Genomic DNA, 56,330 nt, shown 5'->3' on the forward strand with positions numbered 1-56,330 from the left:
TTATTGAATGAATCCCCCCATAACGCCTGAACGCCGTTAGCAATAATTCTCATCCGGCGCTTGACTCTGGAGTGCACTCCAGGGTGTAGAGTCAGCTGAGCAAACCCGGTTAACTGCCCGAAGGGGGACGTTATGCACAATCAGCAAAACCATAATCATCAGGAACATCACCACGCCGAAGGCGGATGCGGCTGCAACCACAGCCACAGCAAAACCCAGCATGGCTGCAGCAGCGAGCCGAAAAACGCCGCTGCGCAGACCGAACACGCCCATCACCATCACGATCATGGCGAGAGCGGCTGCTGCGCCGCCGCCCCCGACGATCCGGACGAGGAAAGCGACAGGCTGGCCGCCGCTCCCCCTTCCGGCAGCCAACGTTTCAGCTGGAAAGTCACCGGTATGGACTGCCCCAGCTGCGCCAAGAAAATCGAAAATGCCGTCACCGCGCTCCCCGGCGTTGACAGCGCACGCGTATTGTTCGCCACCGAAAAACTGGTGGTCGACGCACAGTCCGATATCAGCCTGCGGATCCAGGACGCGGTCGCCCAGGCCGGTTTTACCCTGCTCGGCGCTCAGACAGCCAAAGATGCCGCGCCAAAAGCCTCGCGCTTCGGCGAATTTGCGCCGCTGCTGTTGTTAACCACCCTGATGGTGGTCAGCTGGGTGCTGGATCGGATTAACCCGGAGCTGGGTCGCATCGCCTTTATCGCCACCACGCTGGTCGGGTTGGCGCCGGTCGCCGCCAAGGCGCTGCGTCTGATTCGCTCCGGCACGCCGTTCGCCATCGAAACGCTGATGAGCGTGGCGGCCATCGGCGCGCTGTTCATTGGCGCCACCGCCGAGGCGGCGATGGTGCTGCTGCTGTTTATGGTTGGCGAGCTGCTGGAATCCTACGCCGCCAACCGTGCGCGGCGCGGGGTGAAGGCGCTGATGGAGCTGGTGCCGGAAGATGCGCTGCTGCTGCAAGGCACGGAACGCAAACGCGTGCCGGTCGCCAGCCTGCGCCCCGGCGACGTGATTGAAATCGCGCCCGGCGGGCGTCTGCCGGCCGACGCCGAACTGCTCAATCCGTTCGCCAGCTTCGACGAAAGCGCCCTGACCGGCGAATCGGTGCCGGTCGAGCGTCAACGGGGGGAAAAAGTGGCCGCCGGCAGCCTGTCCGTCGATCAGGCGGCACAGATGAAGGTGATCTCAGAGCCCGGCAAAAACGCCATCGACCGCATTCTGCAATTGATTGAAGAGGCCGAAGAGCGCCGCGCGCCGATCGAACGCTTCCTCGATCGCTTCAGCCGCTACTACACCCCGGCCATCATGCTGCTGGCCGTCGCGGTGATCCTGGTGCCGCCGCTGCTGTTCTCGCAGCCGTGGGAGACCTGGATCTATCGCGGCCTGACGCTGCTGCTGATCGGCTGTCCATGCGCGCTGGTGATCTCGACGCCGGCGGCCATCACATCCGGGCTGGCGGCCGCCACGCGGCGCGGCGCGCTGATTAAAGGCGGTGCGGCGCTGGAGCAACTGGGCCAGATTCAAACCATCGCCTTCGATAAAACCGGCACCCTGACCGAAGGCAAGCCGACGGTCACCGACGTGCTGCCCATCGGCGCGCTCACCGAACAACGGCTGTTGCAGCTTGCCGCCGCGGTAGAGGCCGGTTCACATCACCCGCTGGCGCAAGCGATCATTAACCGCGCCGCCGCCAGCGGTGCCGAGCTGCCGCTGGCGCAGGCGCGCCGCGCGCTGGCCGGCGTCGGTGTGGAAGGGATCGTGGACGGCAAGACCGTGCTGATCAGCGCGCCGGGCAAGCTGGCGCCGGGCCTGCTCGACACCCAATGGCAGAGCCAGGTAGACAAGCTGGAAAACGCCGGTAAAACGGCGGTGGTGGTGCTGGCAGACGGCGCGCCCATCGGCTTGCTGGCGCTGCGTGATACGCTACGCAGCGACGCCAAACAGGCGATAGCCGAACTGAACGCGCTGGGTATTCGCGGCGTGATGCTGACCGGGGACAACCCGCGCGCCGCCGCGGCGATCGCCGGCGAGCTGGGCCTCGACTATCGCGCCGGTCTGTTGCCGGAAGATAAGGTCGCTGCGGTTACCGAGCTGAACGAACTGCGCCCGACGGCGATGATCGGCGACGGCATCAACGACGCCCCGGCGATGAAAGCCTCCAACATCGGCATCGCCATGGGCAGCGGCACCGATGTGGCGCTGGAGACCGCCGACGCCGCCCTGACCCACAACCGGCTGGTGGGCGTCGCGGAAATGATCCGCATCTCGCGCGCCACCCACGCCAATATCCGGCAAAACATCACCATCGCGCTGGGATTGAAAGGGGTCTTTCTGATCACCAGCCTGCTGGGGTTAACCGGGCTGTGGCTGGCAGTGCTGGCGGACTCCGGCGCCACCGCGCTGGTCACCGCCAACGCGCTGCGGCTGTTGAGAAAGCGCCAATAACGTGACGCCAGGCCGGGTTCCTCAATGGGAACCCGCCATTATCGATTGCAGCGAAGATACTAAGGATATTGTCGGCGCGTATGTAATACCCGCAACACCCGGATGTGAGTTTCCAGCACCTGGTAAATCAGGAGATAATGGGGATGCAAGGGGATTTCATGCGTGCCGTCCACTCTGCCACGCCGGAAAATTCGAGGATGCCTGGCGGCGGGAGTGACGGCCTCCATGATGAGAACCTTCATTTTTCTGGCTGCCAGAGGGTTATCGTTGGCGATGAATCCCACAATCTCCGCCAGATCCTGACGTGCGGCTCGAGTCCATTCGATGTTGAGCATTATGCCTGCTTCGCGTTGATCCTGGCTTCTGCAGCAGCGATAACAGCATCCATTTCAGCCATCACGTCATCATGAGGAATACCGGGCCACGGCTCATCCATGGCTTCCTGAACTCTTTCAAGAAACCAGCGCTCATAGCCCTGTGTGTGTTCCTCATTTTCCATCTTGGCAACCGTAGGCAGTAGTAAAATACTCATCATCGTTTGTCCCTTTCTAACGCTCCCCAATCGCAGGGAGCTTATCTTACGAGACGATTAAAAACTATACACCTTTCCGTAACAGATAACGGTATGGCGCCTGCTCGGTCTCCTGCGCCACCAGCGTGTGCTCCATAAAGCGGCAAAACCCCGGGATATCGCGGGTAGTGGCCGGATCGTCGGCGATAATCAGCAGCGTTTCGCCGTTGTCCATATGGCGCACGGTTTTGCGCACCATCATCACCGGTTCCGGGCAACGCAGCCCCAGCGCGTCGAGCGTCTGGTCTGCCTGGGCAAATAAGTCAGTCATGCAATTTTTCTCGTTCAAAAACGATCGGCGAACGCTCGCCGCATCTCATTAGCGCCTAGTTTACGCCGGTAGTTTTTCTGCGCAAGATGCGTTAACGTTTGCGTTAAATTTAACCATTGCATTGGTTGCGCAAACGCGTATCATGCCGCCGCGCAGCGTTTTTTGCTGTTTTGACAAGACACACTGGGTTCCCTCACCCCACTGCTAAAAAGGCTACAAGTATGTATTCGTTTACCGCACAGCAGCGCTTCACGGCGTTGGTCTGGCTTTCGCTGTTTCATATCGCCATCATTACCTCCAGCAACTACCTGGTGCAGCTGCCGATCAGCGTTTTCGGCTTCCATACCACCTGGGGCGCCTTTACCTTCCCGTTTATCTTTCTGGCGACCGATCTGACCGTGCGCATCTTCGGCGCGCCGCTGGCGCGGCGCATCATCCTGGCGGTGATGGTGCCGGCGCTGTTCATCTCCTACGTGATCTCCACCGTCACTTATCAGGGAGAATGGCAGGGTTTCGCCGCGCTGAGCAGTTTTAACCTGTTCGTGGCGCGCATCGCGGTGGCCAGCTTTATGGCCTATGTGCTCGGCCAGATCCTCGACGTACACGTCTTCAACCGCCTGCGTCAACGCAGCACCTGGTGGGTGGCGCCGGCGGCGGCGATGTTCCTCGGCAACATCAGCGACACGCTGGCGTTCTTCTTCATCGCCTTCTATAAGAGCAGCGATCCCTTCATGGCCAACAACTGGGTGGAGATCGCGCTGGTGGATTACAGCTTCAAGGTGATGATCTGCCTGCTGTTCTTCCTGCCGATGTACGGCGTGTTGCTGAACATGCTGCTCAAACGCATCGCGGCGCGCAGCGGCAGCCTGCAGCCGGGCTGAGTCGTGTTATTCTGGGCGGCCTTATCCTTTGGAGGCCGCTCATGACCCCAATCATCCGCACCGCCACGCTCGAAGAAATCCACCGCCTTTACCAACGCATCCCCGAATTCGGCGGCCTGCACAGCCTGGCCGACCTGCAGCAACGTATCGGCGCCGCCCCCACCAGCCTGTTGATCGCCGAGATAGACGGACAGCCGGCCGGTTTCAAACTCGGTTATCAACGGCAGGAAACGGTGTTTTACAGCTGGCTGGGCGGCGTGCTGCCGGCATTCCGTCGCCACGGCGTGGCGCAGGCCTTGTTGGCCGAACAAGAGCGCTGGGCGCGGGCGCAAGGCTATCGCCAACTGACGGTCAAAACCCGTAACCGGTTCCGCGCCATGCTGACGATGCTGCTCGCCCATCACTATCAGATTGTTCATCTGGAAAAGAAAGGCGAAGTGGCTGATTATAGGCTATTACTGGAAAAAAACTTGTGACAACATCTGCCTTGCATTTCAACCTGGAATAGGTTGCGATACGACAGTGAATCCCTACCGGAAAGGAAGAAGGAAGCCCGATGCGTAAAGTAGCGAAATTGATGGGTATCAGCCTGCTGGCGCTTGGCCTCGCGGCCTGCGACGGCAACACCAAAGACACCAAGGCAGCGCCAGACGGCGCGGCGGCCAGCGCGCCGGCCGGGCAGCAAGTCAGCCTGCTGGACGGTAAACTGGCGTTCACCCTGCCGGTCGGCATGGCGGATCAGAGCGGCAAGCTGGGCAACCAGGCCAACAACATGCATGTTTACGCAGACAGCACCGGTCAGCGCGCAGTGATCGTCATCTTGGGCGACAAGACCGCCGACAGCCTGGAGACCCTGGCCAAGCGCCTGGAGAACACCCAGCGCGCGCGTGACGCCAACCTGCAGGTGATCACCAACAAAGCGCTCGACGTCAACGGTGTGCCGCTGCGTCAGCTGGACAGCATCATCACCAGCGGCGGCGAGAAAGCCTATTCTTCCGTCCTGATCGGTTCGCTGAACAACAACATGCTGACCATTCAGGTGACGCTGCCGGCGGACAACCAGCAGCAGGCGCAGACCGAAGCCGAAGGCATCATCTCCACCCTGAAACTGAAGCAGTAATCCCGCAGGGGCCGGTTCGCCGGCCCCTGAGTCTTTATGCCAACGCCTGCGCCAGCAGGGTGATCGGGTGTTCGCAGCGTTTGCTGGTGGACATTTCGATCTGCCACTTGCAGGTCTCGCAGTCGGTCACCACCAGATCCACTCCGCTCTCTTCTATCTGCCGGAACAGCGGCGCGCCAATGCCTTGCGACGTGGCGTAGTTCTCCGATTTGAACCCGTAAGTGCCGGCGATGCCGCAGCACTGCGAATCCAGCACCACCAGCTCCAGCCCCGGTATCTGCCGCAGCAGCTCCAGGGTATAGGCGGTCCAGCCCATCTTCTCCATATGGCAAGGCGTGTGATAAGCCACCCGCAGCGGCGTGCGCTTGAGCGGCAGGCTGCGCCCCTGATTGATCAGGCGATAGAGATAGCGCGTCGCCAGCTCCACCCGATCGCGCACCGCAGTGGTGTCTACGTCCAGCAGATGAGGGTATTCGTCACGCAGGGTGAAGGTGCAGCTCGATGAGGTCGCCACCACCGGAATGCCGCGCTCCAGCACCGTTTCCTGCAGCGATTCGGCATTGACCCTGGCCTGCTTTTTAGCCTGCTCGATAAATCCGTTGGCGATCAGCGGCACGCCGCAGCATTTCTCGCGTTTCAGCAGCTGCACGCCGATATCCAGCGCGTTGAACACCCGGACCAAATCCTTGCCCAGCTGCGGGTGGTTATAGTTGACGAAGCAACCGTGGAAGAATGCCACCTGCTCGGCGTAACGCTGCTGAGCCTGCGCCTGTTGCCGGTACCAGCGGCGGAAGGTGCCGAAGGAATATTTCGGCAGTTCGCGCCGGTGGTCGATCTTCAGCGCCTTGTCCAGCAGCTTGCGCACCGGTTTCAACCCGGTGGCGGCGTTGACGATCGGCGCAAACGGCGTCGACAGCGATCCCATGATATCGGTATGGCTGAGGATGGCATCGCGCAGCGTCGGCTTGCTCTGGGCGAAGTCGGCGCGGGCGCGCTGAATGATGTCGCCGATTTTGACGTCGGACGGGCAGGCCACTTCACAACGCTTGCAGTTGGTGCAGTATTTCAGCGCTTCGTCGTACAGCGCCGGGTCTTTCAGCCGCAGCCGCTCGCCGTCCGGCCCCGCCTGTTTCGGCCCCGGGTAGAGCGGGTTCACTTTGGCGACCGGGCAGTAAGTGGTGCAGACGGTGCATTTGATGCAGCTTTCAAAGCTGTGGTCCCGATGCAGGCTCATACGTTCTCCTCCGCGGCGATCTGCTGCGCGACGTGCAGCGCGCCGATCAATGACACGCCGGCGCCGCAACCCTGCTGCAGCGGATCGTAGCCGCCGGCGACCGCGCCGATGGCGTACAGGTTGTCGAACGGCACTCCCTGCTTCATCGCCCGCAACCTGCCGTCGGTACGCACGCCGAACTGCAGGTAAGGCTGCGGCGCGAACAGCTCACGTCGGCTCCAGTCGGCGCGATCCGCCCGACTGTGTACGTCCAGCCCGAAGATCGGTTCGCGCACCCCGTCGAAATCGGCCGCCAGCCCATTGCTGAAGAAGCTGCCGCTGGCCAGCACCACCTGCTGCGCCCGCAGCGGAATATCGCCGTGGTTGCGGGTGTACAAACCGGTGACGCGGCCGGCCTCGCTCTCGGCGCGCAGCACGCTGTCGCCCGGCATGAAAACGCCGCCCAACTGCTGGAAACGCCGCCGCAGCGCCTGATGCAAGCGCATGCCGGGCACCGAAGGCGGCAACGTCGGCAGCAGTCGGATCGGCTTGCCGACCGCATCCTGCAACACCGCCAGCGACGCGTCGTCCTCCAGGCCCAGACAGGCCGGCAGGAAGAGCGCCTCGGCCTCGCCCGCCAGCCGCCGCAGTTCTTCGGCCATCGGCGGCAGGCTTTCCATCAAATCCAGTACCCGGGCGATGTTCACCGCACGAAACTCGCTGGGATTATTGCGCAATCTGTCCAGCGCCGGCATGTGCAGATAGGCCACGTCCGTCTGCACGCCGAGCTCGCGGCTCAGGGCGTCGGCGGCCATCTGCGGTTGGAAGTCGAGGAACCCTTCGATGCCGATCACCGCAATGCGCCGCCACGGCAGTTGGCCGGTCAGCGGCAGCGTCGGGATCGCTTGCGGGCTGAGCCAGGTGGCGCGGCGCGTGCCGAGCGGCGTAATGCGCAGATGGTTGTTCACCCCCTCGCCCTGCAGATTCAGCCCGCAGCGTTCCAGCAGCCGCTGCGCGGCGGCGGACAGCGCCGCCACCCGGCCGGGCCCGATCAGGGCGTACGGATGCTGCGGCGCCTGTTGCGCCAGCTGCGGCAACGCCGCCAGCGGCATCTCGACCGGCGTGCCGTCCGGCAATCTCGCCAGCAGATCGAGCGAGCCGGAGGAGAAGTAGAGCGCGCTCTGGCCAGAACTGACCACCGCGCAGCGCTTGCCCTGTTCGGCCACGGCAATGGCGCAGCTCAGGCCCGCCAGACCACCGCCAATCACCACGACGTCAAATCGCATCATCCGCCTCCTGCTCCTGGTCGGCCTGGGCTTCAAGCCCGCATAATCCCTGGTAAACCCAGCTGGTGAATTCGCTCTCGCGCAGCGCATCGCCCCAGGCGATCGGCCGTACGCCTTTCCAGCGTTCGTTGAGGAACTGCGACAGCTGCGCGATGGATTGCTGCGGCGTGCTGACGTTAAAGCGCGTCAACAGCCCGGCGGCGCGGCAGGCGCAGAGTTCGCCCTGGCAGGTGCCCATGCCGACACGGGTGCGGCGGCGCAGATCCACCAGGTTATTGACGGTCAGCGAGTTGACCGCATAGCGCACTTCCCCGGCGGTCACCGCCTCGCATTCGCACACCAGGCTGGTGTCGAGCCTATCGGCCGCCGGCACCTGGCTGGCGCGATCGCCGTGGCGGTAAATTGCCGAGCCGCGAATGCTGGCGGGCAGAGAAACCACGCTGCGCACCGTTTCCTCCGCCGACTGACGGGATCCGGGCAGCGCGTCCTGCGCGGTGGTGCACGGACTATTTACGCCGAGCTTTTCGCATACCTTGTCGGTGGCCCACTCCGCCATCAGGCGGTAGGTCATCAGCTTGCCGCCGGTAATGGTGATAAACCCTTCCAGCCCGTCGCGGGCGGCGTGATCGAGCAGCACGATGCCGCGGCTGACGTTGCGCCCGCTGGGATCGTCGTCGCTGGCCACCAGCGGCCGCACCCCGGCATAGGCGCGCAAAATGCGGGTCTGCGCCAGGGTGGGCGCCAACAGCGCCCCTTCGCGGATCAGAATGTCCACCTCCTGCGGGGTCACCAGCATGTTGTCAATTTGGTCGTAGTCGATATGGGTCGAGGTGGTGCCGATCAGCGAGATGGTGTCGCCTGGCACCAGGATGTCGGCGTCCGCCGGTTTGCGGCAGCGGTTGATCACCATGTTGTTGATGCGATGGCCGAGGATCAGCAGCGCTCCCTTGGCCGGGAACATACGGATGCGCAAATCGGCGTATTCGGCGATCTGCTGGCCCCAGATACCGGCGGCGTTGACCACCACCGGCGCGTGCAGCTCATAGCGCCGCTGATTCTGATGGTCGTAAACGCGCACGCCCGTCACCCGATCGCCGCTGCGCAGCAACCCCACCACCTGATGGTAGGTCAGGATCTGCGCGCCGTGCTCGCGCGCGTCCAGCATATTGGCGGCGGTCAGCCGGAAGGGATCGACGGTGCCGTCCGGCACCCGCACCGCGCCGATCAGCGCCGGGTTAGCCGCCGGCTCCAGCCGCAGCGCCAGCTGCGGGTCGATCGCTTCGGCGTCGATGTCGGCCTGGCGACAGGCGGCGATAAACTGCTGCTGATAGTCCAGCGAGTCTTGCGGCAAGGTGATGAACAGCCCGTCGGTGCGCTCGATACAGTGATGCGCGATGCGTTTCAGGATGCGGTTCTCTTCTATGCATTCGCGCGCCGACTCGCCGTCGGTCACCGCATAGCGCGCGCCGCTGTGCAGCAAACCGTGGTTGCGGCCGGTGGCGCCGGTGGCGATGTCGTGGCGCTCCAGCAAAATGCATCGCAAGCCGCGCCGCGCACAGTCGCGGGCAATGCCTGCGCCGGTGGCGCCGCCGCCGATGATGATCACATCCGTTTCGCCGCCGTCAAAATAGCTGCTCATGTCGCTCCCTCAGGATCGGTAGTTATGAGCCTATTGAGCCACGGTTATTGGGGTCTTTGTTTGATAAGGAACAATAACGAACATGAAACGAAATAAAAATGTCCACAAAAAACCATCAATGTGATCATAATCACGATTTTTGGACGTTTTTCTATTTCATAACGTTAACGAATCGCTCAAAATCCGCCGTGGTTTCATGAAAGTGTAACAATTGCGCCATTCGTCACAGCGACACCAGGCGTATTTGATGACAATGGCGCTCGTTATGGAACACAAAAACACCACATTCGATATCCGCTCAATCATCAAATGAACGTAAAAGGTCATATTGATGTGATAACAGATAAAGCCATCGGAGGCGCTCATGTTGAGTATTTTTAAGCCGGCCGCACACATCGCCCGTGTGCCGAGCGATAAGGTAGACCCGCTCTACCGTAAGCTGCGCTGGCAAATTTTCCTGGGGATCTTCTTCGGTTACGCCGCCTACTATCTGGTGCGTAAGAACTTCACCCTGGCCATGCCTTACCTGATCGAACAAGGCTTCAGCCGCGGTGACCTCGGCTTCGCGCTGTCGGGCATCTCCATCGCCTACGGCTTCTCCAAATTCATCATGGGTTCGGTCTCCGACCGTTCCAACCCGCGAGTGTTCCTGCCTGCCGGCCTGATCCTGGCGGCGGCGGTGATGTTGTTCATGGGCTTCGTGCCGTGGGCAACCTCCAGCATCGCCATCATGTTCGTCCTGCTGTTCCTGTGCGGCTGGTTCCAGGGCATGGGCTGGCCGCCGTGCGGCCGCACCATGGTGCACTGGTGGTCGCAGAAAGAACGCGGCGGCATCGTCTCCATCTGGAACTGCGCCCACAACGTGGGCGGCGGCCTGCCGCCGCTGCTGTTCCTGCTGGGCATGGCCTGGTTCAACGACTGGCACGCGGCGCTGTACATGCCGGCCTTCGGCGCCATCCTGGTAGCCCTGATCGCCTTCGGCCTGATGCGCGACACCCCGCAATCCTGCGGCCTGCCGCCGATTGAAGAGTACAAAAACGACTACCCGGACGACTACAGCGAAAAAGACGAAGAAGAGCTGACCGCCAAGCAGATCTTCATGCAGTACATCCTGCCGAACAAGCTGCTGTGGTACATCGCGGTCGCCAACGTGTTCGTCTACCTGCTGCGTTACGGCATTCTGGACTGGTCGCCGACCTACCTGAAAGAAGTGAAGCACTTCGCGCTGGACAAGTCTTCCTGGGCCTACTTCCTGTATGAATACGCCGGTATCCCGGGCACCCTGCTGTGCGGCTGGATGTCGGACAAAGTGTTCAAAGGCAACCGCGGCGCCACCGGCGTGTTCTTCATGACGCTGGTGACCATCGCCACCGTGGTGTTCTGGATGAACCCGGCCGGTAACCCGACCGTGGACATGATCTGTATGCTGGTCATCGGCTTCCTGATCTACGGTCCAGTGATGCTGATCGGCCTGCACGCGCTGGAGCTGGCGCCGAAGAAAGCCGCCGGCACCGCCGCGGGCTTCACCGGCCTGTTCGGCTACCTGGGCGGCTCGGTTGCGGCCAGCGCCATCGTCGGTTACACCGTAGACTTCTTCGGTTGGGACGGCGGCTTCATGGTGATGATCGGCGGCGGCGTGCTGGCGGTTATCCTGCTGCTGCTGACCATGCTGAACGAGAAGAAACACCACGCGGAAATCGCTGCCGGCAAGCGCGGCTAACCGTCACACGACTTTTGCATGATTTAAAGGCCGCCCTGCGGCCTTTTTACTACCCTGCCCCCAACAACACGGAGAAAACGGAATGCGGACTCAAGTCAAAGCCCTGCTGACAGGGATCATTCTCGCCACCTCAATGGTCAGCGCCGCGCAGGCGGCGGACAAAGTGGTGATCGCCCACCGCGGTGCCAGCGGCTACCTGCCGGAACACACCCTGCCGGCGAAGGCGATGGCCTACGCGCAAGGCGCCGATTACCTCGAGCAAGATCTGGTGATGACCAAGGACAACGAGCTGGTGGTGCTGCACGACCATTACCTCGATCGCGTCACCGACGTCGCCGAACGTTTCCCGAACCGCGCACGCAAAGACGGCCGTTATTACGCCATCGACTTTACGCTGGCGGAGATCAAATCGCTGAAGTTCACCGAAGGCTTTGACATCGAAAACGGCAAGAAGGTACAGGGCTACCCTGGCCGCTTCCCGATGGGCAAATCCGACTTCCGCGTCCACACCTTCCAGGAAGAGATCGAATTCGTACAGGGTCTGAACCATTCGACCGGCAAAAACATCGGCATCTATCCTGAAATCAAAGCGCCTTGGTTCCACAAGCAGGAAGGCAAAGACATCTCCAGCAAAGTGCTGGCGGTGCTCAAGCAGTACGGTTACACCGGCAAGAACGACAACGTCTACCTGCAGTGCTTCGACGCCAACGAGCTCAAACGCATCAAGAACGAGCTGGAGCCGAAGCTGGGCATGGATCTGAAGCTGGTGCAGCTGATCGCCTACAACGACTGGCAGGAAACCTACGAGCAGAAAGCCGACGGCAAGTGGGTGGAATACGACTATGACTGGATGTTCAAACCGGGCGCGATGAAGAAAATCGCTCAGTATGCCGACGGCATCGGGCCGGACTACCACATGCTGGTGGTGGCGGATCAATCCAAGCCGGGCCACATCGTTCTGACCGACATGGTGAAAGAAGCGCACGCCAGCAAGCTGGCGGTGCATCCGTTCACCATTCGCGCCGATGCGCTGCCGAAGTACGTGACCGACGTGAACCAACTGTATGACGTGATTTACAACCAGGCCGGCGTCGACGGCGTGTTCACCGACTTCCCGGACAAGGGCGTGCAGTTCCTGCAGAAGCAGGGCCAGCACAAGTAATAACAAGGGCGCCGCAAGGCGCCCTTGGATTGCTGACAAAGGAGGAAAAAGCGTGGTTTTTCCTCCTTTGTGGATATCAGTCGAAAATCAATAAATTGATTTTCCTTATTTTTTAGCTATTGCCTGCTGTAAGCTCGGCAACGTCATCCGGTTTATCATTTACTTTAAGGGCGCCGCAAGGCGCCCTTGTTATTTCAGAGGAACATCTTGCGCAGGTAGTGCGGCACCGCGTTATCGGCATTGGAACCGATCACCTCCAGCTCCGGCAGCATATCCTTCAGGCGCTGATGCGCATCGCGCATGATGCAGCCCTTGCCGGCCATCGACAGCATCTCCAGATCGTTCATGCCGTCGCCGAAGGCGATGCACTCTTGCAGCGTATAACCGATGATCTTGGCCACTTCTTCCAGCGCATGCCCTTTCGACACGCCGCCCGCCATCACTTCCAGGCAGGTCGGGAACGAGAAGCTGACGTTGACCCGATCGCCCCAGCGGGCGTTGATGGCGTCTTCCACCTGCAGCAACCGCTCGTGGTCTTCACAGGTGAAGTAAACCTTGCAGACGCCGTCGGTTTCCAGCAGGCCCGGCTCGAACAGCTGATATTTGAACACCGACTCCTGGAAGAACTCTTCCTGCTCCGGGCTTTCGCGGTTGGTAAACCAATCGTCGTTGCGGTAGACGTTGGTGGTGATCTGCGGATCGTCGTGCAGCATGCCGTACAGATCGCGGGCGATATCCCCGTCCAGGTTATGGCTGAAGATCAGCTCGCCGGCCGTGTTGTGCACCCGCGCGCCGTTGGAGGTGATCATAAAGGCGCTGATTTCCAGGCTGTCGCGGATCTGCGCCACGTCGATGTGGTGGCGGCCGGTGGCGAACACGAAATGCACGCCGCGCTGGGTCAGCAACTTCAGCGTTTCTTTGGCGTACGGCGACAGGGTATGGTCGGGAGACAGCAGCGTGCCATCTAAATCGGAAGCGACGACGTGATACATAGCGTTATGTTCTAACCTCTGATGGAGTTGTCGGCGGCAGCGCGCCGCCTAAGTGTTGAGCAAAGAAGCGCAGGATTGCGTTCAGTGCTTCGGCGCGCATCGCGTCCCGCTCGAACAGGATCTCATGGCGTGCGCCGTTGATAACCCACGGAAGCCCCCCTTCGCAAGGGCGCCCCGCGTCTGACAGAGCCTGACAAAAAGCCTGGTGCGAACGGTTGTCGACCACCCGTTCTTCACCGGCCTGCAAAAGCAACAGCGGCGTTGTGATGTTCCCGGCCTGCGCGATGATCTGCCGGCCGGCGCGGATGCTCTCACGCACCCAATGGTAAGTCGGCCCGCCCACCTGCAGCTCGGGATAGTCGGCGTAATAACGCAGGCTGCGCCGGTAGCGCTCGCGGCTGTGGGTCAACACGTTGACCACATAGGGCAGCGGACGCCACTGGCCGGTGCCCACCGCGTAATAATCACGGATCGCCGGGCGTGTCTCCACCCAGTCGAGAATGCGGTCGGCCAGCCAGCCCGGCATCGGCAGCTGGATGCCGAACATCGGCGCGCAAAACGCCGCCGCGTCGAACGCCTGCGGCCGGCGCTGCAGGAACTGCGCCAGGATCGCGCCGCCCATCGAATGCGCCAGCGCGAAACGCTGCCGGTAACCGCGCGACTCGACCTCGCGCAGCCACAGCTGCTCGAAATCGTCCACGTAGTCGGCAAAGTTTACCACATGACCGCGGTGCGTATCCGCCAGTAAACGCCCGGAGCGCCCCTGGCCGCGATGATCGACGATCACCACGTCGTAACCGCAGTGGAACAGGTCGTAGGCCACCTCAGGGTATTTCACGTAGCTTTCGATGCGGCCGGGGCTGACCACCACCACCCGCTGATGCCGCGCGGAACGGAAGCGCACAAAGCGGATCGGCACGCCGTCCACGCCGCTGAACTCGCCTTCTTCGCGCTGCCGCCAGAAATCCAGCAGCGGCCCGGTGGCGAAGGCAGCGAACTGCGTTTCACGCGTTAACCAGTCATCGGAGCTGAGAGTGAACGAGGTCATCGAGAGCGTTTTCCCTGTGGAGCCGGCGGAAAATGTGACCGCTGGCACAAGAAATCATACTAGCGTATTGTGATTCAATTCTGACAAAAAACGGCGCCGCCTCGGCGCATTGTGGCACAAAACGACACTTTCAGGGAGCCGAGAACCATGACCTTGGACTGGTGGTTAACCTACCTGCTGACCACGCTTATCCTTAGCCTCTCCCCCGGATCCGGCGCCATCAACACCATGAGCACCGGCATCAGCCACGGCTATCGCGGCGCCGCCGCGTCGATCGCCGGGCTGCAGGTCGGGCTGAGCGCGCACATCGTGCTGGTGGGCATCGGCCTCGGCGCGCTGATATCGCAATCGCTGCTGGCGTTCGAGCTGCTGAAATGGCTGGGCGCCGCCTACCTGGTGTGGCTCGGCATCCAGCAATGGCGCGCCGCCGGCGCGCTGGATCTGCATGCGCTGGCGGGCAGCATGCCGCGCCGCCGCCTGTTCCGCCGCGCGGTGCTGGTCAACCTGACCAACCCGAAAAGCATCGTGTTCCTCGCCGCGCTGTTCCCGCAGTTCATCTTGCCCCATCAGCCGCAGGCCGAACAGTATCTGGTGCTCGGCGTCACCACCGTGGTGGTGGATATTCTGGTGATGATCGGTTACGCCACCCTGGCGACGCGCATCGCCGGCTGGCTGAAGACCCCGCGTCAAATGCAGCTGCTCAACCGGGTGTTCGGTTCGCTGTTCATTTTGGTGGCGGGGCTGCTGGCGACCGCCCGCAAAGCCTGACAAAAAAGGCCGGGCATCGCTGCTCGGCCTTGGGCATTTCACTGCCGGTTAGCGGGTAAAGATCAGGTGTAACCCGAAGCCGGTAAACAGCACGCCCGCCATCCCGTCTATCCACTTGGCCAACCGCTGATAACCGCGGCGCATCGCCGGCAGCGCGAACACCACCGCCACCAGGCTGAACCAGACGAAGGTCTCGGCGACGATCAGCAAGAACAGCCCCCAGCGCGCCCCGGCGCCGACGCTGTCGCCGACGAACAGCGAGAACACGCTGCCGAAATAGATCACCGCTTTCGGGTTGGACAGGTTGGTCAAGAAGCCGCGAATAAAGCTGCGCCCGGCCTTCGGCAACGCCACCTGGGCCTCCGCCGCCGGCGGAGCTTGCTGCGCCCGCGCGGAACGCAGCAGTTGCCACCCCATCCAGCACAGGTAAATGCCGCCGCCGACCATGATTATCTGATGCAGCCAGGCCATCTTCTGCAGGATCAGATGCAGCCCCATCAACGCCACGCCGGCCCATACCACGATGCCGAGCGAAATGCCGACCACGCCCATCATCGCCTCGCGGCGCGAGCGGCTGGCGGCGGTCTGCGACACGAAAAAGAAGTCCGGCCCCGGGCTCATCAGCGCAATCAGATGCACCAGCGCCACGGTGAGAAACAGCATCAGCATGATTTATCGCCCTCAGTCTTCGTCATTGTCGAGATGATCGCGGATCATCGCCATAAAGGGCGCGCCGAAACGCTCCAGTTTGCGCTGCCCCACGCCGTTGACGCTCAGCAGATCGCCGGCCTTGATCGGCATCTGTTCGGCCATTTCCAGCAGCGTGGCGTCGTTGAACACCACGTAGGGTGGAATGTTTTCTTCGTCGGCGATCGACTTGCGCAGTTTGCGCAGCTTGGCGAACAGCTTGCGATCGTAATTGCCGCCGTAGGATTTCTGGTTGGCGCTACTGCGCGACTTCAGGCTCTGAATGCGCGGCACCGCCAGCTGCAGCGCCACCTCGCCGCGCAACACCGGACGCGCCGCCTCGGTCAATTGCAGCGCCGAGTGCATGGCGATGTTCTGGGTGATAAAGCCCAGGTGGATCAGCTGACGCAGCACGCTGGTCCAGTGCTCCGTGGTTTGATCGCGGCCGATGCCGTACACCGGCAGCTTGTCGTGACCGTATTCGCGAATGCGCTGATTGTTGGAGCCGCGCAGCACTTCCACGATGTACCCGAGGCCGAAGCGCTGGCCGACGCGGTACACGCAAGACAGCGCCTTGCGCGCGTCCTCCAGCCCGTCGTAGCGCTTGGGCGGATCGAGGCAGATATCGCAGTTGCCGCAGTTTTCGTGCTTGCCTTCGCCGAAGTAGTTGAGCAGCACCAGGCGACGGCAGGTTTGAGCCTCGGCGAAAGCGCCCATGGCGTTCAGCTTGTGACGCTCGATGTCCAGCTGTTGCCCGGCGGGTTTCTCCTCCAGACAGCGGCGCAGCCAAGCCATGTCGGCCGGATCGTACAGCAGGATGGCTTCGGCCGGCAGGCCGTCGCGCCCGGCGCGGCCGGTCTCCTGATAATAGGATTCGATATTGCGCGGGATGTCGAAATGCACCACAAAACGCACGTTGGGTTTGTTGATGCCCATGCCGAAGGCGACGGTGGCCACCACCACCTGCAGATCGTCACGCTGGAACGCCTCCTGCACCTGGGCGCGGCGATCGTTGTCCAGCCCCGCGTGGTAAGCGCCGACGCTCAGCCCGCGGCTTTGCAGGCGCGCGGCGGTGTCTTCCACCTTGGCGCGGCTGTTGCAATAGATAATGCCGCTCTTGCCGCGCTGATCCTGCACGAAGCGCCACAGCTGGTCGAGCGGTTTGAATTTTTCCACCAGCGTGTAGCGGATGTTCGGTCGGTCGAAGCTGCTGACCTGCACCAGCGGATCCTGCAGCGACAGCAGACGCACGATATCGCCGCGCGTGGCTTCGTCGGCAGTGGCGGTCAACGCGATCACCGGCATCGACGGGAAGCGCTGTTTCAGCTGACCCAGCGCGCGGTATTCCGGCCGGAAGTCGTGGCCCCATTGGGAGATGCAGTGCGCCTCATCCACCGCCAGCATCGCCGGCGGGCAGTGATCGAGCAGGTTGAGGAAGCTTTCCATCATCAGCCGCTCCGGCGCGATGTACAGCATCTTGATGGTGCCGTTGCGGCAGCCGGCCATGACGTCCAGCTGCTCCTCGCGGGTTTGCGTCGAGTTGTAGCAGGCGGCGGAAACGCCGTAGGCCAACAGTTGGTCGACCTGATCCTTCATCAGCGAGATCAGCGGAGAAACGACCAGCGTCAGGCCGTCCATCACCAGCGCAGGGATTTGGTAACACAACGACTTGCCGCCGCCGGTCGGCATCACCACCAGGCAATCCTGCCCGCCGATCGCGGCATTGATAATCGTTTGCTGCCCCGGACGGAATTGCTGGTAGCCGAAGGTATCGCGCAATACCTGCTCGGCCAGCAACTCTCTGTTAATCACTGCTGCGGTTGACACACACTTCCCCATTTTTTCATCGGTACACACCCACCGGGTATGATTACACAATATCGTTCAGCATGACACCAACGCGCACGTGACTCTTTTGCCTAAACGGGCTGGCAAGCAACAAAGGTTAAGCATAAAATCAACATTCCATTAACCTGGACTGACCAGTTAGCTCCCTTAAAACGCAAAAGAAAAACGGAAACCCGCTATGTCGACAACACCACTGACCCTGGAAGCCGCCCGCCGCAAGATCGGCGAAATTTTTGTCTACCACATGCCGTTCAACCGCGAGCTTGGCCTGGAGCTGCGCCGCTTCGACGATGACTACGTCGAGCTGAGCTTCACCAACCAGCGCAAGCTGGTGGGCAACGCCGCGCAGGAAATTCTGCACGGCGGCGTGATCGCCGCCGTGCTTGACGTCGCCGCCGGGCTGGCCTGCGCCGGCGGCGTGCTGACGCGCCTGGAGCCGCTGGTCGAAGAGGAGATCGCCGCCAAGCTGTCGCGCATGGGCACCATCGACCTGCGCGTCGACTACCTGCGCCCCGGCCGCGGCGAGCACTTCGTCGCCTCCGCCAGCGTGCTGCGCAGCGGCAACAAAGTCGCCGTCGCGCGCGTAGAACTGCATAACCACGACGGCCTGCATATCGCGACCGCCACCGCCACCTACCTGGTCGGCTGATGATTGTGTGCGGTGAGCGTCTTCAGTACACTCACCGCATCTTAAGTTCCCCACCAGAGTGACGTCATGGACGCAAAGCAAACGCGTCAGGGCATTTTCTTTGCCCTGGCCGCCTATTTTATGTGGGGCATCGCCCCGGCTTATTTCAAACTGATCCAGCAAGTGTCCGCGGATGAGATCCTCACCCACCGGATCATCTGGTCGTTTTTCTTCATGCTGGCGCTGATCACGCTGGGCCGCAACTGGCCTAAAGTGCGCGCCGCCTGCCAAAATCGCAAACGGCTGCTGTTGCTGGCGGTCACCGCGCTGTTGATCGGCGGCAACTGGCTGCTGTTCATCTGGGCGGTGAACAATCACCATATGCTGGAAGCCAGCCTGGGCTACTTCATCAACCCGCTGGTTAACGTGCTGTTGGGGATGCTGTTTCTCGGCGAACGTTTCCGCCGCATGCAGTGGGTGGCGGTGGCGCTGGCGTTCACCGGGGTGCTGGTGCAGCTCTGGCAGTTCGGGTCGTTGCCGGTCATCGGTCTGGGGCTGGCGTTCAGCTTTGCCTTCTACGGCCTGCTGCGCAAGAAAATCGCCATCGACGCGCAGACCGGCATGCTGATTGAAACGCTGTGGCTGCTGCCGGTAGCGGCGGCCTATCTGTTCCTGTTCGCCGACAGCCCCACCAGCCACCTGAGCGCCAACCCGTGGTCGCTGAACCTGCTGCTGGTCGCCGCCGGCATCGTCACCACCGTGCCGCTGCTGTGCTTCACCGCGGCAGCTACCCGGCTGCGCCTGTCGACGCTCGGTTTCTTCCAGTATCTCGGCCCGACGCTGATGTTCCTGCTGGCGGTCACCTTCTACGGCGAGACCGTCGGCCAGGACAAGCTGGTGACCTTCGGCTTTATCTGGGCGGCGCTGCTCCTGTTCACCCTCGACGCGCTCTATACCCAGCGCAAGCTGCGCTGAGCCCGGCGCCGCCGGGTTACAGCCAGTTCTTGCGCTTGAAGTACAGGTAAGGGGCCAGGCCCGCCAGAATCATCAGCGTGATCGCCCCCGGGTAGCCGAACGACCATTTCAGTTCCGGCATGAATTCAAAGTTCATGCCGTAGCTGGAAGCCACCAGCGTAGGCGGCAGGAACACCACCGACACCACCGAGAAGATCTTGATGATGCGGTTCTGTTCGATGTTGATGAAGCCCATCGCCGCCTGCATCAGGAAGTTCACCTTCTGGAACAGCGATTCGTTGTGCGGCAGCAGGGATTCGATGTCGCGCAGCACTTCACGCGCCTGCTCCAGCTGGCCGGTCGGCAAACGCGCCTTGCGCACCAGGAAGTTGAGCGCGCGCTGGGTATCCATCAGGCACAAACGCACCTTCCAGCCGATATCTTCCAGCTCCGCCAGCGTCGAGAGCGCGGCGTCGTATTCGTCGCCCTGATGCCCTTCCATGATCACCCGGCTGAGCTGTTCCAGATCGCTGTAGATATTCTCTATCTCGTCCGCCAGCTGTTCAATCTTGGTCTCGAACAGATCCAGCAGCAGTTCGTAAGCGTTGCCTTCGAGCATCGTCTGGTTGCGGGCGCGCATGCGGTACAGGCGGAACGCCGGCAGTTCGCGCTCGCGCAGGGTATACAGACGCCCGTCGCGGATGGTGAACGCCACCGTGGAGTTGCCGGCGTGATCTTCCGCATCTTCAAAGTAGAAGAAGGAGTGGATATGCAGACCGTCTTCGTCTTCGAAGAAACGGGCGGAGGCTTCGATGTCGTCCAGTTCGGGACGCGTCGCCAGGCTTTGTCCCAGCTCATTCTGCACGCGCTCACGCTCGCCCTCTTCCGGCTCGACCAGATCAACCCACAGCGATGACGTGAGATCATCTGAGTCGTCCAGTTCCAGACGGGACAAGCGGCGGTTATCTAATTTAAAAGCGCTCAGCATGTGCCAAAACTCCGTGAAGGTAACGGGTGCGGACAACGCGTTGAAGCACAGAAACAGAGGGAGATACGTATCACCGATTTGTTTCAGACCATGAAGAGATCTGACTCATAGCGACACTTTGCGGGGTCGCCGACAACCACGAAGGCTATCAGCAAAAACGGAGAGCCTTAGAAGTTATACCTGCGGCGCAGGTCAGTGAGCCAGTATCTACTGGGTGTGTCCAAGGCGTCTGTCCTCAATGATAATAGTGCGCGCATGTTACGCCGAGAAGAAAAAGCCTGTCAACACGTTAGGCGGGATAATTGCGCAACAAATCATCACGATGATCAATAGCAGAAATGGGGCTTAAACCGTACTGAAAAAGTCGCGGCGATCGCTTACCGCCACCAAGAATGTTGCTAAGATGACATCACCCTAATGGTACGACAAGCATGCGGATTTAAATGATGAAACAGATTACCGCCCATGAACTGACCGCGATGAGCGAACAGGCCGCCAGCGTGGCCCGCCTGCGCGCGCACCGCACCTTACACGAAGAGCTGAGCGACCCGGTGCAACGCCTGGCTATCGCCATGGAACCCGGCACCTATATCCGCCCGCACCGCCACCCGCAAACCTGGGAGCTGCTGACGCCGCTGCGCGGCCGCTTTGTGGTGCTGCAGTTCAACGATGACGGCGTCGTAACACAGCGCACCCTGCTTGGCGAAGAAACCAAAGTGCTGGAGATGCCGGCCTTTACCTGGCATGCGGTGCTGTCGGTCGATGCCGGCGGCGTAGTGTTCGAAGTGAAGCAGGGCCCGTATCAGGCGCTGACCGAAGAAGACTGCATGCAGTGGGCGCCGCAGGAAGGCGGTGAAGGCACCGAAGCGGTGATGCGCTGGTATGCCACCGCACAGGTCGGCGACCGGTACCCTCACTGATCGTGAAAGGTTGCAGGGGCTGGCCCCTGCAACGCCTCTCTCTTTATACCGTTTCCAAACGCGCGTAGGCCGCCACCAGCCATTTGATGCCCTCACCCGGGAAGGCGATCTGCAGCCGGCTGTGCTCGCCGCTGCCCTCCAGATTGACGATGGTGCCTTCGCCAAACTTGGGATGACGCACGCGCTGGCCCAGCTTGTAACCGGTGTCGTTCTCGCTGATCGGCGTGCCCATGCGGCGGTGATTGACCGGGCGCGAAACGCTGGCGCGCAGGCGCACTTCTTCCACGCACTCCTCCGGCAATTCGCCGATAAAGCGCGACGGCCGGTGATAAACCTCTTTGCCGTACAGACGGCGCGTTTCAGCATAGGTCAGAGTCAGCTTCTGCATGGCGCGCGTCACGCCCACATAGGCCAGACGGCGCTCCTCCTCCAGACGGCCGCCTTCGTCCAGCGACATCTGGCTCGGGAACATGCCTTCTTCCATGCCGACGATAAACACCAGCGGGAACTCCAACCCCTTGGCTGAGTGCAGGGTCATCAGCTGCACCGCGTCCTGATAGGCGTCGGCCTGGCCTTCGCCCGCTTCCAGCGCCGCGTGCGACAGGAATGCCTGCAGCGGCATCAGATCCTGATCTTCTTCCTGATAGCTGAACTGGCGCGTCGCCGTCACCAGTTCCTCAAGGTTTTCGATGCGCGCCTGTCCCTTCTCGCCCTTTTCCTGCTCATACATAATGAACAGCCCGGAGTCGCGGATCACCCGATCGGTCTGCACGTGCAGCGGCATATCGGCGGTTTCATGGGCCAGCGACTCCACCAGCTCGATGAAGCGCTGCAGCGCCGACGCGGCGCGGCCGGCCAGAACCTTGTCCTGCATCAGTTCGCGCGTCGCCTGCCACAGCGTCAGCTGGCGATCGCGCGCCGCCTGGCGTACCACGTCGAGGGTGCGATCGCCGATGCCGCGCGTCGGGGTGTTGACCACGCGCTCGAAGGCCGCGTCGTCGTTGCGGTTGGAGATCAGGCGCAGGTAAGCCAGCGCATCCTTGATTTCCTGACGTTCGAAGAACCGCTGGCCGCCGTAGATGCGGTACGGCATCGCCGTCTGCAGCAGCGCCTCTTCCAGCACGCGCGACTGGGCGTTGCTGCGGTACAAAATGGCGCAATCGTTCAGCGCGCCGCCGTTGTCTTGCCAGGTCTTGATGCGGTTGACCACAAAGCGCGCTTCGTCGAGTTCGTTGAAGGCGCAGTAGAGGGAAATCGGCTCGCCTTCGCCGCCTTCGGTCCACAGGTTTTTCCCCATGCGCCCGTCGTTGTTGGCGATCAGGGTGTTGGCCGCTTTCAGGATGTTGCTGGTGGAACGGTAGTTCTGCTCCAGGCGGATGGTTTCCGCGCCGGGGAAATCCTTCAGGAAGCGCTGGATGTTTTCCACCTGCGCGCCGCGCCAGCCGTAGATCGACTGGTCATCGTCGCCGACGATCATCACGTTGCTGTTGCCGCCCGCCAGCAGGCGGATCCAGGCGTACTGGATGCTGTTGGTATCCTGGAATTCGTCCACCAGCACGTTGGTGAAACGCTCGCGGTAGTGGTTGAGGATATGCGGCTTGTTCAGCCACAGCTCGTGCGCGCGCAGCAGCAGCTCGGCGAAATCCACCAGCCCCGCGCGATCGCAGGCTTCCTGATAGGCCTGATAGATGCGCAGCCAGGTGGCCTCTACCGGGTTGTTGTAGGTCTCGACGTGCTGCGGGCGCAGGCCTTCGTCTTTCTTGCCGTTGATGTACCACATCGCCTGACGCGGCGGCCACTGTTTCTCGTCGACGTTCAGCGCCTTGATGATGCGCTTGAGCAACCGCAACTGGTCGTCGCTGTCGAGGATCTGGAAATCCTGCGGCAGGTTGGCTTCCAGATGATGAGCGCGCAGCAGGCGGTGCGCCAGACCGTGGAAAGTGCCGATCCACATGCCGCCCTGGCTGGTGCCGATCAGATGTTCGATACGGTGGCGCATTTCCGCCGCCGCCTTGTTGGTGAAGGTCACCGCCATGATCGAATACGGTGAGCAGTTCTCCACCGACAGCAGCCAGGCGATGCGATGCACCAGCACCCGCGTCTTGCCGCTGCCCGCTCCGGCCAGAACCAACAGGTTGCTGCGCGGCGCCGCCACGGCTTCACGTTGTTTTTCATTCAGGCTGTCGAGCAGATCGGAGACGTCCATAGGCACCACTAATGGTTAAGGAAAAACCCGCCGGCGACGGGTTTTTCACTGGAAATTTATACAGAGTTCTGGCAGGGATTATAACAATGCTGTCAGCGATGCCAACTGCGAAATCTCAATATGCGGCAGCAGGCGGCTGTCGGCGGCCTGCATCAGGCTGCGTTGCCGATCGTTGATCCAACAGGCCTGCAGCCCCGCGCGCAGCGCGCCGGCCACGTCGGTGGTCAGATCGTCGCCCACGTGCAGGATCTGCTCGGGCGCCACGCCCAGCCGCTCGACGGCCAGGTGATACATGTCCTGATACGGCTTGGCGCGCCCGTCCGGCCCGGAACGCAGCACAAACTGAAAGTAGCCGTCCAGGCCGCACTGCGCCGGATCGGCGTTGCCGTTGGTGATCGCCACCAGCGGGTAGCGCGCCGCCAGCGCCTTCAGCGTGGCATGGGTCGCTTCCGGCACTTCGATACGGCTGCGCCACAGCGCGAAATTCTGCATCGCCGCATCGGCCCCGATCGCCGCTTCGGCGTCGCGCAGCCCCTGCCGGCTCAACGCCAGATGAATGGCGCGCCAGCGCCACTGGGTGACGTCGTGGTAGATCTCCGGATCCTGCTCGCGCAGTTCCTGGCGCAGGCGGTGGAAATCCGCCGACTGGAAGCCGTTCAGACCGGGATGGTAGCTCTGCAGGAAGGCCACCGACTGCTGCTCGGTTTGCCGGATCACCGGACGGTTGTCATACAGCGTGTCGTCCAGATCGAAAGTCAGCGCCGCCAGCGGGCGCAGCGGGCGATAAAAATGCATCAGGATTTCCCCCGTTTGGCGCGCGGATGCGCGGCATCGTACACGTTCGCCAGATGTTGAAAGTCGAGGTGGGTATAAATTTGCGTGGTGGTCAGGTTGGCGTGGCCGAGCAGCTCCTGCACCGCGCGCAGATCGCCGCTGGACTCCAGCATATGGGTGGCGAAGGAGTGGCGTAGCTTGTGCGGATGGATATGGCTATTGACGCCCTGCTTCACGCCCCATTCGGCGAAGCGTTTTTGCACGTTGCGCGTCGAGATGCGTCGCCCCTGATTGGACAGGAACATGGCGTCGTCCTGCGGCCCAAACAGATCGCGCATCGCCAGCCAGTGTTCCAGCCAGGTGACGGCGGTGCGCCCAATCGGCAGTTTGCGTTCTTTGCTGCCTTTCCCCATCACCCACACCTCGCCCGCCGCCATATCGACATGGCGGCAATCCAGCCCCACCAGCTCGGAGAGGCGCAGGCCGGCGCCGTACATCACCTCCAGCATGGCGCGATCGCGCACCGCCAGCGGATCGTTGAGATCGATCTCCAGCAGCTGGTTCATTTCATCGACGTCGATGTTTTTCGGCAGATGGCGGCCGCTGCGCGGCGTGCGGATGCCCTTGGCGGGGTTGGCGTGCAGCACGCCCTGGCTGACCAGCCAATCGAGGAAGCTACGCAACGAAGAGAGCCGCAGCGCCAGGCTGGCGGACTGCAGACCGGCGCGTTTGCTGCGCGCCGCCAGCATGCGCACCCGGGCGGCGTCCAGCGTCGTCCAGTCGGTGACGCCGATCTCCTGCGCCAGGCGCATCAGCGCCGTCAGCTGGTGTGAATAGCTGAGCTGCGTCAGCGGGCTGAGTTGCCGTTCTACCTTGAGATAACGCAGAAAAGCGTCCACCGGCTGCTGCAGGCTGGGCGCAATCGGCGTCATGCGCGTTCGATCCAGCGTTCCAGCAGCGCCGGCAGCATGCGCGCCAGCTGATTGAGCATCACCGTACCCATGCCTTGCTGATAATGTTGCGTATCGCGGCTGCTGAAGATCACCATGCCCAGCTCGCCGTCGTCGCCCAACATCGACAGCGCCACCGAGCCAATTTGGCCAATCTGTTTGGCCTGCGGCAACAGCAGCAGCAGCTCGGGGCCGTTCAGGCTGCCGAGATAGTGTTGTTCGCTGCCCAGCCGCTGAATGCGGAACGGCTCGAACGCCGAACGCGTCAGCGCCAGATGGGTGAAATCGGAAGGCGCGCCGATATTCCAGCGCTCGGCGAACAGCCGCACCGTGGCGCCGGCCAAACCGAAGCCGCGCGCCCAGCGCTGCAGCCGGTTTAGCATATCCTGCAGGCTGTCGGCGGTGGCCAGATCGGCCTGCAGGTGCAGCAGCCTGGCGAACAGCCCTTCGTTGGCGCTGGCCTGCTCCATCAACAGCGTGATCTCTTCTTCCAGCCGTTCGATGTGATTGCGCTGGCGAGCCAGATGCCATTCCACCAGCGAAACGGTGCCGCGCACCGGGTGAGGCACGCGCATCTGCTCAACCTGGCGCGCGTTGCGAATAAAGAAATCCGGGTTCTGCAGCAGGTACTGCATCACGGCGTCGTCATCCAGCGCCAGGCCGGCGACGCTCTGTTCTTCTACGCTTTTCATAGATGAATAAATCCGTCATAGACATGGGTTGCCGGACCGGTCATAAACAGCGGATTGCCCGGCCCTTTCCAGCGAATATGCAGGCTGCCGCCCGGCAGTTCTACATGCACCTCTTCTGACAGCAATTCCTGTTGGATCCCGACCGCCACCGCCGCACAGGCGCCGCTGCCGCAGGCCTGCGTTTCACCGGCGCCGCGCTCGTAAACGCGCAGCTTGATGTGATCGCGGCTGACCACTTGCATAAAGCCGATGTTGGCCCGTTCCGGGAAGCGCTCGTGCCCTTCCAGCACCGGCCCAAGCAGCTCCACCTTGGCGGTTTTTACATCATCCACCTGCAAAACACAATGCGGGTTGCCCATCGACACCACGCCGCACAGCACGGTATGTTCCGCCGCGCGCATGATGTAGGTCTTTTCCGCCTTGGCGGCGCGGAACGGCACCGCCTGCGGATCGAAATTCGGCTCACCCATGTTGACGCACACCAGATCGTCGTCGGTGACGCTGAGCACCATGCGCCCGGTTTGGGTGCTGACGCGGATATCGCGCTTGTTGGTCAACCCTTTCAGCCGCACAAAGCGCGCGAAACAGCGCGCGCCGTTGCCGCACTGCGCCACTTCGCTGCCGTCGGCGTTAAAAATTCGGTAGTGAAAATCCAGCTCGGGATCGTAAGGCGGTTCTACCACCAGCATCTGGTCAAAGCCGACGCCCAGGTGCCGATCGGCCAGCCGGCGGATCAGCTCAGGTGAAAAATAGACATTCTGTGTAACGGCATCGACCACCATAAAGTCGTTGCCCAGACCGTGCATTTTGGAGAACTGCATATCATACTCCGCTATCTGGACGCGCTATCCGTCTTGATTTTGCGGCGGCGCTCGCCACCGCAAACCGGGTGTTACTGGGCAACCATCGACGGTTTTTGCTGAGAGCCAGACTGCTCCTGCTGGTTCTTTTGCACCTGATCGCCCGTTTGCACCGGCGGTTTGGCCGGTTTTTGGCCGGCGGAGTCGGCAGGTGGGAAGTAAAGCGGGCCTTTCAGACCACAGCCGGCGAGGCCGGTAACCAGAACGGCCATCAGCGCATAGCGTAGTTGTTTTTTCATTTGCATTAATGCCTGTAATTCATGCGTCCAAGGTCTCTATAATCGCAGGTGGATCATGAAAAGCAATAGGAATTGAATATGAACGACAGTGAGTTTCACCAGTTGGCCGACCAGCTGATGCTGAATATTGAAGAGACACTGGACGATTTTGACGGCGATGCGGATATCGATTACGAAACCAATGGCGGCGTGATGACGCTGAGCTTCGAAAACGGCACCAAAATCGTCATCAACCGCCAGGAGCCGCTGCACCAGGTGTGGCTCGCCACCAAGGCCGGCGGTTACCACTTCAACTACCGCGACGGCGTCTGGGTATGCGATCGCAGCGGGCAGCCGTTTTACCAACTGCTCAGCGAAGCGGCCAGCGCGCAGGCCGGCGAGGAACTGCGTTTTTCCTGAGGCTAAGCAGGGCTCGGCAACCGAGCCCTTGCGGCGTCAATGCAGCTGGAACTGCTGCTTCAGCGGCTGAGCGGCGCCGTCGGCCACCGTCACGCACAGGCTGGACAGCACGTTGCTGCGGAACGGGATCACCTGCGTGCGCCCGTCGAGCTGCACGATTTGATAGAACTGCGGCAGGTTGAAGTTGATGAAGCTGGAGCCGTAGGTAAAGCGGTCGTGCGACGAGGAATAGAAGCGGCTGACGTCGCGCACCAGCTCCTCTTTGCTGCCCTCGCAGTGGTGATACACCTCCACACGATTCGACTCATCCAGAATATAGATGTTGAAGCCCTTGTCGTCTGAGGTGTCTTCGAAGAAGAACTGGATGATCCCCTCGCTGGCGAAGCCGTCCACTACCGGCGGCAGATGCACCTGATCGGTTTCCACCTTGATAGACAGGCCGTGCAGCTTGTTGTTGGAGATGGCGCCGTAAAACTCCACCGCGTTCTCCAGCTTCTGCACCGACACGCTCAGGCGCTCGAAGAACAGCCCCCAGGTTTGCCCGGCGACGCGCACCGCCTTGAAGCGGCCGGGTTCCAGCCGGGTGCTGGACAGGCGCAGCTCGATGCACTCCGACACCAGCTGCTGAATGCGGGTACGAATAAGGCCGCGCAGGTGCTGACTGTAGCAGAACACTTCCACCGACTCCGGCGGCGCGGCGTCCTGGTGCATTTTGCCGAGAATGGTTTTCAATGCTTCCAGCACCGACTGCTCGCCGCTGAAATGCAGGGTACGCACTTCGTTCCAGGAGTTGCGATACAGCAGATCGATGCTGCCCACCAAACACTGCTGCTGCTGGCCGAAGCTGAACACGTCCAGCTTGCGGAAATCGAAGTGCACCACCTGATTGCGGAAGGCGGCGGTCGGATCGTTTTCCAGATTGACGATGATCGCCAGATGGCGAATCTCGCACGGGCTGTACAACGCTTTCGGCGTCGGTGCCGGCAGGCGCAGCGGGAAGTGATGGGAAACGTCGGCCACCAGCTCCTGCAGCTTGGCGGTGTCGCACAGATTGCCGCTCTTGATGTGCAGGCGGGTCTGCGGCGTCAGCAGGCCGTTGAAATAGGCCCAGGCCACCAGCTTGTTCAGGTAGCGGTTATATTCCAGCGGCTGATGGCTGACGATCGAATCCATGGCCGGCGCCTGATTGTACAGGTACCAGCCGGTGCGGTTGGCGCGGCCAACCGGCACATGAATAAAGGTTAAATCGTTTTCCGACAGGTCCGGCGAGATCTGCGGGTTCACCAACGTCACCTTGCCGGGCAGCGCTTCGAACGCCGCATACAGTTTGCGAGTCAGCACGCCGATATCCTGCGGGCTGGCGCTGACGCTGAGGTTGTTGCGGCGGGCGAAACGGATCAGGTTGCGGTAGCTCTGCATCATCGCGTCGAGCAGTTCGTTGTGCGCTTCGCGCACTCGCTCGATCTTCCAGTTGGCGCGGTTGTCCAGCATCGCCAGACGCTCTTCGCTCCAGCCCCACTCGCTGACCAATTGGCTGAGGATCTCGCGCCGCCAGCCGACGCAGGCCTTAGCCAGCGACAGCTTTTCACACACTTTCAGGTAGAAACAGCGACGGGCCAAATCGAGGCGGGTGGTGTCGTTGATGTCGGTGAGGTAGCGGGTGACGCGCTCGAGCATCATGCAGTAGGCGTCGAGCCCGAAGCTGACGATCTCGCCCTGGTGCAGGCGATGTTTGATGTCCGTCGCCAGCAGTTGGGTATTGGGGTATTCCCAGGAATAGGCCTCCAACAGCAGTGTTTTCAGCACCGCCTTGTAGGGCGAATCGATGCTCTTGTACAGCTGCCAAAGGCTGGCGCCGAAGTACTCTTCCGCCGACAGCGAACTCAGGCCGCCGAGATCCAGCCACTCGTTCGGCGTCAGCGCGCCCTGCGCGTACAGCGACAGCACGTATTCATCGTAGTGCGCTTCTTCTTCGCCCGGCACCATGTTCCACAGGATGCGTTTGCCGGCCAGGCGCACCGCGGTGCGGTAGAACTCGTCCAGTAACAGGATGTGCTGCGTCGAGCCGCAGTCTTCGCCGCCCAGGCTGCCGCTTTCATTATGGCGGAAACGGTTTTCGTCGATCAGGAAGAAGCTGACTTCCACCCCCATCGACGCGGCCCACTTCTCAAGCAGGCTGCATTTTTGCTGCAGGCGGGTGCGTTCTTCGTTGTCCAGCCAGGACTGGTGGCAGACCCAGATGTCGAGATCCGAGCTGCAGCTTTGGCCGATAGACGAGGTGCTGCCCATCGAATAGACGCCGGTGATCGGCAGCTCGCCGCTGGCCGGTTTGTCAAACGGGCTACCCCATTTGTCTTCTAAATCGTTCAGGTAATCTTGTTGAGTTTCATCAGGCGTGTAGAGGCAAATGCCGTGGGGAACGTTACCGTTCAGGTAACCCGGCATCAGCGGGTGGTGGTGGTGCAGTAAGGTGGGCAGCAGACTGTATACCCGTTGAAACGCGGGCTTCATAGCCGCCAGGGCGCGATCGACGCGTAGCTGATTGATCGCATCCAGTCTCTGCTTCAATGTCTCGATGTAGAGGTACAAGACGTCTCGCCTGATTATCCCGGTGTTTAGAAAAAAACCCGTATTCCATAAGCGCCGTTAGTGTAAGAAGAATATTTGGCGACTTATTGCTGGAAACGTGATCAATTTAACACCTTGCTGATTGACCGTAAAGGAGGTAACGCTTCACAATTATTGTAGCGCTTCCCTAAACGATTTACCCGCAGTGTTAACTGCCCCAAAGCACATCACACGTCCCTTTGATTCCGTTGTCCTTTTTCCGCCTCCGGCTTCTTGCACTGACAGTATTGACTCTCAGTGGTAGGATGGATGGCGAAATATAAAAACGGTAACAAGCATGTTAGACAAAATTATTCGAATTGCCACCCGACAAAGCCCGCTTGCACTTTGGCAAGCACATTATGTGCAGCAACGTCTGATGGCCTGCCATCCCGGCCTGCAGGTCGAGTTGGTGCCGATGGTCACCCGCGGCGACGTTATTCTGGATACGCCGTTGGCGAAAGTCGGCGGTAAAGGCCTGTTTGTTAAAGAACTCGAGCTCGCGCTGCTGGAAGGCCGCGCTGACATCGCCGTGCATTCGATGAAAGACGTGCCGGTCGATTTCCCTGCCGGGCTCGGTTTAACCACCATTTGCGAACGCGAAGATCCGCGCGACGCTTTTGTTTCCAATCGTTTCGCCTCGCTCGATCAGCTGCCGCAGGGCAGCGTGGTCGGCACCTCCAGCCTGCGCCGCCAGTGCCAGCTGCGCGAACGCCGCCCGGATCTTGTCGTGCGCGACCTGCGCGGCAACGTCGGCACTCGCCTGGCCAAGCTGGACAACGGCGACTACGACGCAATTATTCTGGCGGTGGCCGGCCTGAAGCGCCTGGGGCTGGAGCAACGCATCCGCAGCCCGCTGAGCGCCGAAGAGTGCCTGCCGGCGGTCGGCCAGGGTGCGGTCGGCATTGAATGCCGTCTCGACGACAGCGTCACCCGCGCGCTGCTGGCGCCGCTGAACCATGCGGCCACCGAAACCCGCGTGCGCGCCGAGCGGGCGATGAACACCCGCCTGGAAGGCGGCTGCCAGGTGCCGATCGGCAGCTATGCCGAACTGGATGGCGACAGCCTGTGGCTGCGCGCCCTGGTCGGCGCGCCGGACGGCAGCCAGATGGTGCGCGGCGAACGCCGCGGCCCGGCCGCCGAGGCCGAACGGATGGGCGTTGAGCTGGCGGAAGAGTTGCTGGCGCGCGGCGCGCGCGAGATCCTGCGCGAGGTTTATCAGGGAAATCCGCCGGCATGACGATCCTGGTAACCCGCCCATCGCCTTCGGGGGAGCTGTTAGTGAGCCGGCTGCGCGCACTCGGCCGGGTTGCCTATCATGCACCGCTGATCGACTTCGCGCCGGGCGGCGATCTGCCGAAGCTGCCGCAGGCGTTGCAGCAGCTTAGCGCCGGCGATCTGGTGTTCGTGCTGTCGCAACATTCGGTGAGTTATGCCGATTCGGTTATCGGCCGCGCCGGGCTGAGCTGGCCCGCTCACCTGGCTTATTACGCCATCGGCCGCACCACCGGGCTGGCGCTGCACCGCATCAGCAGTTTGCCGGTGGAATACCCGCGCGAACGCGAGATCAGCGAAACGCTGCTGCTGCTGCCGGCGCTGCAAAAATTGGCGGGCAAACGCGCGCTGATTTTACGCGGCAACGGCGGCCGCGAACTGTTGGGGTCGACGCTGAGCGAGCGCGGCGCCGACGTCAGCTATTATGAATGTTATCAACGCAGCCCGGTGCACTACGACGGCAGCGAGCAAAGCGCCCACTGGCAGCGCGCCGGTGTGGATACGCTGGTGGTGACCAGCGGTGAAATGTTACAACAGCTCTATACTTTAGTTCCTGATTACTATCGTTCTTCATGGCTGCTGCGTTGCCGCCTGGTAGTAGTGAGCGAACGCCTGGCTACCCTCGCCCGGGAATTGGGCTGGCGTACGATTCGGGTAGCTGACAACGCCGATAATGACGCGCTGATCCGCGCGCTACAATAATCTGACTATGGGATGTGCCACTATGACGGAACAAAATACCCCAGCCGCCCCGGTTGAAGAACCCACCACCGCGGTTGAGAGCTCCCAGCAGCCAGCCGCTGCCAGCCGCAAAGGCAAGAACACCGGCCCGGTGCTCGGCGCGATCGCTATCGTGCTGGTCATCGCCCTCGGCGCGGGCGGTTATTACCATACGCACAAGCAGGCACAACAGCTGATCGCCGCCAATCAGGCGCTGCAGCAGCAGCTTGACGGCGTGAAGCAGAGCCAGCAGCAGGAAAGAAATGCGCTGGAAGGCCTGTTGCAACAACAGGGTAAAACCCTGGACGCCGCCGATCGCGAGCAGGCGAACCTGGCGCGCCAACTGAGCGAGCTGCAGGAAAAAGTGGCGACCATCTCCGGCAGCGACGCCAAAACCTGGCTGCTGGCGCAGGCCGATTTCCTGGTGAAAATGGCCGGCCGCAAGCTATGGAGCGATCAGGACGTGACCAGCGCCGCCGCGCTGCTGAAAAGCGCCGACGCCAGCCTGGCGGACATGAACGATCCGAGCCTGCTCGACGTGCGCCGCGCCATTACCGAAGACATCAGCACGCTTTCTACGCTGACCCAGGTCGATTACGACGGCATCATCCTCAAGGTCAATCAGCTGTCCAATCAGGTGGATAACCTACGCCTGGCCGATAACGACACCGACGAAGCGCCGATGGATCAAAACAGCAGCGAGCTCTCCGGCTCGATCGGCGAATGGCGGCAGAACCTGGCCAAGAGCTGGCGCAATTTCATGGCCGACTTCATCACCATCCGCCGTCGCGATACCAGCGCCGAACCGCTGCTGGCCCCGAATCAGGACATCTACCTGCGCGAAAACATCCGTTCGCGCCTGCTGGTGGCCGCACAGGCCATTCCGCGTCACCAGAACGAGACCTACAAGCAGTCGCTGGAAACCGTCTCCACCTGGGTGCGCGCCTATTTCGACACCACCGATCCGGCGACCAAGGCCTTCCTTGAAGAGCTGGACAGCCTGAGCCAACAGTCGATCTCGATGGACGTGCCGGATCAGCTGAAAAGCCAGCCGCTGCTCGAAAAAGTGATGCAGACCCGGGTGCGCAACCTGATGACCCAGTCCCCTGCCGCTCATCAGGAGGGTTAAGCCATGTTACGCGTGCTATTTCTGTTCCTGGTGGTGATCGCCAGCGTGGTGCTCGGGCCGATGTTGGCCGGGCATCAGGGCTATGTGCTGATCCAGACCGATAACTACAATATTGAAACCAGCGTCACCGGCCTGGTGATCATGTTGGTGCTGCTGTTCGTGGTGCTGCTGGCGATAGAGTGGATCCTGCGCCGCATCTTCCGTACCGGCGCCCGCACGCGCGGTTGGTTTATCGGCCGCAAGCGCACCCGCGCGCGTCAGCAAACCAAAGCCGCGCTGATCAAACTGGCGGAGGGCGACTACAAGCAGGTTGAAAAGCTGATGACGCGCAACGCCGACCACGCTGAGCAACCGGTGGTGAACTATCTGCTGGCCGCCGAGGCTGCGCAGCAACGCGGTGATGACTTCCGTACCAATCAGTATCTGGAGCGGGCCGCCGAAGCCGCCGATACCGATCAGCTGCCGGTGGATATCACCCGGGTTCGCATCCAGCTGGCGCAGGGCGAGAACCACGCCGCGCGCCACGGCGTCGATCGCTTGCTGAACCAGGCGCCGCGCCATCCGGAAGTGTTGCGCCTGGCGGAACAAGCCTATCTGCGCACCGGCGCCTATGCGTCGCTGCTGGAAGTGCTGCCGTCGATGCGCAAAATCGAACTGCACAGCGAAGAGCAGCTGCAGGCGTTGCAGCAACAGGCTTACATCGGGCTGATGAATCAGGCGATGGCGGACGAAGGCAGCGAAGGCCTGAAGCGCTGGTGGAAAGATCAGAGCCGCAAGACGCGTCACGAAGTGCCGCTGCAAATCGCGATGGTGGAGCACCTGATCGAATGCAACGACCACGAACTGGCGCAGGAGATTGTGCTCGACGGCCTGAAACGCCAATATGACGAGCGCCTGGTGCTGTTGCTGCCACGGCTGAAGTCCGGCAACCCCGAGCAGCTTGAGAAAGCGCTGCGTCAGCAGATGAAGCAGCACGGCGCGACGCCGCTGTTGAACAGCACGCTGGGGCAGTTGCTGATGAAGCACGGCGAGTGGCAGCAGGCGGCCGACGCCTTCCGCGAAGCGCTGAAACAGCGTCCGGACGCCTACGATTACGCCTGGCTGGCCGATACGCTGGAGAAACTGCATCGTTCGGATGAAGCGGCGCAGATGCGGCGTGAAGGACTGATGTTGACGCTGAAACAGAACGGCGGCGAATAACCGCCCGCCCGGCAGAGAAAGCGTGGCCTCGGTGCCGCGCTTTTTTTTGCCCGTTAGCTTGCTGAAGCGCAAAAAAAAAACACTTGCCGCATGGCAAGTGTATAAAGAAGCAATCAGGTCTAGGACAACAGGGGCGGTGCCTCACTCAACGTTTTGCCCTGAGCGTGATGACGGGTTAGTCATCGTTCTCGTGGGCGATAGGCACCCTAAATCGGCTCTGCGTCATTCCCAGGGTTTATGAAGCCTAAGGCGAACATAAGAAATGGAATGAGCATCTACGCTGTAGGTATTGCACTTGGCGTGCCAACTTTCAGATCCAGGAAAGTCGCTATAAAAATAGCATTCAATTGATTGAAAATATTGAATTTTTATTTATGCCTAACTTTCTCTCAGCATGCCGTCCCCTGTTGTTCTTTACCCACGGCCGATCTGACGCTGTCGCCGCAAAACGACGACTTAAGCCAAAGCCACTTTTAATGTTTAAAATCAATGCATTATGTGTCTCAAACTGGCGACAACGTCGAACCACATTGTCGCTGAAAACCTACACACGTGCCGGTTGAGACAAAATGCCAATGTTCAGATACGCAAAAACCCGTGCAATGCTGCACGGGTTGGTCGCTATGCGTTTCGTCGCGGCGGGAAGGACTTACCCTCATAAACGGCGGACGTAAAAAAACCGACTTACGTCGGTTTCTTTGAAACTGGTCGGCGAGAGAAAGATTACGCGCATCCTGGATACGTGCCCTGCGGGCCGTTGCTAAAGCAACGTTGTCTCGCTTCGCGAGGCTCGAACCTCCTGCGGAGGTGCTCATCCTCATAAACCGCAGGCGAAAAAAAACCTGCTTTAAAAGCAGGTTTTTCGAATGGTGGTCGGCGAGAGAGGATTCGAACCTCCGACCCACTGGTCCCAAACCAGTTGCGCTACCAAGCTGCGCTACTCGCCGATTTGTGTTGCTCATACTACCCGATTTATCAGACCGTTGTCCATATAAATCTTATATTTATCAGATATTTTGCGTGGTGCGAAGAGAGGGACTTGAACCCTCACGTCCGTAAGAACACTAACACCTGAAGCTAGCGCGTCTACCAATTCCGCCACCTTCGCACTGTCACAAAATACTGCTAAATCTTCACTTCGCTTAGGAAGTGGGGTGGCTAATGGGACTCGAACCCACGACAACTGGAATCACAATCCAGGGCTCTACCAACTGAGCTATAGCCACCATTACTACTTCTTCTTACTCACGCGGTAATATTACCACCGCAGCTCCTGCGCACAAACTTAATGGCGCGCCCGACAGGATTCGAACCTGAGACCTCTGCCTCCGGAGGGCAGCGCTCTATCCAGCTGAGCTACGGGCGCGTAGCGCCGTTGCGGGAGGGGATACTACGGATTTACGCCAATCCTGTCTAGTGCTTTTTCGCAGAAATGTTGCGTTTGATTACGCTTTGCTCACTCCTGCGCAGGAAAGCGCACTCCGTAGCCCCTTTTCACCGTTTATTGCCGCGTTTCTACCCGATTTTCAGCCGGATGATGTTTCTTATGCATGCCGAAAGCGAAGTAGCACAGGCTGACGCCCGCTAAGAAAATCGCCCCGACCAGCAGGGAAATTCGCGTATCCGGGTTGATTCCCATGCCGACCAGCACGCAAACCAGAAAAGCGATGGTCAGATAGTTCACATACGGGAACATGATCGACTTAAAGCTGTGGTTTTTGATCGCTTCCTTGTGCGCGCGGCGGAAATAGAGTTGGCTTATCAGCACCACGAACCACGGCACCATGCCCGGCAACACGCTGGCGCTGTAGACATAGACGAACACCTGCTCCGGATTGGGGATGATGTAGTTCAGCGCGGAGCCCACCAACAGGCAGCCGATGGTGACGGCGATGCAGTTGACCGGCACGCCGCTGGCGGAAAGCTTGGTCAGCGCCGCCGGCAGTTGGCGATTCTTGGCCAGGGCGTACAGCATGCGGCCGCCGCTGTACATGCCGCTGTTGCAACCGGAAAGCGCGGCGGTCAGTACCACAAAGTTAATGATGCCGGCAGCGGCGACGATGCCGATCTTGGCGAAGGTCAGCACGAACGGGCTGCCGGTAGTGCCGATGCCGTTCCACGGGAAGATGGTCACGATGACGAAGATCGCGCCGACATAGAAGATCAGGATGCGCCACAGGATATTGTTGATCGCGCGTTTCAGCGTCACCTGCGGGTTTTTGGCTTCACCGGCGGTGATGCCCACCAGCTCAACCCCCTGATAGGACGCCACCACGATGCACAGCGCAAACAGGAAGCCCTTCCAGCCGCCGGCAAAGAAGCCGCCGTGCGCCGTCAGATTGGCGAAACCGATAGGTTCACCGCCGTTGCCGAAACCGAAGAAGATCACCCCCAGCCCCACCAAAATCATCACGATGATGGTGGTGACCTTGATCATGGCGAACCAGAACTCCAGCTCACCGTACAGGCGCACCGCCGCCAGGTTGGCCAGCGCCACCATCGCCACGGCGATCAGCGCGGGGACCCACTGCGGTATTTCCGGGAACCAGAACTGCACATACACCCCGATGGCGGTGATCTCCGAAATGCCGACGGCGATCCACATAAACCAGTACCCCCAGGCAGTCAGGTAGCCGAAATAGGGATTCATGTATTTATGCGCGTAAACGGCGAACGACCCGGCGACCGGCTCGAGGAACAGCATCTCCCCCATCGAACGCATAATGAAGAATACGAACAGCCCGGCGATGATGTAAGCCAGCAGTACCGACGGCCCGGCCCATTTCAGCGTACTGGCCGATCCCATAAACAGGCCGACACCAATGGTGCCCCCGAGAGCGATAAGCTCGATGTGCCGGGCCTCAAGGCCTCGGTGTAGCCCTTGCGGTTTCTCTTTGTGTGCCATAAATCCTCAATAATTTTTCTCGGGTTGTGTTTGCCTGCCGGCCGCTGCCGGTCGTTATTGTCATTATTAAAAGAATAAATCATCCCCTGCCGTTCGGGTTGGCATCAACGGGTAGTCGGAGCGAAGTTACCGTGAGAAGAACATCGTTCAGCGCTGTCGCATCAGGCTTCAGCGGCCAGGGATAATTTCCGGGCGGTATCGTTTCGCATTTCGTCGCTATAAGCAAACCGCAATTTAAAACTTTATGGAATAAATGCGGCGACGTTTAGGGCTGGGGGTTATAGATATGCGGGAGAAATAGGCAAAAGCAGATTATTGGTACAGCAGACCGGGGCGAACCGACACATTCCCCCCCGGATAAGCGATTACATTTTGCCGCTGTAGTAGTAGCCGACAAACTTCAACAGCTTCAGCTGCCGGCCGATGCGGCTGGGCTGGCTGAGCAGGCGGTAAAGCCACTCCAGACCGAGGTTCTGCCACACCTTGGGCGCACGCTTCACATGGCCGGTAAACACGTCGTAGGTGCCGCCCACGCCCATATACAGCGCCTGCGGATGCACCTTGCGGCAGTCGCGCATCAGGATCTCCTGCTTCGGCGATCCCATCGCCACCGTCACGATGGCGGCGCCGCTGGCGCGAATACGCTCGAATAGCGCCTCTCGCTGCTCCGGTTTGAAATAGCCGTCCTGGCTGCCCACCAGGTTAACGTTCCACTGGCTGCGCAGCTTCCGTTCGGTTTCCGCCAGCACCTCCGGCTTGCCGCCGACCAGGAAGACCGGCGTGCCTTCACGGCCGGCGCGCTGCATCAAGGCTTCCCAAAGATCGGCGCCCGCGACGCGCGAAACGTCCGCCGCCGGGTATTTGCGGCGAATCGAGCGCACCATGCTGATGCCGTCGGCGTACTTGTACTCCGCTTCATCCAGCAACGCATGCAGCGCCGGGTCCTCTTCCGCCTTCAGGATCTTTTCCGCATTCATGGCCACCAACGTGCCCTGTTTGACCCGGCCGCCGTCGAACAGAAAGTCCATGCAGTGCGCCATATCGCGAAAGCCCCACAGGCTGAAACCGCGCAGCTCATACTGCGGCACCGAAATCTTTGTTTCCATCGTCGTCATTACCCTTACAAAAGACCGTCCGCCCGTGGGGGAGAGGCCAGCGCGCGGGCGCGCGTCACTCTGGCCTTGATGAGCCCGGCGGTATCGAACAGCCAATACAGCAACTTCGCCAGCACCAGACAGGCGCCGAAAATAATGCAGAAGAACACCACGCGCGAAACGAATGAGTCCACCCCTTCGCGCGCCAACACGATCATGTTGAACACCGCGCCGAAGCAGAATCCTTGCAGGATAGCCGCCTTATAGCGGTTCGGTTCGGTTTTGCCCAACTCATACAGCCAGTCGAACCACTTGATGATCATGCCCACCAGAATCGCGCCGAGCGGGATGAACAGCGCGCCGCCCATCACCACCAGCGAACCGATCAGCGTCGGGGATATCGCCAGCCCGGAGTGGTTGTTCAGCACTTCCCAGGTGAAATAGTTGGCCGAGTTCAGCACCACGTCCGGCCGGCCCGGCCATAGCCACGTTGGGATAAAGACGTAGAAATCACGCAGGATCGGTGCCAGGCCCTGGAAATCGATCTTGTCGTAATTTTGCAGCAGCAGCGCCAGATTTTCCCACGGCGAGAAGGTGTCTCGGGTCAGATAGAGGAAGGTATAAAACGCTTCCGCGCCGCTGACGTCCAGGCTGTAGCGCTTCAACGCCAGCCAGAACATGCCGACCACGCCGAATATGCCGGCCGCCGCCAACATCCACAGCGTGATCCAGCCGCGCACGATGCCGATAAACAGGAACAGCGCGAAGGCGATGATGATATTGGCGCGGGTGCCGCCGACGATCACGTAGGTCAAAATGCCGAACGCCACCGTCGCCACCAGGAACAAGAACCAGGCGCGCAGATCCTGCCGCAGGAAATAGACCACCAGCATCGCCGGAATGAAGAAGTAGAAGAACCGTTTGAGCGCCACGCCGGACACGTCGCTGGAGAAGATCTGGCTGTAGGAATTGAGCTTGAACAGCAGGAAGCCGTTCTGCATGAAGAAGATACCCACAGTCCCGATCGCCACCAGCGCCAGCAGCACCCAGGTCATATGGGTTTCCACCCGGTTCATGGTGAACAGCGCCGCGCGCGGCTGAGAGCGGCGCTTGCGCAGCCGGGTCTTGTAGGTGACGTAATAGATGGCGTAAAACGCCGTCGCCGACAGCAAGGCGTACAGCAGAAACTCCACCGGCACCACCTCGACGTCAAACTGAAACACCAGCAGGCAGGTCAGCGGGAAGCCGAAATAAAACGTCAGCAAATACAGCAGCGAGAAGAAGACGTTGAAGTTAAAGCGCACGCGCCGAAACTCCTGGTAGGTCAGCGTCAGAATAAACGTCAGGCTGACCAGGTAGACGACGAACAGACCGCCGAATTGCGCCAACGTCATGAGTGCTCTCCCGCCGCCAGCGCCAGGGCTTGCTGCCAGCCATCGACATAGTTCGGATTAAAGAAGGCGATCGTCTGCTTGTCCACCGCCGCCAGCTGACGCTGCGCTTCGCGCACCACCGCCTCGTCGAGCGAGTCGCCGTAGAACAGCACCGGCAGGTGCTGTTCCGCCAAATCCTGCCAGAACGGGTTCTGCCGGCTGAGCACGAAAGGCACGCCAAACTGAATCAGCAGACACAGGGTGCCTATTCCCTGCTGGCGATTGAAAATGAAATAACCCAGATCGCAGGCGCGCAGGATGTTGAGGTAGTCCTCAAACGCCACCTGCTGCGTGAGCAGCTGCAGGTTTTTCTCGCCGAACAGCGGCAACCCGGCGGCGCGCACCTGCTCGATGTAGGCGTCGTTATTGGCCGGATAGCCCATCGGCAGGATCACGCGCACGTCGGCGCCGAACTGCTGATGTATCGCCTGCAGCGCTTCGATATGCCGGTTGCTGCGATCGCCGGAGTTGCCCACCAGAATCGTCATCGGCCCGGCCAGATTTTTCTCGACGTGAACGTCGGTCAGCGCCGGATCCATCCGCGTCGGGAAGTACAACAGCGAGGCCGGCACCCGCGCATGGCGCTGCTGATAGTGGATCACGTCGCCGCGGGTGGCGAACACGTTCCCCACTCGCCCCTGAGCAATGCGGCGCAGCAGGTAAAACAGCCGAAATTTCCAGCTGGTGGCGTCTTCATACAGATCGGCGCCCCAAATATGCCAACTGACCTGATGCGCCTTGATCTTGCCGCTCAGCAGCGCCAGCCACAGCCCCGGGTTAAACTGACCGTGCAGGAAGAAGCGCGCATCGCGATCGGCCTGGGCGCGGGCGATCACCGCCGCCGCCAGGCTCTTCTTGTCGGCGTAAGGCTCAATGTTCAGGGCGGGGAAATCCCCCAGTGCCGCCACATCCTTGGCCGCCACCATAAAATGCCGCGTCTGCTCAGCCGGCAAACGCGGCGCCAGCACGTCGTTGAAGAAGCGCAGCACCGTCTGGTTATGATGCGGGATATCGGATCCCAGAACGTGAATCAGTGTGGTCATACTCGTCTACGATAAATAAGAAACACGCAGCTACAGAGCGCGAAATACACGATGTAGGTTGCCATATAGGCCTGAGCCGCCCCCAGCGCGCCGCGCAGCGGGATCAGCCAGTGCGAGAACAGCGTCAGCAGCAGAAACTGGCTGACTTCCGTCAGGATATAAAAGCGCAGCGACGCTTTGGCGATCACCAGATAGCCGAACACATAAGCCCCGACTTTCAGCACGTCGCCCACCAGCTGCCAGGCAAACAGATCGCGCATGGCGACGAACTTGTCCGAGAACAGCAGCCAGATGGCGAAATCACGCAGCAACCACACCGTAAAGCTCGCCGCCGCTACCGCCGGCAGCACGAATTTCAGCGAGCGCACGATCTCCCGCGAGATAGCGCCCTTGTCCGTCAACCGCGACAGCGTCGGCAGCAGATAGACGGTAAACGAGGCGGTGATAAACTGCAGATAGGCATCGGAAATGCTGCTGACGCCTTGCCAGATCCCCACTTCATCCCAACCGTAATGCGCGGCCAACAGGTTACGCATCATCACGTAGGCCACCGGCAGCGTCACCGAAGTGATCAACGCCATGAGGGTGAATTTGCCGAGATTGCCGGCCACCCCTTTGTCCCAGCGCGGAGCCAGGTAGCGCAGCGGCAACGTTTTGCGCCGCCACAGCATCAGCCCGGCCGGCAACACCACCAACGCCGGCACCAACGCCAGCCCTGCCAGCGCGCCTTCATAGCCGCCCAGCTTGAAGCACAGATAATAAGCCACCACGCCGATCAGGCTGCCGCCGATCACCGCCAGCGCGTTGCCCATCGCGTCGCGATAGCCTTTCAGCACCGCCATGAACAGGTTGGCGTAGGCGATGCCCATCTGAATGAAGGCGACGGCGCGCACCACGCCGACGTAATCGGCATGCCCGAACAGCCCGATGCTGATCGGCTCGGCGGCGAACAAAAACACCAGCGCCAGCAAGGTCGAAAAGCCCAGCACAATGCTCGACGCGGTGCCGACCGCCAGACGCAGACGCTGCGAGTCCTGGTGGTACTCCGCCACGTATTTGGTGATGCCGTTAAAAATGCCCGCGCCGGACAGCACGCCCAGCACGGTGATCAACTGGCGGAAGTTACCCGCCTGCCCCACGCCGCTGGGGCCAAACGCCACCGCCAGCAGTTTCACCACCAATAGCCCCACGCCAATTTTGATCAGCGTGGAGCCGGCGGTCCATATCGACGCTTTTGCCAACGACATATCAGGCGAAAAAGCTCAGTATGCTATTGATAACCGTACGTTGATTGGCATCGGACAGATTGTAGAACAGCGGCAAACGCACCAGACGCGCACTTTCCTGGCTGGTATAGCGATCTTCACCGGCAAAGCGGCCAAACTGTTCGCCGGCCGGGCACGCATGCAGCGGGATATAGTGAAACACCGTCATGATCTCGGCTTCTTTCAAATAGTCGATAAATGCGGTGCGCTCTTCGATATCGCGCAGCTTGATATAGAACATGTGCGCATTGTGCTCGCAGTCCGCCGGCACAGTCGGCAGCTCGATACGGCCGGCCTGCGCTAACGGCAGGAAACTGTCGTAGTACTTCTGCCACAGCGACAGGCGGCGCTGATTGATGCGCTCCGCCACTTCCAGCTGACCCCACAGATAGGCGGCCTGCAGGTCAGACATCAAGTAGCTGGAACCGATGTCGCGCCAGGTATATTTGTCGACCTGGCCACGGAAGAACTGGCTGCGGTTGGTGCCTTTCTCGCGGATGACTTCCGCCCGATCGATCAGGGCCGGATCGTTCACCAGCGTCGCGCCGCCTTCGCCGCCGGCGGTATAGTTTTTGGTTTCATGGAAGCTGAAGCAGCCGATATGGCCGATGGTGCCCAATGCCTTGCCTTTGTAGGTCGACATCACGCCCTGCGCGGCGTCTTCCACCACGAACAGGTTATATTTCTTCGCCAGCGCCATGATGGTATCCATCTCGCAGGCGACGCCGGCGTAGTGTACCGGCACGATCGCGCGGGTTTTATCGGTAATCGCCGCTTCGATTTTGGTTTCGTCGATGTTCATGGTGTCCGGACGCAGATCGACGAATACCACTTTGGCGCCACGCAGCACAAAGGCGTTGGCGGTTGAAACGAAGGTAAAGCTCGGCATGATCACTTCGTCGCCCGGCTGAATATCCAGCAGGATGGCGGCCATTTCCAACGACGCGGTGCAGGAAGGCGTCAACAGCACTTTCGCGCTGCCGAAATGCTGTTCCATCCACTGTTGGCAGCGACGGGTAAAACCGCCGTCGCCGCACAACTTGCCGCTGCTCATCGCAGCCTGCATATATTCCAGTTCAGTGCCAACAACCGGTGGAGCGTTAAATGGAATCATGTCTACCTCTGTATAACCAATACGCGGTGCTTTCAATCACGGCACCCTGTCGTTGATAGAGTCTTAATGCGGCGATATTGCCTACCTGGGTCGCGACCCGCAGGCGCTGCATCCCCTGCCGCCGGCATTCGGCCAGCGCCGCCGCCATCAGTCTGGAGCCAATGCCCCGGCCTGATGCGCCGGGATAGGCCGCCAGCAAGCCGATACGCATTTCCTGGTCGCCAATGTCACGCAGGCTGACAAATCCTTCGGGTTGCCCCTGGTTGTCCAATACCAGCAAGCATTGATGATCAAAGGTGCCCAGCACCGCTTTTTCGATCCAGGCCGCATAGAATCGCCCGCTATCGGCGCGATCGTACCACGGTGCGCGAAATCGGCTGGCGGCGAACACGTCACCGGCGGCAGCCCGCAACGACGGGATGTCCTCGGGTACGGCCATCCGCACCCCGGCCGCAGCGGTATCGACCGTCTCGCGTCCAGTTGCAATGTTCACTGCCAGGTCCACTTCGCCTTCGACCAGCCGGAAGCCCAGCGCCGACAGCGCATCGGCCCACTCCAATCGGTAAGCAGGGATTTTAGCCTGCACCAACGCATAAGCATCCAAATCAGCGTGGCTGACGGGGGCCGCAGAGTCGTCGAAATGTAACTTGGCGCTTTTCAATTGGAAGAAGTCGCTCTCCCAATTCAGCGGTTCAATACTGGCGTGGACGCGCATGCAATAAATCCAGTAAGTATTTGCCGTAACCTGTCTTGGCCAGCGTCTGAGCCGCGCGTTTCACGCCCTCATCATCCAGCCAGCCATTGCGCCAGGCGATCTCTTCAAGACAGGCGATTTTAAAGCCCTGACGTTTCTCGACCGTCTGCACGAAACTGCTGGCTTCCAGCAGGCTGTCGTGAGTGCCGGTATCCAGCCAGGCAAAACCGCGCCCCAGCAGCTCGACGGTCAGTTCTCCGCGCTCCAGATACATCTGGTTGATGCTGGTGATCTCCAGCTCACCCCGAGGTGACGGTTTGATCTGCTTGGCGAACTCCACAACCTGAGCATCATAGAAATACAACCCGGTCACCGCCCAGTTAGACTTCGGTTTAACCGGCTTTTCTTCGATCGATAATGCCCGATAGCGGTCATCGAATTCCACTACGCCAAAACGCTCGGGATCCATCACCTGATAGCCAAACACCGTGGCGCCGGCGGTGCGCGCCGCAACGCTTCTCAGCTTGGGACTGAATCCCTGGCCAAAGTAAATATTATCGCCCAACACCAGGCAGCTCGGCTCGCCGGCCAAGAATTCTTCGCCAATCAGAAATGCCTGAGCCAGGCCATCGGGGCTAGGCTGCTCGGCATAGCTGAGATTGATGCCAAACGCTTCGCCGCTGCCCAACAAACGCTTGAAAGAAGGCAGATCTTCCGGCGTGGAGATAATCAGAATGTCTTTGATCCCCGCCAGCATCAGCACCGACAGCGGGTAATAGATCATCGGTTTATCGTAAATCGGCAACAGCTGCTTCGATACGCCGCGGGTAATTGGATGCAGACGCGTCCCGGAACCCCCTGCCAGCACAATACCTTTCATACTTGCTCCCAAATCCGCCGCACCGCGCACAGGCCGCACGGCGTGACATTCAATCGGACAGCCCCAAACGCTCGCCGGCATAAGAACCGTCTTGCACCCGGCGCCACCAGACTTCGTTATTCAGGTACCAAACCACGGTTTTGCGAATGCCGCTTTCGAACGTTTCCTGCGGTTGCCATCCCAACTCACGGTCGATCTTGCCGGCGTCGATGGCGTAACGCATGTCGTGGCCCGGGCGATCCTTAACGTAAGTGATCAGATCGCGGTAGTGCGCCACGCCCTGTGGTTTGTTTGGCGCCAGTTCTTCCAGCAGGTCACAGATGGTCTGCACCACTTCGATATTCTTGCGCTCGTTATGGCCGCCGATATTGTAAGTTTCGCCCACCACACCTTCGGTCACCACCTGATAGAGCGCGCGCGCGTGATCCTCGACATACAGCCAGTCGCGCACCTGCGCGCCGTTGCCGTATACCGGCAGCGGTTTACCGGCGACGGCATTCAGGATAACCAGCGGGATCAGCTTCTCCGGGAAGTGATAAGGGCCGTAGTTGTTCGAACAGTTGGTCACTAGGGTCGGCAAACCATAGGTGCGCAGCCAGGCGCGCACCAGATGATCGCTCGACGCCTTGGAGGCGGAATACGGGCTGCTCGGCGCATAGGGCGTGGTTTCGGTGAACAAATCGTCAGTGCCGTGCAGATCGCCGTACACTTCGTCGGTGGAGATATGATGAAAGCGGAAAGCCTGCTTCTTCTCCGCCGACAACGGCTGCCAGTAATGGCGCGCCGCTTCCAGCAGGGTGTAAGTGCCGACCACATTGGTCTCGATAAACGCCGCCGGGCCGTCGATAGAGCGATCGACGTGGCTTTCCGCCGCCAGGTGCATCACCACGTCCGGTTGATAACGGGCAAACACCCGATCCAACCCGGCGCGATCGCAGATGTCGATCTGCTCGAAGGCATAACGATCGCTGTCGGCCACTACCGCCAGCGACTCCAGGTTACCGGCATAGGTCAGCTTATCCACTACCACCACGCTGTCGCCGGTGGCCTCGATGATATGCCGCACGACCGCAGAGCCGATAAATCCGGCGCCGCCGGTGACTAAGATACGCTTCAACGCCAAACTCCCTTGGTATCCACCACCCAGCTTTGCTTAATCTCTTCCGGCCGGATGGTCTTGAACTGCTGGTGATCGACCAACATCACGATCACATCGGCCTGTTGCAACGCCTCCGCGATTGGCGTCAACGTCACATGGCCCGCCAGCGAAGTCGGCAACTGTTCGACGTTCGGTTCCACCGCCAGCGTTTCACCGACGTGCCATTCGGCGATCAGGTGGGCCACTTCCACCGCCGGGCTTTCGCGCAGATCGTCGATATTCGGCTTGAAGGCCAGACCGAAGCAGGCGATTTTCACCTCTGACGCCCGCTTGTCGGTGGCGGCCAGGCAATCGGCCACCGCCGCTTTCACCCGGTCGACCACCCACAACGGTTTGCCGTCGTTCACCAGACGTGCGGTATGGATCAAGCGCGCCTGCTGCGGGTTCTGCGCCACGATAAACCACGGATCGACGGCGATGCAGTGGCCGCCGACGCCTGGGCCAGGCTGTAGAATGTTCACCCGCGGGTGACGGTTCGCCAGGCGAATCAGTTCCCAGACGTTGATCCCCTGTTCGGCGCAAATCAGCGACAGTTCGTTAGCAAAGGCGATGTTCACATCGCGGAAGCTGTTTTCCGTCAGCTTGCACATCTCGGCAGTGCGTGAGTTGGTGACCACGCATTCCCCCTCGAGGAAAATCTTGTACAGCTCGCTGGCGCGCGCCGAGCACTTCGGCGTCATGCCGCCGATCACGCGATCGTTTTGAATCAGCTCCACCATCACCTGCCCCGGCAACACGCGCTCCGGGCAATAGGCGATATTCACGTCCGCCGCTTCGCCCGCTTGTTGCGGGAAGCTGAGATCGCTGCGCGCCTGCGCCAACCATTCCGCCATCTGTTCAGTGGCGCCCACCGGCGAGGTGGACTCAAGGATCACCAGATCGCCTTTTTTCAGCACCGGCGCCAGCGATTTCGCCGCCGCCTCGACATAGGCCAGATCCGGCTCATGGTCGCCCTTGAACGGTGTAGGCACCGCGATCAGGAACGCATCGGCCGCCAGCGGTTTGGTCACCGCCTGCAGGAAACCGCCGTCGACGGCATCCTTGACCACTTTATCCAGATCCGGTTCGACGATGTGGATAGCACCGCGATTAATGGTATCTACCGCATGTTGGTTAACATCTACGCCCACCACTTTTTTCTTGCGGGAAGCAAACGCCGCCGCCGTTGGCAAGCCGATATAACCCAGGCCGATAACCGAAATAGTGTCAAAACTCATAGTGTCACCTGATGATTCTTTAAAGCTTCGAGGATACGCTGACAGGCATGCCCGTCGCCGTATGGGTTGTGCGCCCGGCTCATCGCGTGATATTCGCTTTCGTCCGTCAACAGCCGGGTCACCGCTTCAACAATTTTGGCCACATCGGTGCCGACCAGGCGCACCGTGCCCGCATCTACCGCCTCCGGGCGCTCGGTGGTGTCGCGCATCACCAGCACCGGCTTGCCTAACGAGGGAGCCTCTTCCTGAATGCCGCCGGAGTCGGTGAGGATCATGTAAGCGTGGGTCATCAGATAGACAAACGGCAAATAATCCTGCGGCTCGATCAGCATGACGTTGTCGATGCCTTTCAAAATGCGATTCACCGGCTCGCTGACATTCGGATTGAGATGCACCGGGTACACCACCTGCACTTCCGGATGGCTGCGGGCGATCTCCGCCAGCGCGCTGCAAATCCGCTCAAAACCGCCGCCAAAGCTTTCCCGGCGATGGCCGGTGACCAGAATCAGTTTTTTGTCGGCATCGAGGAACGGGTAACGCTGCGCCAGGCTGGCGCGCAGCGCAGCATCGCTCATCACGCGATCGCGCACCCAGAACAACGCGTCGATCACCGTATTGCCGGTCACGAAAATGTGGTTGTCCGGCAGCAGCTCGCGCAGCAGATTTTGGCGCGAGTTCTCGGTCGGCGCGAAGTGGTACATCGCCAGATGGCCGGTCAGTTTGCGGTTGGCCTCTTCCGGCCAGGGAGAATACAGATTGCCGGTACGCAGCCCGGCTTCGACATGCCCAACGGGGATGCGTTGATAGAACGCCGCCAGACTGGTCGCCAGCGTGGTGGTGGTATCGCCGTGCACCAGCACCACGTCCGGTTTGAAGTCTTCCAGCACCCCTTTCAGCCCTTCCAGGATGCGACAGGTGATTTCCGTTAGCCCCTGGCCGGGTTTCATGATGTTCAGGTCGTAATCCGGCGTGATCTCGAACAACCGCAATACCTGATCCAACATCTCACGATGCTGTGCCGTTACGCAGACTCTTGCTTCAAAGGCCTCATCCTGGGCCAGTGCATGTACCAGCGGCGCCATTTTAATGGCTTCAGGTCTGGTGCCGAAAACAGTCAACACTTTCACAGCGAATCTCTTTTGGTCGGTTAATCGCAGGCCCCGCCTGCGAATGGGGCGCTCACGCGCCCTGCATCAGATTATTATATTATTTTTTTAACTACGCGGCCGACGCGCCAAGGCCACACCGGCGCCAACCAACGCGCCCATCGCGCCCCACAAAATCAGCCAGAAGACCCGGCGTGGGCTGTCGCGTTTTACCGGCTCTTCCGGCGTGCGCAAATAGCGATAGGTCTGGAACTTCTCATCCAACGTCGGGCCAACGTTCAGCGTCGCCAGCATTGCGCGGTTCTGATCGTAATCCAGATCGTAGGTCGGGCCGGAGGCCTGCAGGCCTTCCAGACGCGCCTGCAGCATTGGCCGGCCCAGCAAGAACAGATCCGAATCCGGCAACTGTTCGGCCGGAGTGTCGGTTTGCGTACGGCTGATCCCCTGGCTCTCGGCAATTTTCAACGCCTGTTGCGTGGTGTTCAGCTCGCGCTTGTAAACCGACTCCGCGACCGCTTCCTGACGCTTGACCTGTGCCTTCATCGAGGTGGTGCGAGCGGCCCACGCGCCCTGGATCTCTTCGTTCAGGTGCAGGGCTGCGCGGTGGCTGGCGAAGGCCACGTATTGGCGCAGCAGGCGGTTGGCGTCCGCGGCGGTTTCCGCCGTCAGCTTCACGCCGTCGTTCGGGACTTTTTTGTCGTCGCGCGGCGTGAACAGGATGTTATTGATCAGTTCGTCGAGCAATGCCGCATCGGCACGGGCATCCCCTTCCTGACGCTGTTTGTAGTAATCGCTCTGCAGCCAGAAATCGCGACGCGTGTCGTAAGCCGCCAGCTGCATGATGAATTCATTGTACGCTTCATCCGCGATGCTCGGCTGATCGCCGGCCGCCGCCGCCGGCAGCGTGCGCACATCCAGATTGCGCAGGAACTGCTGCTGGGAGTAATAACCGCCCAGCGCATTCACCGTCGGCCTGTCGGTGATCGCGGTGGCGCTCCACTCTTGCTTAACCAGGTAAGAAACGATCAGCGCGACCGCCGCGAACAGCACCGCAATGCCGATAATCCACGGTTTGCCGCGCCACAGGGTGCAGCACAGGCCGCGGATATCGAGTTCGTTATCCACCGCCGGGGTATGCTTGTCAGACGTTGTTTCTGGATTCATCACAGCCAAAAAGCCTCTGGTCTCTGGTTAAGGTACTTGCTTGTTATCGCCCGAACGCCGCAGCCGGCGCTTGATACGCTTAATGTATCGCGCAACCCGCCAGGCGCGCTTGATGCAGTAACCGTACAGGAAGAAGGCAAGCAAGAATAATGCCAACATAACCCACTCAGGGATAAAAGTCAGGCGTTCGCCGATCACGCCCACCGCCGCCAGCAACGCGGCCGCCAGGGTGATCAGCACGAAAGCCTGCCGCGGCGTAAAGCCGGCGCGCATGATCAGGTGGTGAATATGTTGACGATCGGGAGAGAAGGGGCTCATCCCCTTGCGTAAACGACGATACATGATTGCTATCATGTCCATCAGCGGAATAGCGATGATCCACAGCGCGGTCACCGGGTTGATCGAGTGCGCCTTTCCCTGCGAACTTTGCAGCAGCAGCCAAATGGCGGTAAAGCCGATCAGGGTGCTGCCGGCATCCCCCATAAACACCTTATAACGGCGGCCGAGGATGCCGAGATTGAGCAAAATATAGGGAACGATAGTGGCGATCATCGCAAAGCACCAGAACGCCAGCTCATGATGGCCGCTCAGGTACAGCAGCAGGCCCAGCGCCCCGAAGGAGACGCACGACAAACCGCCCAGCAGACCATCGATGCCGTCGACCATATTGAAAGCGTTGATCGCCGCCCATACCGCGAACAGCGTCACCAGATAGCCGAACGGCCCCAGCAGCATCTCCCAATCACCCAGCACATGGCCGAAGCTGCGCAGATACAGACCGGCGAACACCATCATGGCGATGCCGACCAGCGCCTGCACCAGGGCGCGAATTTTAACGCTGATATCGAAACGATCGTCGAGCGCCCCCACAAACACCAGAATACCGGCGCAGGTGAGATAAAGCTTGGCGTGTGCGATGGGTTGTTCAGAGATCCAAAACGCGAAGCACAACCCGGCATAAACGGAAATACCGCCGACCAGAGGAATCAGCCCCTGATGGCGTTTGCGATAATTGGGTTTATCTACCAGACCAATACGTTTTGCCGCCTTGCGGGCAACAAAGAGAAAAGCCAAAGAAAACAGGAAAACAAATAGAATTTCAGTACTCATAGTGAGTAAGTTCACAGTTAACAGATCTCTGTAGAAGATAAGGCAGCTTACCACGGGCTAAGGCTTGTGCCATCGGCCCCCGCTACCTTTCGGTCATTTCCTATGACAACGGTGATTCATGCCTATTTTCTTCGCATCGACTGACAAAATGACAGCAGCAAAGCCGACCGGCGCGAAACCGACCGACAAACAAGATGAATTCTCAATAAGTCGAGGAAACAACTTACTTTTCCATTACTGCTACTTATCGTATCCGCCAAAAGCGAAAAACGCCACGACTAGGCGTGGCGTTCAGCGAATTTTTTAACGAATTATGAGCGTTTCATCATATCGAAGAATTCATCGTTGGTTTTAGTCATCGCCAACTTATTAATGAGGAACTCCATCGCGTCGATTTCACCCATCGGATGAATGATTTTGCGCAGGATCCACATTTTTTGCAGCTCTTCAGAGGTAGTGAGCAGCTCTTCTTTACGGGTACCGGAGCGGTTGTAATCGATAGCCGGGAATACGCGTTTCTCGGCGATTTTACGCGCCAGATGCAATTCCATGTTGCCGGTACCTTTAAATTCTTCGTAGATCACTTCGTCCATCTTCGAACCGGTATCAACCAGCGCGGTCGCGATGATGGTCAGGCTGCCGCCCTCTTCCACGTTACGCGCCGCACCGAAGAAGCGCTTCGGACGATGCAGGGCGTTGGCGTCCACACCACCGGTCAGCACCTTGCCCGAGGCCGGCACCACGGTGTTGTAGGCGCGCGCCAGACGGGTGATGGAGTCGAGCAGAATGATCACGTCTTTCTTGTGCTCAACCAGGCGCTTGGCCTTCTCGATCACCATTTCGGCCACTTGCACGTGACGCGAAGCCGGCTCGTCGAAGGTCGATGCGATCACTTCGCCTTTCACCAGGCGCTGCATCTCGGTCACTTCTTCCGGACGTTCGTCGATCAGCAGCACCATCAGCACGCAGTCTGGGTGGTTGTAGGCGATGCTCTGCGCGATGTTCTGCAGCAGCATGGTTTTACCGGCTTTCGGCGGTGCCACGATCAGGCCACGCTGGCCGCGGCCAATTGGCGCCGCCAGATCCAGTACGCGCGCCGTCAAGTCTTCGGTCGAGCCGTTGCCGCGCTCCATCCGCAGACGGGAATTGGCGTGCAGCGGCGTCAAGTTCTCGAACAGGATCTTGCTGCGGGCGTTTTCCGGCTTGTCGTAGTTGACTTCGTTGACTTTCAGCAGGGCAAAATAGCGCTCGCCTTCTTTTGGCGGACGAATCTTACCGGAAATGGTGTCACCTGTGCGGAGGTTGAAGCGGCGGATTTGGCTAGGGGATACGTAGATGTCGTCGGGACCGGCGAGGTAGGAACTGTCTCCAGAGCGGAGGAAACCGAATCCATCCTGCAATATCTCGAGCACGCCGTCGCCGAAGATATCTTCTCCGCTTTTCGCATGTTGCTTCAGAATGGAGAAGATGATGTCCTGCTTGCGCATGCGGGCAAGGTTTTCCAGCCCCATATTTTCGCCGAGAGTAATCAGCTCAGAAACCGGCGTATTCTTTAATTCGGTAAGATTCATAGTGGTGGGTTCTTAAACTCGGGGTATGTCTCGAACTTGTATCGTGAATGGTATGGCAGCGAGATGCGTGCCTGTTTACTGGACGTTCGATCACCGGGCGCAGAGCCGTCGCGGTAAGAAATGGCTTACATCGGGCGCACGCATTGACGGTTGAAGATCGAAGGTACCTTAAAAATGATTTTTGCAAAACCGTTTGATTGCCAAAACACGGGTTGAGTTCAGTTTACTTTCAACGCCGGTGGTTCGACACAGAGTATAGCTTTAGATTCAAACTCTTTAGATTTAAAACTTCGGGCAAGTTCTATATGCAGTGTGGTTAAACTTAACACGCTTCTTGGCAGGCGTCTAGCGGTGAATTGAACATCACCGCCAGGCGCCTGATACTGGGCTTCCCGCCCGATTACAGATTCGCGTTCAGGAAATCTTTGAGCTGACCTTTGGACAACGCGCCAACCTTGGTCGCGGCCACTTCACCGTTCTTGAACAGCAACAGCGTAGGGATGCCACGGATACCGTACTTAGGCGCGGTAGCCGGGTTCTGATCGATATTCAGCTTAGTGATGGTCAGTTTGCCTTCGAACTCTTCGGCAATCTCATCCAGAATCGGAGCAATCATCTTGCACGGCCCACACCATTCAGCCCAGAAATCGACCAGGATCGGCCCTTCCGCTTTCAGCACGTCAGCTTCGAAGCTGCTGTCAGTCAGGTGAATAATTTTATCGCTCATGTTCTACTCCACAGGATTATGTCTACCTTGTTGGTGTAGCATTAACCAACTCAAGGTGATTTTATTGCACCGCGTTTATTTCAACGGATGTGCTTTCGTAAAGCAATAGTTAGCTGATATTCTACCACACTATGAGCAAAACACACTTGACCGAACAGAAGTTTTCCGACTTCGCCCTGCACCCGTTAGTCCTTGAAGCCCTTGAGAAAAAAGGGTTTCACAATTGCACGCCCATCCAGGCGTTAGCATTGCCGCTCACGCTCTCCGGGCGTGACGTTGCAGGTCAGGCGCAAACCGGTACCGGAAAGACGCTGGCGTTTTTGGCGTCTACTTTTCACTATTTGCTGACCCACCCGGCGAAACAGGATCGCCAGACCAATCAGCCGCGCGCCTTGATCATGGCGCCTACGCGTGAACTGGCGGTGCAAATCCACTCCGATGCGGAAGCCCTCTCCCAGAGCACCGGCCTGAAGCTGGGCCTGGCCTACGGCGGCGACGGCTACGACAAACAGCTGAAAGTGCTGGAAAGCGGCGTGGACATTCTGATTGGCACCACCGGCCGTTTAATCGATTACACCAAGCAGAACTATGTCGATCTCGGCGCGATGCAGGTCGTCGTGCTGGATGAGGCCGATCGCATGTACGATCTCGGCTTTATCAAAGACATCCGCTGGCTGTTCCGCCGCATGCCTGCGGCCGATCAACGCCTGAACATGCTGTTCTCCGCCACGCTGTCCTATCGCGTACGCGAACTGGCCTTCGAGCAGATGAACAACGCCGAATATGTTGAAGTGGAACCGGAACAGAAAACCGGCCACCGCATTAAAGAAGAGCTGTTCTACCCGTCCAACGAAGAAAAAATGCGTCTGCTGCAGACGCTGATCGAAGAAGAGTGGCCGGATCGCGCCATCATCTTCGCCAACACCAAGCACCGCTGCGAAGACATCTGGGGCCACCTGGCCGCCGACGGTCACCGCGTCGGCCTGCTGACCGGCGACGTGGCGCAGAAAAAACGCCTGCGCATCCTCGACGACTTCACCAAGGGCAATCTGGATATCCTGGTCGCCACCGACGTCGCCGCGCGCGGTCTGCACATTCCCGCCGTCACGCACGTCTTCAACTACGATCTGCCTGACGACTGCGAAGACTACGTGCACCGCATCGGCCGTACCGGCCGAGCAGGCGCCAGCGGCCACTCCATCAGCCTGGCTTGTGAAGAGTACGCGCTCAACCTGCCGGCGATCGAGACCTATATCGATCACAGCATTCCGGTGAGCAAGTACAACAGCGATGCGCTGCTGACCGATCTGCCGGCACCGAAGCGCCTGTCGCGTCCGCGCGGCGGCAACGGCCCACGTCGCAACTCCGCGCCACGTCGCGGCGGCGCGCCGCGCAGCAACCGTAAACGCTCGAGCTGATCGCCATGCTCAGCTCCAGCACGCTTTATGCTGCCATCGATCTCGGCTCCAACAGCTTCCATATGTTGGTGGTGCGCGAGGTCGCCGGCAGCATTCAGACTCTGGCGCGGATAAAGCGCAAGGTGCGCCTGGCGGCCGGGCTGGATCAGCACAATCACCTGTCGCATGAGGCCATGCAACGCGGCTGGCAGTGCCTGCGGCTGTTCTCCGAACGCCTGCAAGACATCCCGCGCGAGCAGATCCGCGTCGTCGCCACCGCCACCTTGCGCCTGGCGTCCAACGCCGATGAGTTCCTGCAGGCCGCCGAGCAAATCCTCGGCTGCCCGGTGCAGGTCATCAGCGGCGAAGAAGAAGCGCGGCTGATTTATCATGGCGTCGCGCACACCACCGGCGGGCCGGATCGGCGGCTGGTCGTCGATATCGGCGGCGGCAGCACCGAACTGGTCACCGGCACCGGCGCACAGGCATCGCAGCTGTACAGCCTGTCGATGGGCTGCGTCACCTGGCTGGAGCGCTACTTCAGCGATCGCAACCTCGGGCAAGAAAACTTCGAGCGCGCCGAACAGGCCGCGCGCGAAATGGTGCGGCCGATCGCGCCGCAGCTGCGCCAGCACGGTTGGCAAATCTGCGTCGGCGCTTCCGGCACCGTACAAGCGCTGCAGGAAATCATGGTGGCGCAAGGCATGGATGAACGCATCACCCTGCCCAAGCTGCGCCAGTTGAAACAGCGGGCCATTCAGTGCGGCAAGCTGGAAGAGTTGGAGATCGAAGGGTTGACGCTGGAACGCGCGCTGGTCTTCCCGAGCGGCCTGTCCATTCTGCTGGCCATCTTCCAGGAGCTGGGCATCGAAAGCATGATGCTGGCCGGCGGGGCGCTGCGTGAAGGCCTGGTTTACGGCATGCTGCATCTGCCGGTGGAGCAGGATATTCGCATCCGCACCATCCGCAACCTGCAGCGTCGCTACCTGATCGACACCGAGCAGGCCGAGCGCGTCAGCCAGCTCGCCGCCAACTTCTCGCAGCAGGTCGCCAACGAGTGGCAGTTGGATGCGCGATGTCGCGAGCTGTTGCACAGCGCCAGCCTGATCCACGAACTCGGCCTCAGCGTCGATTTCAAGCAGGCGCCGCAACACGCCGCCTACCTGATCCGCCACCTGGACTTACCCGGCTTTACCCCCGCGCAGAAAAAACTGCTGGCCACCCTGCTGCAAAACCAGAGCAACACCCTCGACCTGTCGCTGTTGAACCAGCAAAACGCCCTGCCGCCGCGCACCGCGCAGCGTCTGTGCCGCATTTTGCGCCTGGCGATCATCTTCGCCAGCCGCCGCCGCGACGACACGCTGCCGGCGGTGCGTTTACGCGCCAATCAGGACGATGAACTGACGGTGATCTTGCCGCCGGGTTGGCTGGAGCAGCATCCGCTGCGCGCCGAGGCGCTGGAGCAGGAAAGCCACTGGCAGAGCTACGTCCACTGGACGCTGCGGTTGGAAGAACAACGTTGAAATAGCAAGGGCGCGATGAGCGCCCTTTCTTTTTAATTCCCACCTTTGGCCTTGGCCAGCTGGGCGCGGATATTGGCCAGATGGCTCTGCCCCTTCTGCATCCGCTCCTGGGGGCTCACCACTTTGCGCTCGGTTTCCCACGCCAAATCGTCCTGCGGCAGCTCCAGCAGGAATCGGCTCGGCTCCGGCCGCACCAACTCACCGTACTGACGGCGTTCGCGGCACAGGGTGAAGATCAGCTCTTTTTGCGCGCGAGTGATCCCCACATAGGCCAGACGCCGCTCTTCATCGACATTGTCTTCGTCGATGCTGCTCTGGTGCGGCAGCAGCCCCTCTTCCATACCCACCAGGAACACGTAGGGGAACTCCAACCCTTTGGAAGCGTGCAGCGTCATCAGCTGCACCTGATCCAGCTCCTCTTCGCTTTCACCGCGCTCCATCATGTCGCGCAGGGTGAAGCGCGTCACGACCTGGGTCAGCGTCATCGGCTCGTCCAAATCGTTGCCTTCCAGCATCTCCGTCATCCAACCGAACAGCGTATTGACGTTTTTCATCCGCATTTCGGCGGCTTTCGGGCTGGTCGAGGTTTCAAACAGCCAGCTCTCATAATCCACGCCGCGGATCAGATCGCGCACCGCCGCCACCGGCTCACGCTCCGCCTGTTGGGCGATGCCGCCCAGCCAGTGGGTGAAGCGTTGGAGCGATTCCAGCCCGCGCCCGGTCAAATGCT

General features: G+C 60.3%; 51 protein-coding genes, 4 tRNA genes and 1 other RNA gene (1 of these 56 only partly in view). 17 read left to right on the top strand and 39 right to left on the bottom strand.

All coding sequences use genetic code 11. The features are described 5' to 3' along the window. Window positions 1-132 precede the first annotated feature (132 nt). A complete protein-coding gene (locus ACJ8IP_RS18915; RefSeq protein WP_273974491.1) occupies window positions 133-2,451 on the top strand; it encodes a zinc/cadmium/mercury/lead-transporting ATPase in 2,319 nt (772 codons plus the stop codon). 59 nt (window positions 2,452-2,510) lie between these two features. Here ACJ8IP_RS18915 and ACJ8IP_RS18920 read toward each other — a convergent pair whose 3' ends face one another. From ACJ8IP_RS18920 to tusA, 3 genes are all read right to left on the bottom strand, one after another. Then, window positions 2,511-2,786 carry a type II toxin-antitoxin system RelE/ParE family toxin gene (locus tag ACJ8IP_RS18920; protein ID WP_033645001.1) on the bottom strand — a complete coding sequence of 92 codons (276 nt, stop codon included), beginning with the start codon at window positions 2,784-2,786 and terminating at the stop codon, window positions 2,511-2,513. Next, the gene (gene relB, locus ACJ8IP_RS18925; protein ID WP_223524348.1) at window positions 2,786-2,986 is read right to left on the bottom strand and encodes a type II toxin-antitoxin system RelB family antitoxin; all 201 of its coding nucleotides are present in this window, start codon (window positions 2,984-2,986) and stop codon (window positions 2,786-2,788) included. Before relB ends, ACJ8IP_RS18920 begins: the two co-directional genes overlap by 1 nt. A gap of 61 nt (window positions 2,987-3,047) precedes the next feature. Continuing rightward, complete coding sequence (gene tusA, locus ACJ8IP_RS18930) at window positions 3,048-3,293, bottom strand: sulfurtransferase TusA (RefSeq protein WP_025304890.1); 246 nt, start codon at window positions 3,291-3,293, stop codon at window positions 3,048-3,050. Window positions 3,294-3,514: 221 nt separating this feature from the next. Here tusA and ACJ8IP_RS18935 point away from each other — a divergent pair, with 221 nt between their 5' ends. The 3 genes from ACJ8IP_RS18935 to ACJ8IP_RS18945 all read left to right on the top strand — a co-directional run bounded on the left by ACJ8IP_RS18935 (window position 3,515) and on the right by ACJ8IP_RS18945 (window position 5,294). Beyond that, the gene (locus ACJ8IP_RS18935) at window positions 3,515-4,174 is read left to right on the top strand and encodes a 7-cyano-7-deazaguanine/7-aminomethyl-7-deazaguanine transporter (RefSeq protein ID WP_164107102.1); all 660 of its coding nucleotides are present in this window, start codon (window positions 3,515-3,517) and stop codon (window positions 4,172-4,174) included. Between the two features lie 41 nt (window positions 4,175-4,215). Further along, a complete protein-coding gene (locus ACJ8IP_RS18940) occupies window positions 4,216-4,650 on the top strand; it encodes a GNAT family N-acetyltransferase (protein WP_089192362.1) in 435 nt (144 codons plus the stop codon). An 80-nt stretch (window positions 4,651-4,730) separates the two neighbouring features. After that, window positions 4,731-5,294, top strand: coding sequence for a DcrB family lipoprotein (locus ACJ8IP_RS18945; protein ID WP_025304887.1), 564 nt, complete (start codon window positions 4,731-4,733; stop codon window positions 5,292-5,294). A gap of 34 nt (window positions 5,295-5,328) precedes the next feature. Here ACJ8IP_RS18945 and glpC read toward each other — a convergent pair whose 3' ends face one another. The 3 genes from glpC to glpA are packed head-to-tail and all read right to left on the bottom strand — an operon-like array spanning window position 5,329 to window position 9,432. Then, on the bottom strand, window positions 5,329-6,528 hold the full coding sequence (glpC, locus tag ACJ8IP_RS18950; protein WP_033645005.1) for an anaerobic glycerol-3-phosphate dehydrogenase subunit GlpC: 1,200 nt from the start codon (window positions 6,526-6,528) through the stop codon (window positions 5,329-5,331). Then, window positions 6,525-7,793, bottom strand: coding sequence for a glycerol-3-phosphate dehydrogenase subunit GlpB (gene glpB, locus ACJ8IP_RS18955; protein WP_164107112.1), 1,269 nt, complete (start codon window positions 7,791-7,793; stop codon window positions 6,525-6,527). Before glpB ends, glpC begins: the two co-directional genes overlap by 4 nt. Continuing rightward, on the bottom strand, window positions 7,783-9,432 hold the full coding sequence (gene glpA, locus ACJ8IP_RS18960) for an anaerobic glycerol-3-phosphate dehydrogenase subunit A (protein ID WP_033645008.1): 1,650 nt from the start codon (window positions 9,430-9,432) through the stop codon (window positions 7,783-7,785). The genes glpB and glpA overlap by 11 nt, the downstream gene beginning before the upstream one ends. Window positions 9,433-9,796: 364 nt before the next feature. Between glpA and glpT the strand changes: the two genes are divergently transcribed. Next, window positions 9,797-11,152, top strand: coding sequence for a glycerol-3-phosphate transporter (glpT, locus tag ACJ8IP_RS18965; protein ID WP_033645009.1), 1,356 nt, complete (start codon window positions 9,797-9,799; stop codon window positions 11,150-11,152). Window positions 11,153-11,234: 82 nt separating this feature from the next. Beyond that, window positions 11,235-12,314, top strand: a complete 1,080-nt coding sequence (glpQ, locus tag ACJ8IP_RS18970; RefSeq protein ID WP_025304882.1) for a glycerophosphodiester phosphodiesterase — start codon at window positions 11,235-11,237, stop codon at window positions 12,312-12,314. A gap of 194 nt (window positions 12,315-12,508) precedes the next feature. On the opposite strand, the gene yigL is transcribed toward glpQ, so the two are convergent. Continuing rightward, entirely contained in the window at window positions 12,509-13,306 is a 798-nt protein-coding gene (gene yigL / locus ACJ8IP_RS18975; protein ID WP_033652427.1) for a sugar/pyridoxal phosphate phosphatase YigL, read from the bottom strand. Between the two features lie 4 nt (window positions 13,307-13,310). Next, window positions 13,311-14,354, bottom strand: coding sequence for a lysophospholipase L2 (gene pldB, locus ACJ8IP_RS18980; protein WP_038874116.1), 1,044 nt, complete (start codon window positions 14,352-14,354; stop codon window positions 13,311-13,313). A 147-nt stretch (window positions 14,355-14,501) separates the two neighbouring features. On the opposite strand from pldB, the gene rhtB reads away from it, so the two are divergent. Continuing rightward, window positions 14,502-15,122, top strand: coding sequence for a homoserine/homoserine lactone efflux protein (gene rhtB / locus ACJ8IP_RS18985; protein WP_033645013.1), 621 nt, complete (start codon window positions 14,502-14,504; stop codon window positions 15,120-15,122). 48 nt (window positions 15,123-15,170) lie between these two features. On the opposite strand, the gene rhtC is transcribed toward rhtB, so the two are convergent. Then, the gene (rhtC, locus tag ACJ8IP_RS18990; protein WP_060660075.1) at window positions 15,171-15,791 is read right to left on the bottom strand and encodes a threonine export protein RhtC; all 621 of its coding nucleotides are present in this window, start codon (window positions 15,789-15,791) and stop codon (window positions 15,171-15,173) included. A 12-nt stretch (window positions 15,792-15,803) separates the two neighbouring features. Continuing rightward, the gene (recQ, locus tag ACJ8IP_RS18995) at window positions 15,804-17,636 is read right to left on the bottom strand and encodes an ATP-dependent DNA helicase RecQ (protein WP_046688049.1); all 1,833 of its coding nucleotides are present in this window, start codon (window positions 17,634-17,636) and stop codon (window positions 15,804-15,806) included. Between the two features lie 199 nt (window positions 17,637-17,835). Here recQ and ACJ8IP_RS19000 point away from each other — a divergent pair, with 199 nt between their 5' ends. Beyond that, window positions 17,836-18,306 carry a thioesterase family protein gene (locus tag ACJ8IP_RS19000; protein WP_033645017.1) on the top strand — a complete coding sequence of 157 codons (471 nt, stop codon included), beginning with the start codon at window positions 17,836-17,838 and terminating at the stop codon, window positions 18,304-18,306. Between the two features lie 66 nt (window positions 18,307-18,372). Then, window positions 18,373-19,260 (top strand): EamA family transporter RarD, encoded by an 888-nt coding sequence (gene rarD, locus ACJ8IP_RS19005; protein WP_164107104.1) that lies wholly within the window; start codon window positions 18,373-18,375, stop codon window positions 19,258-19,260. A gap of 16 nt (window positions 19,261-19,276) precedes the next feature. Here the strand turns inward: rarD and corA are convergent, their stop codons facing one another. After that, window positions 19,277-20,227 (bottom strand): magnesium/cobalt transporter CorA, encoded by a 951-nt coding sequence (gene corA, locus ACJ8IP_RS19010; protein WP_004934262.1) that lies wholly within the window; start codon window positions 20,225-20,227, stop codon window positions 19,277-19,279. A 446-nt stretch (window positions 20,228-20,673) separates the two neighbouring features. Between corA and ACJ8IP_RS19015 the strand changes: the two genes are divergently transcribed. Continuing rightward, window positions 20,674-21,147 carry a WbuC family cupin fold metalloprotein gene (locus ACJ8IP_RS19015; protein ID WP_025160392.1) on the top strand — a complete coding sequence of 158 codons (474 nt, stop codon included), beginning with the start codon at window positions 20,674-20,676 and terminating at the stop codon, window positions 21,145-21,147. A gap of 43 nt (window positions 21,148-21,190) precedes the next feature. Here the strand turns inward: ACJ8IP_RS19015 and uvrD are convergent, their stop codons facing one another. The 6 genes from uvrD to lptM form a co-directional block, all read right to left on the bottom strand. Further along, complete coding sequence (uvrD, locus tag ACJ8IP_RS19020; RefSeq protein WP_025304874.1) at window positions 21,191-23,353, bottom strand: DNA helicase II; 2,163 nt, start codon at window positions 23,351-23,353, stop codon at window positions 21,191-21,193. Window positions 23,354-23,431: 78 nt separating this feature from the next. Further along, a complete protein-coding gene (gene yigB, locus ACJ8IP_RS19025; RefSeq protein WP_033636653.1) occupies window positions 23,432-24,148 on the bottom strand; it encodes a 5-amino-6-(5-phospho-D-ribitylamino)uracil phosphatase YigB in 717 nt (238 codons plus the stop codon). Next, window positions 24,148-25,059 carry a tyrosine recombinase XerC gene (gene xerC / locus ACJ8IP_RS19030; RefSeq protein ID WP_072626504.1) on the bottom strand — a complete coding sequence of 304 codons (912 nt, stop codon included), beginning with the start codon at window positions 25,057-25,059 and terminating at the stop codon, window positions 24,148-24,150. Before xerC ends, yigB begins: the two co-directional genes overlap by 1 nt. Then, window positions 25,056-25,769 (bottom strand): DUF484 domain-containing protein, encoded by a 714-nt coding sequence (locus tag ACJ8IP_RS19035; RefSeq protein WP_033645022.1) that lies wholly within the window; start codon window positions 25,767-25,769, stop codon window positions 25,056-25,058. The genes xerC and ACJ8IP_RS19035 overlap by 4 nt, the downstream gene beginning before the upstream one ends. Next, complete coding sequence (gene dapF, locus ACJ8IP_RS19040; protein ID WP_004934244.1) at window positions 25,766-26,590, bottom strand: diaminopimelate epimerase; 825 nt, start codon at window positions 26,588-26,590, stop codon at window positions 25,766-25,768. Before dapF ends, ACJ8IP_RS19035 begins: the two co-directional genes overlap by 4 nt. Before the next feature lie 71 nt (window positions 26,591-26,661). Then, entirely contained in the window at window positions 26,662-26,868 is a 207-nt protein-coding gene (gene lptM / locus ACJ8IP_RS19045; RefSeq protein ID WP_080273427.1) for an LPS translocon maturation chaperone LptM, read from the bottom strand. 78 nt (window positions 26,869-26,946) lie between these two features. Here lptM and cyaY point away from each other — a divergent pair, with 78 nt between their 5' ends. Beyond that, the gene (gene cyaY, locus ACJ8IP_RS19050; protein ID WP_094141601.1) at window positions 26,947-27,267 is read left to right on the top strand and encodes an iron donor protein CyaY; all 321 of its coding nucleotides are present in this window, start codon (window positions 26,947-26,949) and stop codon (window positions 27,265-27,267) included. Window positions 27,268-27,303: 36 nt separating this feature from the next. Here cyaY and ACJ8IP_RS19055 read toward each other — a convergent pair whose 3' ends face one another. Continuing rightward, the gene (locus ACJ8IP_RS19055) at window positions 27,304-29,856 is read right to left on the bottom strand and encodes a class I adenylate cyclase (RefSeq protein ID WP_019452546.1); all 2,553 of its coding nucleotides are present in this window, start codon (window positions 29,854-29,856) and stop codon (window positions 27,304-27,306) included. Between the two features lie 316 nt (window positions 29,857-30,172). Here ACJ8IP_RS19055 and hemC point away from each other — a divergent pair, with 316 nt between their 5' ends. The 4 genes from hemC to hemY are packed head-to-tail and all read left to right on the top strand — an operon-like array spanning window position 30,173 to window position 34,198. Further along, on the top strand, window positions 30,173-31,114 hold the full coding sequence (gene hemC / locus ACJ8IP_RS19060; RefSeq protein ID WP_164107105.1) for a hydroxymethylbilane synthase: 942 nt from the start codon (window positions 30,173-30,175) through the stop codon (window positions 31,112-31,114). Continuing rightward, window positions 31,111-31,851: a uroporphyrinogen-III synthase gene (hemD, locus tag ACJ8IP_RS19065; RefSeq protein ID WP_033645028.1), complete on the top strand. Its 741-nt coding sequence runs from the start codon at window positions 31,111-31,113 to the stop codon at window positions 31,849-31,851. Before hemC ends, hemD begins: the two co-directional genes overlap by 4 nt. Before the next feature lie 22 nt (window positions 31,852-31,873). Beyond that, window positions 31,874-32,998, top strand: coding sequence for a uroporphyrinogen-III C-methyltransferase (gene hemX / locus ACJ8IP_RS19070; protein WP_033645029.1), 1,125 nt, complete (start codon window positions 31,874-31,876; stop codon window positions 32,996-32,998). A gap of 3 nt (window positions 32,999-33,001) precedes the next feature. Then, window positions 33,002-34,198 carry a protoheme IX biogenesis protein HemY gene (gene hemY / locus ACJ8IP_RS19075; protein WP_033645031.1) on the top strand — a complete coding sequence of 399 codons (1,197 nt, stop codon included), beginning with the start codon at window positions 33,002-33,004 and terminating at the stop codon, window positions 34,196-34,198. A gap of 706 nt (window positions 34,199-34,904) precedes the next feature. Here the strand turns inward: hemY and ACJ8IP_RS19080 are convergent. The 20 genes from ACJ8IP_RS19080 to trxA form a co-directional block, all read right to left on the bottom strand. Then, window positions 34,905-35,031, bottom strand: a non-coding RNA gene (locus ACJ8IP_RS19080) — RtT sRNA. Window positions 35,032-35,068: 37 nt separating this feature from the next. After that, a tRNA-Pro gene (locus ACJ8IP_RS19085) sits at window positions 35,069-35,145 on the bottom strand. A 74-nt stretch (window positions 35,146-35,219) separates the two neighbouring features. Further along, window positions 35,220-35,306: transfer RNA gene (locus ACJ8IP_RS19090), tRNA-Leu, on the bottom strand. Between the two features lie 42 nt (window positions 35,307-35,348). Beyond that, a tRNA-His gene (locus ACJ8IP_RS19095) sits at window positions 35,349-35,424 on the bottom strand. A gap of 63 nt (window positions 35,425-35,487) precedes the next feature. Beyond that, window positions 35,488-35,564 (bottom strand) — tRNA-Arg (locus tag ACJ8IP_RS19100). A gap of 135 nt (window positions 35,565-35,699) precedes the next feature. After that, a complete protein-coding gene (thrP, locus tag ACJ8IP_RS19105) occupies window positions 35,700-37,103 on the bottom strand; it encodes a bifunctional threonine/serine APC transporter ThrP (RefSeq protein ID WP_004934226.1) in 1,404 nt (467 codons plus the stop codon). Between the two features lie 365 nt (window positions 37,104-37,468). Next, window positions 37,469-38,209 (bottom strand): lipopolysaccharide N-acetylmannosaminouronosyltransferase, encoded by a 741-nt coding sequence (gene wecG, locus ACJ8IP_RS19110; RefSeq protein ID WP_047025958.1) that lies wholly within the window; start codon window positions 38,207-38,209, stop codon window positions 37,469-37,471. Between the two features lie 14 nt (window positions 38,210-38,223). Further along, a complete protein-coding gene (gene wzyE / locus ACJ8IP_RS19115) occupies window positions 38,224-39,591 on the bottom strand; it encodes an ECA oligosaccharide polymerase (RefSeq protein ID WP_033631481.1) in 1,368 nt (455 codons plus the stop codon). Beyond that, entirely contained in the window at window positions 39,588-40,673 is a 1,086-nt protein-coding gene (locus tag ACJ8IP_RS19120) for a TDP-N-acetylfucosamine:lipid II N-acetylfucosaminyltransferase (protein WP_033645035.1), read from the bottom strand. Before ACJ8IP_RS19120 ends, wzyE begins: the two co-directional genes overlap by 4 nt. Continuing rightward, window positions 40,670-41,920, bottom strand: a complete 1,251-nt coding sequence (gene wzxE, locus ACJ8IP_RS19125; RefSeq protein WP_033645036.1) for a lipid III flippase WzxE — start codon at window positions 41,918-41,920, stop codon at window positions 40,670-40,672. The genes ACJ8IP_RS19120 and wzxE overlap by 4 nt, the downstream gene beginning before the upstream one ends. A 1-nt stretch (window position 41,921) precedes the next feature. Beyond that, window positions 41,922-43,052 carry a dTDP-4-amino-4,6-dideoxygalactose transaminase gene (rffA, locus tag ACJ8IP_RS19130; protein ID WP_033652432.1) on the bottom strand — a complete coding sequence of 377 codons (1,131 nt, stop codon included), beginning with the start codon at window positions 43,050-43,052 and terminating at the stop codon, window positions 41,922-41,924. Further along, on the bottom strand, window positions 43,039-43,767 hold the full coding sequence (gene rffC, locus ACJ8IP_RS19135) for a dTDP-4-amino-4,6-dideoxy-D-galactose acyltransferase (protein WP_042783442.1): 729 nt from the start codon (window positions 43,765-43,767) through the stop codon (window positions 43,039-43,041). The genes rffA and rffC overlap by 14 nt, the downstream gene beginning before the upstream one ends. Further along, window positions 43,745-44,626: a glucose-1-phosphate thymidylyltransferase RfbA gene (gene rfbA, locus ACJ8IP_RS19140; RefSeq protein ID WP_042783441.1), complete on the bottom strand. Its 882-nt coding sequence runs from the start codon at window positions 44,624-44,626 to the stop codon at window positions 43,745-43,747. Before rfbA ends, rffC begins: the two co-directional genes overlap by 23 nt. Window positions 44,627-44,675: 49 nt before the next feature. Then, window positions 44,676-45,743 carry a dTDP-glucose 4,6-dehydratase gene (gene rffG / locus ACJ8IP_RS19145; protein WP_072626500.1) on the bottom strand — a complete coding sequence of 356 codons (1,068 nt, stop codon included), beginning with the start codon at window positions 45,741-45,743 and terminating at the stop codon, window positions 44,676-44,678. Further along, window positions 45,740-47,002, bottom strand: coding sequence for a UDP-N-acetyl-D-mannosamine dehydrogenase (wecC, locus tag ACJ8IP_RS19150; RefSeq protein WP_072626499.1), 1,263 nt, complete (start codon window positions 47,000-47,002; stop codon window positions 45,740-45,742). Before wecC ends, rffG begins: the two co-directional genes overlap by 4 nt. After that, window positions 46,999-48,129 carry a non-hydrolyzing UDP-N-acetylglucosamine 2-epimerase gene (wecB, locus tag ACJ8IP_RS19155; RefSeq protein ID WP_033652437.1) on the bottom strand — a complete coding sequence of 377 codons (1,131 nt, stop codon included), beginning with the start codon at window positions 48,127-48,129 and terminating at the stop codon, window positions 46,999-47,001. Before wecB ends, wecC begins: the two co-directional genes overlap by 4 nt. Window positions 48,130-48,216: 87 nt before the next feature. Continuing rightward, window positions 48,217-49,272: an ECA polysaccharide chain length modulation protein gene (gene wzzE, locus ACJ8IP_RS19160; protein ID WP_033652438.1), complete on the bottom strand. Its 1,056-nt coding sequence runs from the start codon at window positions 49,270-49,272 to the stop codon at window positions 48,217-48,219. A gap of 27 nt (window positions 49,273-49,299) precedes the next feature. Further along, window positions 49,300-50,397, bottom strand: coding sequence for a UDP-N-acetylglucosamine--undecaprenyl-phosphate N-acetylglucosaminephosphotransferase (gene wecA, locus ACJ8IP_RS19165; protein WP_025160399.1), 1,098 nt, complete (start codon window positions 50,395-50,397; stop codon window positions 49,300-49,302). 296 nt (window positions 50,398-50,693) lie between these two features. Beyond that, window positions 50,694-51,953 (bottom strand): transcription termination factor Rho, encoded by a 1,260-nt coding sequence (rho, locus tag ACJ8IP_RS19170; RefSeq protein WP_004934188.1) that lies wholly within the window; start codon window positions 51,951-51,953, stop codon window positions 50,694-50,696. A 400-nt stretch (window positions 51,954-52,353) separates the two neighbouring features. Next, window positions 52,354-52,680 (bottom strand): thioredoxin TrxA, encoded by a 327-nt coding sequence (gene trxA, locus ACJ8IP_RS19175; RefSeq protein WP_004934187.1) that lies wholly within the window; start codon window positions 52,678-52,680, stop codon window positions 52,354-52,356. Window positions 52,681-52,811: 131 nt separating this feature from the next. On the opposite strand from trxA, the gene rhlB reads away from it, so the two are divergent. Together rhlB and ppx are read left to right on the top strand one after the other, a co-directional pair. Continuing rightward, complete coding sequence (rhlB, locus tag ACJ8IP_RS19180; protein WP_033645045.1) at window positions 52,812-54,098, top strand: ATP-dependent RNA helicase RhlB; 1,287 nt, start codon at window positions 52,812-52,814, stop codon at window positions 54,096-54,098. Window positions 54,099-54,103: 5 nt separating this feature from the next. Further along, window positions 54,104-55,600 carry an exopolyphosphatase gene (ppx, locus tag ACJ8IP_RS19185; RefSeq protein ID WP_099782464.1) on the top strand — a complete coding sequence of 499 codons (1,497 nt, stop codon included), beginning with the start codon at window positions 54,104-54,106 and terminating at the stop codon, window positions 55,598-55,600. A 32-nt stretch (window positions 55,601-55,632) separates the two neighbouring features. On the opposite strand, the gene rep is transcribed toward ppx, so the two are convergent. Then, window positions 55,633-56,330, bottom strand: the end of a protein-coding gene (gene rep / locus ACJ8IP_RS19190; protein WP_033645047.1) for a DNA helicase Rep. The gene runs 1,327 nt beyond the window's last position; the window shows 698 of its 2,025 coding nt (coding positions 1,328-2,025); its start codon lies off the right edge, out of view; the stop codon is at window positions 55,633-55,635.

The organism is Serratia sp. CY52157 (assembly GCF_052168495.1).
Classification (GTDB): Bacteria; Pseudomonadota; Gammaproteobacteria; order Enterobacterales; family Enterobacteriaceae; genus Serratia; species Serratia ureilytica.

What these genes read in the sequence shown, in the direction of transcription:
- glpQ (WP_025304882.1), top strand. Translation starts at nt 11,235, where the DNA reads ATGCGGACTCAAGTCAAAGCCCTGCTGACAGGGATCATTCTCGCCACC.
- ACJ8IP_RS18935 (WP_164107102.1), top strand. Translation starts at nt 3,515, where the DNA reads ATGTATTCGTTTACCGCACAGCAGCGCTTCACGGCGTTGGTCTGGCTT.
- wzzE (WP_033652438.1), bottom strand. Translation starts at nt 49,272, where the DNA reads ATGAATCCAGAAACAACGTCTGACAAGCATACCCCGGCGGTGGATAAC.
- ACJ8IP_RS18945 (WP_025304887.1), top strand. Translation starts at nt 4,731, where the DNA reads ATGCGTAAAGTAGCGAAATTGATGGGTATCAGCCTGCTGGCGCTTGGC.
- trxA (WP_004934187.1), bottom strand. Translation starts at nt 52,680, where the DNA reads ATGAGCGATAAAATTATTCACCTGACTGACAGCAGCTTCGAAGCTGAC.
- yigL (WP_033652427.1), bottom strand. Translation starts at nt 13,306, where the DNA reads ATGTATCACGTCGTCGCTTCCGATTTAGATGGCACGCTGCTGTCTCCC.
- glpC (WP_033645005.1), bottom strand. Translation starts at nt 6,528, where the DNA reads ATGAGCCTGCATCGGGACCACAGCTTTGAAAGCTGCATCAAATGCACC.
- ACJ8IP_RS18915 (WP_273974491.1), top strand. Translation starts at nt 133, where the DNA reads ATGCACAATCAGCAAAACCATAATCATCAGGAACATCACCACGCCGAA.
- tusA (WP_025304890.1), bottom strand. Translation starts at nt 3,293, where the DNA reads ATGACTGACTTATTTGCCCAGGCAGACCAGACGCTCGACGCGCTGGGG.
- xerC (WP_072626504.1), bottom strand. Translation starts at nt 25,059, where the DNA reads ATGACGCCGATTGCGCCCAGCCTGCAGCAGCCGGTGGACGCTTTTCTG.
- ACJ8IP_RS18940 (WP_089192362.1), top strand. Translation starts at nt 4,216, where the DNA reads ATGACCCCAATCATCCGCACCGCCACGCTCGAAGAAATCCACCGCCTT.
- relB (WP_223524348.1), bottom strand. Translation starts at nt 2,986, where the DNA reads ATGATGAGTATTTTACTACTGCCTACGGTTGCCAAGATGGAAAATGAG.
- wzxE (WP_033645036.1), bottom strand. Translation starts at nt 41,920, where the DNA reads ATGTCGTTGGCAAAAGCGTCGATATGGACCGCCGGCTCCACGCTGATC.
- ACJ8IP_RS19000 (WP_033645017.1), top strand. Translation starts at nt 17,836, where the DNA reads ATGTCGACAACACCACTGACCCTGGAAGCCGCCCGCCGCAAGATCGGC.
- rfbA (WP_042783441.1), bottom strand. Translation starts at nt 44,626, where the DNA reads ATGAAAGGTATTGTGCTGGCAGGGGGTTCCGGGACGCGTCTGCATCCA.
- rffA (WP_033652432.1), bottom strand. Translation starts at nt 43,052, where the DNA reads ATGATTCCATTTAACGCTCCACCGGTTGTTGGCACTGAACTGGAATAT.
- thrP (WP_004934226.1), bottom strand. Translation starts at nt 37,103, where the DNA reads ATGGCACACAAAGAGAAACCGCAAGGGCTACACCGAGGCCTTGAGGCC.
- rhtC (WP_060660075.1), bottom strand. Translation starts at nt 15,791, where the DNA reads ATGCTGATGCTGTTTCTCACCGTGGCGCTGGTGCATCTGATTGCGCTG.
- ACJ8IP_RS19015 (WP_025160392.1), top strand. Translation starts at nt 20,674, where the DNA reads ATGAAACAGATTACCGCCCATGAACTGACCGCGATGAGCGAACAGGCC.
- hemC (WP_164107105.1), top strand. Translation starts at nt 30,173, where the DNA reads ATGTTAGACAAAATTATTCGAATTGCCACCCGACAAAGCCCGCTTGCA.
- corA (WP_004934262.1), bottom strand. Translation starts at nt 20,227, where the DNA reads ATGCTGAGCGCTTTTAAATTAGATAACCGCCGCTTGTCCCGTCTGGAA.
- wecC (WP_072626499.1), bottom strand. Translation starts at nt 47,002, where the DNA reads ATGAGTTTTGACACTATTTCGGTTATCGGCCTGGGTTATATCGGCTTG.
- wzyE (WP_033631481.1), bottom strand. Translation starts at nt 39,591, where the DNA reads ATGACGTTGGCGCAATTCGGCGGTCTGTTCGTCGTCTACCTGGTCAGC.
- dapF (WP_004934244.1), bottom strand. Translation starts at nt 26,590, where the DNA reads ATGCAGTTCTCCAAAATGCACGGTCTGGGCAACGACTTTATGGTGGTC.
- hemX (WP_033645029.1), top strand. Translation starts at nt 31,874, where the DNA reads ATGACGGAACAAAATACCCCAGCCGCCCCGGTTGAAGAACCCACCACC.
- ACJ8IP_RS19035 (WP_033645022.1), bottom strand. Translation starts at nt 25,769, where the DNA reads ATGAAAAGCGTAGAAGAACAGAGCGTCGCCGGCCTGGCGCTGGATGAC.
- ACJ8IP_RS19120 (WP_033645035.1), bottom strand. Translation starts at nt 40,673, where the DNA reads ATGACCACACTGATTCACGTTCTGGGATCCGATATCCCGCATCATAAC.
- glpB (WP_164107112.1), bottom strand. Translation starts at nt 7,793, where the DNA reads ATGCGATTTGACGTCGTGGTGATTGGCGGTGGTCTGGCGGGCCTGAGC.
- ACJ8IP_RS18920 (WP_033645001.1), bottom strand. Translation starts at nt 2,786, where the DNA reads ATGCTCAACATCGAATGGACTCGAGCCGCACGTCAGGATCTGGCGGAG.
- rhtB (WP_033645013.1), top strand. Translation starts at nt 14,502, where the DNA reads ATGACCTTGGACTGGTGGTTAACCTACCTGCTGACCACGCTTATCCTT.
- hemY (WP_033645031.1), top strand. Translation starts at nt 33,002, where the DNA reads ATGTTACGCGTGCTATTTCTGTTCCTGGTGGTGATCGCCAGCGTGGTG.
- glpT (WP_033645009.1), top strand. Translation starts at nt 9,797, where the DNA reads ATGTTGAGTATTTTTAAGCCGGCCGCACACATCGCCCGTGTGCCGAGC.
- uvrD (WP_025304874.1), bottom strand. Translation starts at nt 23,353, where the DNA reads ATGGACGTCTCCGATCTGCTCGACAGCCTGAATGAAAAACAACGTGAA.
- rffC (WP_042783442.1), bottom strand. Translation starts at nt 43,767, where the DNA reads ATGCGCGTCCACGCCAGTATTGAACCGCTGAATTGGGAGAGCGACTTC.
- cyaY (WP_094141601.1), top strand. Translation starts at nt 26,947, where the DNA reads ATGAACGACAGTGAGTTTCACCAGTTGGCCGACCAGCTGATGCTGAAT.
- hemD (WP_033645028.1), top strand. Translation starts at nt 31,111, where the DNA reads ATGACGATCCTGGTAACCCGCCCATCGCCTTCGGGGGAGCTGTTAGTG.
- ppx (WP_099782464.1), top strand. Translation starts at nt 54,104, where the DNA reads ATGCTCAGCTCCAGCACGCTTTATGCTGCCATCGATCTCGGCTCCAAC.
- glpA (WP_033645008.1), bottom strand. Translation starts at nt 9,432, where the DNA reads ATGAGCAGCTATTTTGACGGCGGCGAAACGGATGTGATCATCATCGGC.
- wecG (WP_047025958.1), bottom strand. Translation starts at nt 38,209, where the DNA reads ATGGAAACAAAGATTTCGGTGCCGCAGTATGAGCTGCGCGGTTTCAGC.
- yigB (WP_033636653.1), bottom strand. Translation starts at nt 24,148, where the DNA reads ATGCATTTTTATCGCCCGCTGCGCCCGCTGGCGGCGCTGACTTTCGAT.
- rho (WP_004934188.1), bottom strand. Translation starts at nt 51,953, where the DNA reads ATGAATCTTACCGAATTAAAGAATACGCCGGTTTCTGAGCTGATTACT.
- rhlB (WP_033645045.1), top strand. Translation starts at nt 52,812, where the DNA reads ATGAGCAAAACACACTTGACCGAACAGAAGTTTTCCGACTTCGCCCTG.
- pldB (WP_038874116.1), bottom strand. Translation starts at nt 14,354, where the DNA reads ATGACCTCGTTCACTCTCAGCTCCGATGACTGGTTAACGCGTGAAACG.
- lptM (WP_080273427.1), bottom strand. Translation starts at nt 26,868, where the DNA reads ATGAAAAAACAACTACGCTATGCGCTGATGGCCGTTCTGGTTACCGGC.
- rarD (WP_164107104.1), top strand. Translation starts at nt 18,373, where the DNA reads ATGGACGCAAAGCAAACGCGTCAGGGCATTTTCTTTGCCCTGGCCGCC.